The sequence below is a fragment of the Billgrantia campisalis genome (genome assembly GCF_022341425.1).
GTDB lineage: Bacteria > Pseudomonadota > Gammaproteobacteria > Pseudomonadales > Halomonadaceae > Halomonas > Halomonas campisalis.
The window spans coordinates 1-57,151 of sequence record NZ_JABFUC010000018.1; the positions used below are offsets into that span (position 1 = coordinate 1).

At 67.0% G+C, this 57,151-nt stretch carries 48 protein-coding genes (1 of these 48 cut by a window edge); 18 read left to right on the forward strand and 30 right to left on the reverse strand.

Going from position 1 to position 57,151, the window contains the following annotated elements; genetic code table 11:
• Positions 1-86: 86 nt before the first annotated feature.
• The 16 genes from HOP52_RS17600 to folE2 all read right to left on the reverse strand — a co-directional run bounded on the left by HOP52_RS17600 (position 87) and on the right by folE2 (position 21,874).
• The gene (locus HOP52_RS17600; protein ID WP_238978738.1) at positions 87-512 is read right to left on the reverse strand and encodes a hypothetical protein; all 426 of its coding nucleotides are present in this window, start codon (positions 510-512) and stop codon (positions 87-89) included.
• A gap of 137 nt (positions 513-649) precedes the next feature.
• The gene (locus HOP52_RS17605; RefSeq protein WP_238978739.1) at positions 650-1,561 is read right to left on the reverse strand and encodes a bile acid:sodium symporter family protein; all 912 of its coding nucleotides are present in this window, start codon (positions 1,559-1,561) and stop codon (positions 650-652) included.
• Positions 1,555-3,318 (reverse strand): AMP-binding protein, encoded by a 1,764-nt coding sequence (locus HOP52_RS17610; protein WP_238978741.1) that lies wholly within the window; start codon positions 3,316-3,318, stop codon positions 1,555-1,557. Before HOP52_RS17610 ends, HOP52_RS17605 begins: the two co-directional genes overlap by 7 nt.
• Before the next feature lie 61 nt (positions 3,319-3,379).
• Entirely contained in the window at positions 3,380-5,119 is a 1,740-nt protein-coding gene (locus HOP52_RS17615) for an ExeM/NucH family extracellular endonuclease (RefSeq protein ID WP_238978743.1), read from the reverse strand.
• A gap of 60 nt (positions 5,120-5,179) precedes the next feature.
• On the reverse strand, positions 5,180-5,533 hold the full coding sequence (locus tag HOP52_RS17620) for an AzlD domain-containing protein (RefSeq protein ID WP_238978745.1): 354 nt from the start codon (positions 5,531-5,533) through the stop codon (positions 5,180-5,182).
• Positions 5,526-6,257 carry an AzlC family ABC transporter permease gene (locus HOP52_RS17625; protein ID WP_238978746.1) on the reverse strand — a complete coding sequence of 244 codons (732 nt, stop codon included), beginning with the start codon at positions 6,255-6,257 and terminating at the stop codon, positions 5,526-5,528. The genes HOP52_RS17620 and HOP52_RS17625 overlap by 8 nt, the downstream gene beginning before the upstream one ends.
• Positions 6,254-6,784: a helix-turn-helix domain-containing protein gene (locus HOP52_RS17630; RefSeq protein ID WP_238978747.1), complete on the reverse strand. Its 531-nt coding sequence runs from the start codon at positions 6,782-6,784 to the stop codon at positions 6,254-6,256. The genes HOP52_RS17625 and HOP52_RS17630 overlap by 4 nt, the downstream gene beginning before the upstream one ends.
• A gap of 92 nt (positions 6,785-6,876) precedes the next feature.
• Positions 6,877-7,575, reverse strand: coding sequence for an MgtC/SapB family protein (locus HOP52_RS17635; protein WP_238978748.1), 699 nt, complete (start codon positions 7,573-7,575; stop codon positions 6,877-6,879).
• Positions 7,576-7,601: 26 nt separating this feature from the next.
• Entirely contained in the window at positions 7,602-8,957 is a 1,356-nt protein-coding gene (gene mgtE / locus HOP52_RS17640) for a magnesium transporter (RefSeq protein WP_238978750.1), read from the reverse strand.
• A gap of 157 nt (positions 8,958-9,114) precedes the next feature.
• The gene (gene mgtE, locus HOP52_RS17645; protein ID WP_238978751.1) at positions 9,115-10,464 is read right to left on the reverse strand and encodes a magnesium transporter; all 1,350 of its coding nucleotides are present in this window, start codon (positions 10,462-10,464) and stop codon (positions 9,115-9,117) included.
• A gap of 367 nt (positions 10,465-10,831) precedes the next feature.
• The gene (gene lpdA, locus HOP52_RS17650) at positions 10,832-12,943 is read right to left on the reverse strand and encodes a dihydrolipoyl dehydrogenase (protein ID WP_422677726.1); all 2,112 of its coding nucleotides are present in this window, start codon (positions 12,941-12,943) and stop codon (positions 10,832-10,834) included.
• A gap of 12 nt (positions 12,944-12,955) precedes the next feature.
• Positions 12,956-14,239 (reverse strand): dihydrolipoyllysine-residue acetyltransferase, encoded by a 1,284-nt coding sequence (gene aceF / locus HOP52_RS17660; protein ID WP_238978753.1) that lies wholly within the window; start codon positions 14,237-14,239, stop codon positions 12,956-12,958.
• 17 nt (positions 14,240-14,256) lie between these two features.
• The gene (gene aceE / locus HOP52_RS17665; protein WP_238978755.1) at positions 14,257-16,920 is read right to left on the reverse strand and encodes a pyruvate dehydrogenase (acetyl-transferring), homodimeric type; all 2,664 of its coding nucleotides are present in this window, start codon (positions 16,918-16,920) and stop codon (positions 14,257-14,259) included.
• A gap of 37 nt (positions 16,921-16,957) precedes the next feature.
• The gene (locus HOP52_RS19740; protein ID WP_238978757.1) at positions 16,958-19,228 is read right to left on the reverse strand and encodes an NADP-dependent malic enzyme; all 2,271 of its coding nucleotides are present in this window, start codon (positions 19,226-19,228) and stop codon (positions 16,958-16,960) included.
• Between the two features lie 346 nt (positions 19,229-19,574).
• Positions 19,575-20,978, reverse strand: a complete 1,404-nt coding sequence (gene cysS / locus HOP52_RS17675) for a cysteine--tRNA ligase (protein ID WP_238978758.1) — start codon at positions 20,976-20,978, stop codon at positions 19,575-19,577.
• Positions 20,975-21,874, reverse strand: coding sequence for a GTP cyclohydrolase FolE2 (folE2, locus tag HOP52_RS17680; RefSeq protein ID WP_238978760.1), 900 nt, complete (start codon positions 21,872-21,874; stop codon positions 20,975-20,977). Before folE2 ends, cysS begins: the two co-directional genes overlap by 4 nt.
• 109 nt (positions 21,875-21,983) lie before the next feature.
• Between folE2 and HOP52_RS17685 the strand changes: the two genes are divergently transcribed.
• Both HOP52_RS17685 and HOP52_RS17690 read left to right on the forward strand, forming a co-directional pair.
• On the forward strand, positions 21,984-23,108 hold the full coding sequence (locus HOP52_RS17685; protein ID WP_238978762.1) for a nickel/cobalt transporter: 1,125 nt from the start codon (positions 21,984-21,986) through the stop codon (positions 23,106-23,108).
• Between the two features lie 155 nt (positions 23,109-23,263).
• Entirely contained in the window at positions 23,264-24,070 is an 807-nt protein-coding gene (locus tag HOP52_RS17690; protein ID WP_238978764.1) for a class I SAM-dependent methyltransferase, read from the forward strand.
• A 1-nt stretch (position 24,071) separates the two neighbouring features.
• Here the strand turns inward: HOP52_RS17690 and HOP52_RS17695 are convergent, their stop codons facing one another.
• From HOP52_RS17695 to HOP52_RS17750, 12 genes are all read right to left on the reverse strand, one after another.
• Positions 24,072-25,175 (reverse strand): CobW family GTP-binding protein, encoded by a 1,104-nt coding sequence (locus HOP52_RS17695; protein ID WP_238978766.1) that lies wholly within the window; start codon positions 25,173-25,175, stop codon positions 24,072-24,074.
• 3 nt (positions 25,176-25,178) lie between these two features.
• Positions 25,179-26,399 carry a zinc metallochaperone GTPase ZigA gene (gene zigA, locus HOP52_RS17700; RefSeq protein WP_238978768.1) on the reverse strand — a complete coding sequence of 407 codons (1,221 nt, stop codon included), beginning with the start codon at positions 26,397-26,399 and terminating at the stop codon, positions 25,179-25,181.
• A complete protein-coding gene (locus HOP52_RS17705) occupies positions 26,399-26,827 on the reverse strand; it encodes a TraR/DksA family transcriptional regulator (protein WP_238978770.1) in 429 nt (142 codons plus the stop codon). Before HOP52_RS17705 ends, zigA begins: the two co-directional genes overlap by 1 nt.
• 41 nt (positions 26,828-26,868) lie before the next feature.
• Positions 26,869-27,540, reverse strand: a complete 672-nt coding sequence (locus HOP52_RS17710; RefSeq protein WP_309675161.1) for a DUF1826 domain-containing protein — start codon at positions 27,538-27,540, stop codon at positions 26,869-26,871.
• A 153-nt stretch (positions 27,541-27,693) separates the two neighbouring features.
• Positions 27,694-29,028: a TRAP transporter large permease gene (locus tag HOP52_RS17715; protein ID WP_238978771.1), complete on the reverse strand. Its 1,335-nt coding sequence runs from the start codon at positions 29,026-29,028 to the stop codon at positions 27,694-27,696.
• Entirely contained in the window at positions 29,025-29,525 is a 501-nt protein-coding gene (locus tag HOP52_RS17720) for a TRAP transporter small permease subunit (protein WP_238978772.1), read from the reverse strand. Before HOP52_RS17720 ends, HOP52_RS17715 begins: the two co-directional genes overlap by 4 nt.
• A gap of 64 nt (positions 29,526-29,589) precedes the next feature.
• Entirely contained in the window at positions 29,590-30,699 is a 1,110-nt protein-coding gene (gene dctP, locus HOP52_RS17725; protein ID WP_238978774.1) for a TRAP transporter substrate-binding protein DctP, read from the reverse strand.
• Between the two features lie 171 nt (positions 30,700-30,870).
• The gene (locus HOP52_RS17730) at positions 30,871-31,437 is read right to left on the reverse strand and encodes a LuxR C-terminal-related transcriptional regulator (protein WP_238978776.1); all 567 of its coding nucleotides are present in this window, start codon (positions 31,435-31,437) and stop codon (positions 30,871-30,873) included.
• A 16-nt stretch (positions 31,438-31,453) separates the two neighbouring features.
• Positions 31,454-32,248 (reverse strand): 3-hydroxybutyrate dehydrogenase, encoded by a 795-nt coding sequence (locus tag HOP52_RS17735; protein WP_238978778.1) that lies wholly within the window; start codon positions 32,246-32,248, stop codon positions 31,454-31,456.
• A gap of 83 nt (positions 32,249-32,331) precedes the next feature.
• Positions 32,332-33,498 carry an acetyl-CoA acetyltransferase gene (locus HOP52_RS17740; protein ID WP_238978780.1) on the reverse strand — a complete coding sequence of 389 codons (1,167 nt, stop codon included), beginning with the start codon at positions 33,496-33,498 and terminating at the stop codon, positions 32,332-32,334.
• On the reverse strand, positions 33,495-35,027 hold the full coding sequence (locus HOP52_RS17745; RefSeq protein WP_238978782.1) for a class I adenylate-forming enzyme family protein: 1,533 nt from the start codon (positions 35,025-35,027) through the stop codon (positions 33,495-33,497). Before HOP52_RS17745 ends, HOP52_RS17740 begins: the two co-directional genes overlap by 4 nt.
• Positions 35,028-35,306: 279 nt before the next feature.
• Entirely contained in the window at positions 35,307-37,040 is a 1,734-nt protein-coding gene (locus tag HOP52_RS17750; RefSeq protein WP_238978784.1) for an isocitrate/isopropylmalate family dehydrogenase, read from the reverse strand.
• Between the two features lie 281 nt (positions 37,041-37,321).
• Between HOP52_RS17750 and HOP52_RS17755 the strand changes: the two genes are divergently transcribed.
• From HOP52_RS17755 to HOP52_RS17770, 4 genes are all read left to right on the forward strand, one after another.
• Positions 37,322-37,714 (forward strand): fluoride efflux transporter FluC, encoded by a 393-nt coding sequence (locus HOP52_RS17755; RefSeq protein WP_238978785.1) that lies wholly within the window; start codon positions 37,322-37,324, stop codon positions 37,712-37,714.
• Entirely contained in the window at positions 37,711-38,106 is a 396-nt protein-coding gene (locus tag HOP52_RS17760; RefSeq protein WP_238978786.1) for a fluoride efflux transporter FluC, read from the forward strand. The genes HOP52_RS17755 and HOP52_RS17760 overlap by 4 nt, the downstream gene beginning before the upstream one ends.
• Before the next feature lie 124 nt (positions 38,107-38,230).
• Positions 38,231-38,614 carry a DUF6394 family protein gene (locus tag HOP52_RS17765; protein WP_238978788.1) on the forward strand — a complete coding sequence of 128 codons (384 nt, stop codon included), beginning with the start codon at positions 38,231-38,233 and terminating at the stop codon, positions 38,612-38,614.
• A gap of 62 nt (positions 38,615-38,676) precedes the next feature.
• Positions 38,677-40,407, forward strand: a complete 1,731-nt coding sequence (locus tag HOP52_RS17770; RefSeq protein ID WP_238978790.1) for a potassium channel family protein — start codon at positions 38,677-38,679, stop codon at positions 40,405-40,407.
• A gap of 48 nt (positions 40,408-40,455) precedes the next feature.
• On the opposite strand, the gene HOP52_RS17775 is transcribed toward HOP52_RS17770, so the two are convergent.
• Positions 40,456-41,412: a DNA-binding protein gene (locus HOP52_RS17775; RefSeq protein WP_238978792.1), complete on the reverse strand. Its 957-nt coding sequence runs from the start codon at positions 41,410-41,412 to the stop codon at positions 40,456-40,458.
• A gap of 208 nt (positions 41,413-41,620) precedes the next feature.
• Between HOP52_RS17775 and HOP52_RS17780 the strand changes: the two genes are divergently transcribed.
• Entirely contained in the window at positions 41,621-42,190 is a 570-nt protein-coding gene (locus tag HOP52_RS17780) for an NnrU family protein (protein ID WP_238978794.1), read from the forward strand.
• Between the two features lie 117 nt (positions 42,191-42,307).
• Here HOP52_RS17780 and HOP52_RS17785 read toward each other — a convergent pair whose 3' ends face one another.
• Entirely contained in the window at positions 42,308-43,204 is an 897-nt protein-coding gene (locus HOP52_RS17785) for a LysR family transcriptional regulator (RefSeq protein WP_238978796.1), read from the reverse strand.
• A 145-nt stretch (positions 43,205-43,349) separates the two neighbouring features.
• Here HOP52_RS17785 and HOP52_RS17790 point away from each other — a divergent pair, with 145 nt between their 5' ends.
• The 11 genes from HOP52_RS17790 to HOP52_RS17840 all read left to right on the forward strand — a co-directional run.
• Positions 43,350-44,861, forward strand: coding sequence for a CoA-acylating methylmalonate-semialdehyde dehydrogenase (locus tag HOP52_RS17790; protein ID WP_238978797.1), 1,512 nt, complete (start codon positions 43,350-43,352; stop codon positions 44,859-44,861).
• Positions 44,862-45,022: 161 nt separating this feature from the next.
• A complete protein-coding gene (locus HOP52_RS17795; protein ID WP_238978799.1) occupies positions 45,023-46,669 on the forward strand; it encodes a GMC family oxidoreductase in 1,647 nt (548 codons plus the stop codon).
• A gap of 200 nt (positions 46,670-46,869) precedes the next feature.
• Entirely contained in the window at positions 46,870-47,076 is a 207-nt protein-coding gene (locus HOP52_RS17800; RefSeq protein WP_238978801.1) for a cold-shock protein, read from the forward strand.
• Between the two features lie 238 nt (positions 47,077-47,314).
• Positions 47,315-49,084, forward strand: a complete 1,770-nt coding sequence (locus HOP52_RS17805; RefSeq protein WP_238978802.1) for an SLC13 family permease — start codon at positions 47,315-47,317, stop codon at positions 49,082-49,084.
• A gap of 107 nt (positions 49,085-49,191) precedes the next feature.
• The gene (locus tag HOP52_RS17810; protein WP_238978803.1) at positions 49,192-49,860 is read left to right on the forward strand and encodes an alpha/beta hydrolase; all 669 of its coding nucleotides are present in this window, start codon (positions 49,192-49,194) and stop codon (positions 49,858-49,860) included.
• A gap of 160 nt (positions 49,861-50,020) precedes the next feature.
• On the forward strand, positions 50,021-51,223 hold the full coding sequence (trpB, locus tag HOP52_RS17815) for a tryptophan synthase subunit beta (RefSeq protein WP_238978804.1): 1,203 nt from the start codon (positions 50,021-50,023) through the stop codon (positions 51,221-51,223).
• A gap of 132 nt (positions 51,224-51,355) precedes the next feature.
• Complete coding sequence (locus HOP52_RS17820; RefSeq protein ID WP_238978805.1) at positions 51,356-52,879, forward strand: sensor domain-containing diguanylate cyclase; 1,524 nt, start codon at positions 51,356-51,358, stop codon at positions 52,877-52,879.
• A gap of 298 nt (positions 52,880-53,177) precedes the next feature.
• Complete coding sequence (locus tag HOP52_RS17825; protein ID WP_238978806.1) at positions 53,178-53,852, forward strand: NADH-quinone oxidoreductase subunit K; 675 nt, start codon at positions 53,178-53,180, stop codon at positions 53,850-53,852.
• The gene (locus tag HOP52_RS17830; RefSeq protein ID WP_238978808.1) at positions 53,849-55,342 is read left to right on the forward strand and encodes a complex I subunit 5 family protein; all 1,494 of its coding nucleotides are present in this window, start codon (positions 53,849-53,851) and stop codon (positions 55,340-55,342) included. Before HOP52_RS17825 ends, HOP52_RS17830 begins: the two co-directional genes overlap by 4 nt.
• Positions 55,339-56,844, forward strand: coding sequence for a complex I subunit 5 family protein (locus tag HOP52_RS17835; protein WP_238978810.1), 1,506 nt, complete (start codon positions 55,339-55,341; stop codon positions 56,842-56,844). Before HOP52_RS17830 ends, HOP52_RS17835 begins: the two co-directional genes overlap by 4 nt.
• A protein-coding gene (locus HOP52_RS17840; RefSeq protein WP_238978812.1) for a complex I subunit 5 family protein crosses the window boundary here: on the forward strand, positions 56,841-57,151 show its beginning. Its footprint extends 1,486 nt past the window's final position; the window shows 311 of its 1,797 coding nt (coding positions 1-311); it begins with the start codon at positions 56,841-56,843; its stop codon lies off the right edge, out of view. The genes HOP52_RS17835 and HOP52_RS17840 overlap by 4 nt, the downstream gene beginning before the upstream one ends.

The window sequence follows — 57,151 nt, forward strand, 5'->3', positions numbered from 1 at the left end:
GGCCACCACGGCTTGTCGGCGTTCTTCGGAGTAGCGAGGCATGAGCGTCTCCTTTCGCCCCCTGATCGGTTTATAAGAACAGGGTATCAGAGGGCACGACACTCATCCTGACACTGGGGGCGGTCCAGGGTGCGTTCGATGCCATTGGCCGTGTAGTAGTTACCGCTGAGCGCCGACACATAGAAGACGGTGTTGGCCCCGGTGCGCTGCTGCAGACGCTCGAAGTGGCCGATGGCGCGCTCGCCATCTGAGTGCGACTCGCCCCCGGCCAGCCACTCCTGCAGATAGCCGTTATGCGCCAGGCCCTGGGCCGTGGTGATCGGCCCGGTCAGGGTGGCGTCGATATCATTGCGGATGCTTTCGAGCGTGGCCGGCAGTTCGGCGGCGGTGACCCGGTCGGTGATCAGGTCGCTGAACAGGCGATACTGAATGGCCGTGGCCCCGCCGACGATCAGGATCATGCTCAGGCTGATGGCGATCATCAGTTTCTTAGCAATCGTCAGGTGCTTCATTGTTTTCCCCCCTGGCTGGCGCTCCGTCAGGGCGGATGCGCCGATGCATTGACCGATTGGTCAACATGGTATCGGCGGGGTTGGGGAAAACTGTAGGCAATCGGTGACGGATGATCGGCAATGGGGTATGCCGCGCCTCAGCCCTTGGCCGGTGCCGCGGCTTCTACCTTCGCCTGGTCGCGGGCCAGCTCCTCGCGCAGGCTGCGCCGACGGTAGTAGAAGGTCACGAAGGTGGAGTTGATGACGATGAACAGCGAGTACATCACCGGGATCAGCAGCATCTGCTGCTGGGTCTCACCGCTGAACGAGAGGGTGACGATCAGCACCGCCAGCGGCCCGTTCTGGATCCCGGTCTCCAGCGAGACGGTACGCGCCTTCAGCGGGTTGAGCCGGGCCGCCCGGCTGAACCAGTAGCCGATCACGAAGCCACACAGGCCAAGCCCGATGGCCGCCAGATAGACCTCGGCGCCGGTGGTCATCAATAGCTGCCAGTTGCGCGGTACCCAGGTCGCGATCAAAAAGACGATCACCACCACGCCGAGGATGCCGCCCAGCAGCTCGGTGCAGGCGCCCAGGTTGGCGTTGCGCCGGCGCAGCCACATCCCGAGCAGGGTGGGGACCAGCAACACGCCCAGCACCGCGACGATATTGGCCGAGGGGATCTGGAAGGCCGCGTCGATGCCGGTGGTGTAGAGGGCCAGCACCAGCGGCACCATGACCACCGCCACCAGGGTCGAGCAGACCGTCATCAGGATGGAGAGCCCGAGCAGGCTCTTCGAGAAGTAGGCGAAGATATTGGAGGTGGTGCCGCCGGGCACGCAGCCCATCAGGATCAGGCTGACCGCCTGGATGGGGGGCAGCTGCAGGGCGCGACCGATCAGGAAGGCGAGCAGCGGCATGAACAGGTACTGGGAGGCGAAGCCGATGCCGATTGCCTGGGGGTGGCGCAGGGCGATGCGGAAGTCCTTGAAGGTCAGCGACGACCCCATGCCTAGCATGATCACGGCCATCATGAGGGCCAGCAGGGTTTCCTCGAGTGGGCTTAGCATGCGGGGCTCCCGGCGGTGGTGGCGTCTGGATGATCCTTCAGGTACTCGGCGCGCAGGTCCTTGCGCAGCACCTTGCCGATTGGACTCTTGGGCAGGTCATCGACGAAGGCGATCTGCTTGGGCACCTTGTAGCGGGCCAGGTGCTCGCGGCAGTGGGCTTTCACCGTATCGCGGTCGAGCTCGCCGCGGGTGACGATATAGGCACGCACGGCCTCGCCGGTGTCGGGGTCGGGCACGCCGATCACCCCCACCTCGTGGACGGCGTCCAGCAGGGCGATACAGTCTTCCACCTCGTTGGGGTAGACGTTGAAGCCGCTGACCAGGATCAAGTCCTTCTTGCGGTCGACGATGCGTAGGTAGCCGTCCTCGTCCATGGTGGCCACATCCCCGGTATACAGCCAGCCATCGCGCAGGGCCTGGGCGGTCGCTTCCGGCTGCTGCCAATAGCCCTGCATGACCTGTGGCCCTCGGACGGTGAGCTCACCCGGCTCGCCCCGGGCCACCGGCTGGCCGTGGGAGTCGACCAGGCGGACCTCGGTTCCCGGTACCAGGATGCCGATGCTGCCCGGCTTGCGCAGCCCGACCAGCGGGTTGAAGCTCACCACCGGCGAGCTTTCGGTCAGGCCGTAGCCCTCCACCAGCGGGGTGCCGGTGACCTTTTCCCAGCGCTCGGCCACGGCGGCATGCAGGGCCGTGCCGCCAGCCGCCGCCGCGCGCAGCCGGCGCGGCGGGTAGAGGGTGAACCACTCCTCGTTGAGCAGGGCGTTGAAGAGGGTATTCACGCCGCTGATCCAGCTGATGGGGAAGTTCTCGATCGCCCGCTGCAGGTTCTGGATCGGCCGCGGGTTGGGCACCAGGACGTTGTGGGCGCCGTGCTTGAAGAAGGCGAGCAGGTTCACCGAGAAGGCGAAGATATGGTAGAGGGGCAGGGCGGTGAGCACGCACTCCTCGCCGTCGCTGATGTGTGACCCGGCCATGGCCTCGATCTGCGCCACGTTGGCGAGCAGGTTGCCGTGGCTGAGCATGGCCCCCTTGGCGATGCCGGTGGTGCCGCCGGTGTACTGCAGCGCCGCGAGGCTATCCGGCCCCAGCTCGCGCCAGTAGCCGGCGACCTCCACGCCTCTCGCCTGGCGTAGCCGCTTACCCTCGGCCAGCGCCTGGCCGATTGGGGTCGCCTCGATGCGGCAGGGCGGGATCACCCGGTTCCAGTACTTGAGCACCGCCTTCACCACCTGGCGAACCACGGGCGGGAAGAACTGCGCCAGGCTGGTCACCACTACATGGCGGATGGCGGTGCGGGGCAGCACCTCGGGCAGCTTGTCGACGAACAGGTCGACGATCACCAGCGCCTCGGCGCCGCTGTCGCGGAACTGCTGGGTCATCTCCGAGGCGGTGTAGAGCGGGTTGGTGTTCACCAGGACGCAGCCGGCCTTGAGAATCCCGAAAACGGCCACCGGATAGCTCAAGCAGTTGGGCAGCTGCACCGCGACCCGGCTGCCGGGCGCCAGTCCCAGGCCCTCGCGCAGGTAGACGGCGAAGGCGTCGGAGGCCTCATTGACCTGGGCATAGCTCAAGGCGCCGTTCATGCCGTTGGGCATGCAGCTGGTGAACGCCTTCTGCGAAGCGAAGCGAGCGGCGCTGGCGCTGATCAGCGCCGCCAGGCTGGGGTGCTCCGGGGGCGGCAACTCGGCCGTGATTGGGCCGCTTTCGTTGTGGACCCCGGGGCGGTCTTCGGCAGCGTCCTGTGGTGACTCCATGGGGCTCCTCACTGGGACGGGTTTTTTATTTTAGTATCTTCTTGATAGCGCTAAATGGCCGCTATTGCACCCCCATTCGCATCTCCTCTGGTGATAAATCTACCGCGATCGGGTCATGGTCCGAGGAGCGGAAGGGGTCGGGCTGGAAGTAGGGCGCCGCGTTGTCCGGCCCGTCGTAGCCGAGGAAAACGGGCTCGTCGGCGTTGATGGGCCAGGGCCGCACCTCGGCGGCCGCCGCGGCCAGTTCGGGGCTGACCAGGGCATGGTCCAGGTAGCCCGACTCGCCGCGGAACACATAGCTGTAGCGGCGCTCCGGCGGCAGCTCCCGGGCCATCAGGTCGACCAGGCCCGCGCCGGTGAGGGTGCGGATCGGGTCCTCGGCGCCGTAGGCGTTGAGGTCGCCGGTCAGCAGCAGGCGCGCGTGCCCCTCGGCGGCGGTGAGGCGCTCGAGAAAGCCGTTCATGGCCTGGGCCTGCTCCACCCGGCGCTGGTTCCAGCAGCCCTGGCCGCGGTCGATATCGCCGCTGGGCGGGCAGCCGGTCTTGGACTTGAAGTGAGCGGTCACCACGCCGAAGGCCGGCCCGCCGTCCCGGCTGCGGAAGAAGGCCGCCAGGGGCGGGCGGTGGTGGGTGGGGTGATTGTCGGCATAGAGCTCGCTGACGGCCTCTACCCGGTCCGGCCGGTAGATCAGGGCGAGCTTGATGGCATCCGTGCCGCGGTCGGCACTCCCGCCGACGGCGCGATAGCGAATACCGGTCCGCTCGCTGAGCTGCTCGACCAGGTCGGCGAGCGCGCGCGGGTCGTTCTCCACCTCCACCAGGGCCAGGATGTCGGCCTCAAGGCCCGCAACCGACGCGGCCAGCTTGGCCCGTTGGCGCTCCAGCTCTTCGGCGTTCGCCGCACCGCGCTGGCCGAGCGTGATGAAGTAGTTCTCGACGTTGAAGGTGGCCACCCGCAGCCGCTCTCCCGGTGCCGGCAGCGCTCCCGGGCGCGGGTTGGTGTCCTCGAAGAGCGGCTCACGGGTCGGGTGCAGGCGATAGGCGTCGAAGGCGTGGGCAAGCACCCCGGTCAGCCCCTCGACGCGGCTGCCCACCCGGCGAGTGCCGTCTGCATCCAGATAGGGAATGGGGCTCGGAAAGGCGCGGTAGCTGCCGTCGTCCAGCATGAGGACAGAGCGTTCTTGAGTGTCGCCGGGGGTATTGGTGGGCCGGAACAGGCGCTCGGCGGCCAGCCTCAGGGAGCCGTAGCGGGCGAGCTCGTAGTTGCCGGTGACAGTCAGCGCCTGGGGAAACGCCAGCAGCAGACCCTGTAGCCTTTCCAGTTCCGCTTCGTCGAGCGGCCACTCCACCGCCTTCGGCTCCGGCAGCCGGTCGCTGGCGCAGGTCTCAATTCGCTCGACCCGCTGCAGCTGCACCTGGCCGCGGTATTCGCCGGTCCGGGCGTGGAGCTGCAGGTGCTTACCCGGGGCGATGAGCGCGGCGTCGCTTGCGGTTGCCGTGGGCATATAGACGAACAGGCCGACGGGGCCGTGCTCGGTCGCCTGCTGCAGATAGAAGCCGTTGAGGCGTTCGCGGCCGAGAAACTCGCCGGTCACCACGCCGTCGGCGATCACCTGGCGGCCGGCGGGCAGGGCCGGCTGCTCGCCAACGCCCTTGATGGCGGCCAGATCGGCGTTGGACGGTTCGGGGCAGCTGGCTGCCGCCGGTGTGGCCACCAGCAGCAGCGCCAGCAGCGATGCACACATGGCCGCGGCATGGCGTCGCTGCTTGCCGCGGGTAAGGGGCTGGGGGTGGTCGGTCATGATGGTCTCCCTGGCAAATGTCGGTGCTGTCCCGGCGTCATCCTTGGCAACATCATAAGCCTAAGCGCCAGTCGCCAGGCCCGCGAGTATCACCACAGCGCCATAGGCCGCCACCCCGGCGGCGATCGGCCAGCCCAGCGAGCGCAGTTTCCACCAGACGGCCAGGGTCGCCAATACGCCGATGGCGGTGGCGAGCCAGGAGAGGGCGCCGGGGGTGGTGGGTACCAGCGAGACGCCGAGCACGGCGGCGATCATCAGCGGGCCGAGGACGCCGAGCCACTGGGGCATGGCGTCGAGGCGCTCGTCGCCGTCGAGCCGCGCGAGGCGGCGGCGCATCCACAGCAGCGGCAGCAGCCGCATCAGCAGGGTGCCTGCCGCCGAGACCAGCACGGCCAGCCAGAGGGCGCTACTCATGGTGGCCTCCTTTCGCTGTCGCGTTGCACTTCACCAGGTAGAAGCACAGGGCCCCACAAGCGGCGGCGAGGGGGATGGCGGCGTTGGTCAGCCCGCCCACGGCGAGCAGCAGGGCGATGGCGATGCTGCTGCCCAGCGCCAGCGACCAGCGTCGACTGGTGAAGCGCGGTGCCAGCAGCACCAGGAACAGGGCCGGCAGGGCGAAGGGCATGATCTCGCCGAGCAGCGGCCAGCGCCGGGTCAGCTCTTCGCCGGCCACGGCGCCGAGTGCCGTGCCGCCGATCCAGCTCACCCAGGCCAGCAGCGCGGCGCCGGTGAACCAGCCGAGGCGCTGCGCCGCCGGCAGCTGCGGCAGCCGGGCGTGGGCCAGGGCGAAGACCTGGTCGGTGAGGCCGTGCATCAGCCAGGGCCAGGCGCGGCTGGTCGTCAGCCAGGGCGCGATGTTGGGGGCGTAGACCACATGGCGCGCGTTGATCAGCAGCGTCATGATGACCACCAGCCACAGCGGGGAGCCCGCGGCGACCATGCCAACGAACAGGAACTGCGAGGCGCCGGCATAGACCAGGGTGGAGATGATTACCGCCTCCCAGGCGGTGAATCCCGCCTGCACGGCGATCAGCCCGAAGGAGATGGCCACCGGCACATAGCCACCCAGCAGCGGGATGGCCTCGCGCAGGCCGACAAGCCAGGGGCGCGAGAGGACGCGTGTGGCTTGCAGGCTCATGGGGTCGCTCCTTTCTCGGTGTAGATCACGGTGAGCAGCAGGGTGGCCCAGGCGTCATGGGTGCGATAGAGGTGCGCTCGGTCGGCGGCGAAGGTCAGGGTGTCACCGGCCGAGAGCATGGTGGTGGCACCTTCCGGGCCGGCCTCCAGCTGCCCGCTGATCAGGGTGAGCGACTCGCGGGCGCCCGGGGTATGAGCCTCGGCATGGCGTAGGGTGTGGGGCGCGCAGCGCATCCAGTAGGCATCGACCTGGGGCGTGTCCTTGCCCTGGTCGAGAAGGCGCACCTCCACGCCCTCTTCCCCCAGCGGCACGCTGAGCGGCGCCACCAGGGTGCCGAAGGGCACCTTGAGCTGCACCGCCAGTCGCCAGATGGTGTCCAGGGTGGGATTGCCGTTGCCCTGCTCGAGCCGCGACAGGTTCGACTTGGCGATGCCGGCGGCGGCGGCCAGCTGCGAGAGCGACCAGCCCCGCGCCAGGCGCAGGGTCTGCAGGTGCTGGCCGAGGGTGCTGAGCGATCGCCTGTCCATGAGGGGCGTCCGAGTGTTCCTTTTAACGAACGTTCTATTAAAGGAACAGCTGGCTGTCAATCGCTTTTCTTTCGGCGCCCTGGGTTGGGCCGTTACGAGACATCCCAGCCCGCGGCCCATACCGAGGGCTCGAGGCTCAGCCGGCCCACGACCTTTTCCACCAGGGAGTCGTGGCGACCACTGGCCATCAGCCGGGCGCTGACCACCACGGCCTGGCGCTCCTCCAGGTTTTCGCTCTCCAGGCGCTGCAGCTGCATGGCATCGCCCAGCAGCCCCTGCAGCATCAGGGCGCGGATATGGGCCTCCTCGCTCTCGCGGCAGGTGACGGTGATCTCGTAGGTCCAGTCGACCTCGTCCGGGCTCGCCTCCAGCGGCTGGCGGTTGATCATCACCGACAGCGGCCGCAGCAGGATATTCACGCCCAGGATGCACAGCGTCACCATGATGGCGGCGGCGTAGAAGTCGGCGCCGGCCAGCACACCGATGGCGGCGGAGCACCACAGGGTGGCGGCGGTATTGAGGCCGCGGATGTTGGCGCCCTCCTTCATGATCACCCCGGCGCCGAGAAAGCCGATGCCGGAGACCACCTGGGCGGCCATGCGGGTGGGGCTGATCTCGTCGGCCACCATCATCGACATCAGGGTAAAGCTGGCGGCCCCCAGCGAGACCAGCGCATTGGTGCGCAGGCCGGCCATGCGCTGGCGCCACTGGCGCTCGATGCCGACCAGGGCGCCCAGCACGGCGGCCAAGGCAAGCGGCAGCATCAGCTGCAGCTCTTCGATCAGTGTCATGACGAACTCTCCTGTTCAGCCGGCCGTCAGGCCGGTAGCCCCAGCACGGCCGTGGCCAGGGCGAAATAGAGCACCACGCCGACAATGTCGGCGATGGAGGTGACCAGCGGGGCAGAGGCGGTGGCGGGGTCGAGGCCCAGCCGGTCCAGCAGCAGCGGCAGCAGCATGCCGATGACGCTACCCACCAGCACCACCAGCACCATGCTGATGGCGACCACGGTGGCGATTTCGCTGCCGGCGCGCAGGGTGCCGATCGCCCAGATGCAGGCCGCCATGGTCAGGCCAAGCGATGCGGCAACGGCAATTTCCCGGCCCAGCAGCCGCGCCCAGTCGCGGCGGTGTACATCGCCGGTGGCCATCCCGCGCACCATCAGCGTTGCCGCCTGGGCGCCCGCGTTGCCGCTGCTGTCCACCAGCAGCGGCAGGAAGAACACCAGGGCGATATAGGCCTCGATGGTGGCTTCGAAGTGGGCGATGCCGGCGCCGGTGAAGACATTGGCGAACACCAGCAGCACCAGCCAGCCCACGCGCTTGCGATAGAGTTCGAAGGGGTGGGCCGTGCTGACGGAGCCCTCGAGCCTGCCGATGGACATCTGCCTGTGGATGTCCTCGGTGGCCTCCTCCTCCGCAACATCCATGGCGTCGTCATAGGTGACGATGCCGACCAGGCGTCCATCCGGCTCGACCACGGGAATCGCCAGCAGGTCATAGCGGGCGATCATCTCCGCCACGCTTTCCTGGGGCGTGGTGACCTCGACCGTCAGCACCTCCCGGGTCAGGTAGTCGGCGACAGGCGCGCTGGGCCTGGCGAGAATCAGCTTGCGCAGGGAGAGCGTACCGACCAGCCGATCCGCCTCGTCGACCGCATAGATCTGATAGATGGTCTCCGCCTGTGCCGAGTGCCGTCGCAGGACCGCCAGTACCTCCTGGACGCTGTAGTTGGCGGGTACCGTCACTGTCTGAGGCGACATCAGCGCACCGGCGGTGCCTTCCGGGTAGCTGACCAGGCGCTTCAGCTGATCCTGTTCCTCCGGGGGCAGATAGCGCAGCAGGCCGTCGCGACGCCCCGTTTCTACCCGCTTGAAGAGGTCGGCGCGGGCATCCGGTGCCAGGCTCTCCAGCAGGTCGCCCAGCTCCTCCTCGGTCATCAGCTCGCTGAGGCGCCGCTGCCGATCGGCGGGCAGTTCGGTAAAGGTGGCCGCCCGCGCCGCCGCGCTGAGGAAACTCAGCAGCGCCAGGGCGGCGTAGGGCGTTTCATCGCGACACGCCTCGGCCAGGTCGGCCGGGTGCAGGTGGGTCACGCAGGCGCGAATGGCCTCGCTGTCATTGGCCTGCATGGCCTGTTGCAGCTGTTGCTGTGGGGTCATGTCCTGGGCTGTCATGGCAACCTCCCTCGGCAGCATGCACTACCGACGGCGACAGGCATGTGACGCGCGAACGGCAGCGGCCTGGCATGCGTCACCAGGACGGCATGCCAGAGAGAAGGGCAGGTGGGGCGTCGGGATCTGCGTCCAGCCTTGATCCTCACGCCCCCGTGGCTCAGGTCGGCAGGCCCAGCACCGCGGTGGCGATGGCGAAGTAGATCAGCACGCCCACGCCATCGGCGATGGAGGTCACCAGCGGTGCGGAGGCGGTGGCCGGGTCGAAGCGCAGGCGCTGCAGCAGGAAGGGCAGCAGCATGCCGATCAGGCTGCCCATGATCACGATCAGCACCATGCTCATGGCCACCACCATGGCGATCTCGGTGCCGGCGCGGAAGACCCCCACCACCGAGACCGCCAGCGCCATGGTCAGGCCGAGGCCGATGGCCACGAATATTTCACGGCCCAGCAGCTTGGCCCAGTCCCGCGTGCGCACGTCGCCGGTGGCCATGCCGCGTACCATCAGGGTGGCGGCCTGGGAGCCGGCGTTGCCGCCGCTGTCCACCAGCAGGGGCAGGAAGAACACCAGCGCGATGTAGGCCTCGATGGTCTCCTCGAAGTAGGCGATGCCGGCGCCGGAGAAGATGTTGGCGAATACCAGCAGCACCAGCCAGACGATGCGCTTGCGATAGAGGTCGAAGAGGCTGGCGGTGCGCAGGCTGCCTTCGAGCTTGCCCACCGAGACACCCTTGTGCATGTCCTCGGTGGCCTCTTCTTCTGCCACGTCCATGGCGTCGTCGTAGGTGACGATGCCCACCAGGCGCTCGCCGCCGTTGGTCACCGGCAGGGCCATCAGGTCGTAGCGCGAGATCAGCTTGGCCACCTCTTCCTGAGGGGTATCCACCTTGGCCACCACCAGCTCTTCGGTCATCAGGCTGGTCAGGGTGTCCTTGGGATTGGCCAGGATCATCTCACGCAGCGACAGGGTGCCGAGCAGGCGCCCCTCGTCATCCACGCAGTAGATCTGATAGATGGTCTCGGCGTTGGGGCCGGTGCGGCGCACCTTGTCCAGGGCGGTGGCCACGTCCGCCTCGGCGGGGACGGCGACGTACTCGGAGGTCATCAGGGCCCCGGCGGTACCCTCCTCGTAGCTCGCCAGCTTGCGGATGTCTTCGCGCTCGGCATGGGCCAGGCGGCGCAGCAGCCCCTGCTGGCGAGGCTCGTCGAGCAGCTTGAAGAGGTCGGCACGCTCGTCGGCATCCATGAAATGCATCAGCTCGGCGAGGGTGGCGTCCTTCATCTCGGCGGCAAGCGCGCTCTGGGTCTCTTCTTCCAGGTAGCCGAAGGCGCTGGCCCGCTGCTCCATGGGCAGGTAGTCCAGCAGGGAAATGGTGGTGTCTTCCTGCTCGTGCTGGATGAACTCGGCCAGGTCGGCGAGCTGCATCTCGGCGACCAGATGGCGGATGGCGTCGGTGTCCTGACGCTGAAGGGCGCTGCGCAGTGAGGCAGCGAGAACGGCATAGCTCATGGTGTGGCTCCTTGGCGCGCGCCTCTTGGGCGCGCAGGAACCACGGCCTAGCGGATAGGCAGGGGCAGGCTCCGGCGCACCACGGAAGACGACGCGGCGCGGTCGATCGAGTTGTCAGTCGTGAAATGGCGACTCGGAGGTTCCATAGATTCCTCTAAGGGGGTTTCGCTGCCATGCAGCAGCGCGGGGATATTAGCCATTGGGCTAATGAAGGTCAATGCCAAGTGATTGTCAATTGCATGACTGCCGTGCCGAGCGAGTCGCGCCGTTTCCGAGCAGTTTCAGCACTGGCGCTGGGGCTGCCACGGCCGTGAACGGGATCGCTTCCGCTCCCCTCCACCGCCATGGCAGCGCGATGGCGCTTGCGCTATCGCTTCTTCTGCGGCGGTAGATCGGTACAGACGCCTTCGAAGAGCTCGGCGGCCATGCCCACCGACTCGCCCAGGGTCGGATGCGGATGGATGGTCTTGCCGATGTCGACCGGGTCGCAGCCCATTTCGATGGCCAGACACAGCTCGCTGATCAAGTCCCCCGCCTGGGTGCCGACGATGGCCCCGCCGATGATGCGATGGGTCTGCTCGTCGAACAGCAGCTTGGTGAAGCCCTCGTCGCGGCCGTTGGCAATGGCGCGACCGGAAGCGGCCCAGGGAAATACCGCCTTGCCGTACTTGATGCCCTCGGCCTTGCATTCGGTCTCGGTCTTGCCGGCCCAGGCCACTTCCGGGTCGGTGTAGGCCACCGAGGGAATCTGACGGGCATCGAAAAAGCTCTTCAGGCCGGCGGCGGCTTCCGCCGCGACGTGCGCCTCATGCACCGCCTTGTGGGCGAGCATCGGCTGGCCGATGATGTCGCCGATGGCGAAGATGTGCCCGACATTGGTGCGCATCTGCTTGTCGGTGGCGATGAAACCGCGTTCGTCCACCGCCACGCCGGCGTTCTCGGCAGCGATCTTGTTGCCGTTGGGGCTGCGCCCGACCGACTGCAGGATCATGTCGTACAGCTGTGGCTCGGCGGGGGCATTGTCGCCCTCGAAGCTCACCTTGAGGCCGTTTTTCTGGGCCTTCACGGCGGTGGTCCGGGTCTTGAGCATCACCTTGTCGAAGCGCGGCGTGTTGACCTTCTCCCAGACCTTGACCAGGTCGCGGTCGGCGCCGGTCATCAGCCCGTCGAGCATCTCCACCACGTCGATGCGGGTGCCCAGGCTGGAGTAGACGGTGGCCATCTCCAGGCCGATGATGCCGCCGCCGATGACCAGCATGCGCTTGGGGATGGTGGTCAGTTCCAGGGCACCGGTGGAGTCGACCACCCGGGGGTCGTCGGGAATGAAGGGCAGTTTCACCGACTGGGAGCCGGCGGCGATGATGCACTTGTCGAACTTCACCACCTGCTTCTCTCCGGTCGGCTCCCGGCCGTCGCCGCTGGTCAGGGCAACTTCCAGGTGATGCGGGTCGAGGAAGGTTCCGACCCCGCGCAGCGTCTGGACCTTGCGTGCCTTGGCCATGCCGGCCAGCCCCCCGGTGAGCTTGCCGACGACCTTTTCCTTCCAGCCGCGCAGCTTGTCGAGGTCGATCTTCGGCTTGCCGAAGGCGATGCCGTGATCGGCCATGTCCTTGGCCGCATCGGTGACCGCCGCCACATGCAGCAGCGCCTTGGAGGGGATGCAGCCGACGTTCAGGCACACCCCGCCGAGGGTGGCATAGCGTTCCACCAGCACGGTCTTCATCCCCAGGTCGGCGGCCCGGAAGGCGGCCGAGTAGCCGCCCGGGCCGGCGCCGAGCACCAGCATCTCGCATTCGAGGTCGGCCCCGCCGGTATAGCTGGCCGCCGCAGGCGCGGGGGCGGCGGCCGCCTTCTCCCCCGCTCCCTGGGCGGGAGAGGGGGGAGAGACGGGGGACTTGCCTTCGGCTTCCAGCATCAGGATCGCCGAGCCTTCCGAGACCCTGTCGCCGACCGCCACCATCACGTCGGCGACCTTGCCGGCCTTGGGCGCGGGCACGTCCATGGAGGCCTTGTCGGACTCCACGGTGATCAGCGGGTCCTCGGCACGGATCGTATCGCCCGGCCGCACCAGCACTTCGATCACCGGGACGTCCGTGAAATCGCCGATGTCCGGCACCCGAACCTCTTCCAGGCTGCCCCCGCCATAACCGCCGCCGGCATCGCCGGGCGCCGCCGAGCCCACCCCCGTTTCGTGGACCGCCGGTTGCGGATCGTGGTCCGCCACCCGGGCGCCGGTCTCGGCCGGTTCCATCATCAGGATGATCGAGCCTTCGGAGACCTTGTCCCCCTCCTTGACCTTGAGGTCTCCCACCGTGCCCGACATCGGGGACGGCACGTCCATGGAGGCCTTGTCGGTCTCCAGGGTGATCAGCGGGGCGTCGATGTCGATCGCATCGCCCGGTTTGACCAGCACCTCGATGATCTCGACGTCCTTGAAGTCCCCGATGTCGGGCACCTTGACTTCGATTGCATTGGCCATGTCGTGGGCTCCTCACATGATGATGCGCCGCATATCGGCGAGCAGATTGGCGAAATGGACGTTGAAACGGGCTGCGGCGGCGCCGTCGATCACCCGGTGATCCCAGGAGAGCGACAGGGGCAGCACGAACCGCCACTCCGACTGCTTGCCGTCCGGCGAGACCTGCTTCCAGTAGGAGCGGCATACGCCCATGATGGCCACTTCGGGGGCGTTGATGATCGGCGTGAAATAGAGCCCGCCGATCCCGCCCAGCGAGGAGATGGTGAAACAGCCGCCCTGCATCTGATCGGGCTTGAGCTTGCCGTCGCGGGCCAGTTTGGCCAGCGCCCCCATTTCCTGGGCGATCTCGGCGACGCCTTTCTGGTCCGCATCGCGGATCACTGGCACCACCAGGCCGTTGGGCGTGTCGGCGGCAAAGCCGATGTGGTAGTACTGCTTGAGGATCAGATTGTCGCCGTCCAGCGAGGCGTTGAACTCGGGGAACTGCTTCAAGGAGGCGACCGCGGCCTTGATCATGAAGGCCAGCATGCTGACCTTGATGCCGGCCTTCTCGTTGGCCTTGTTGAACTGCACCCGGAAGGCTTCCAGGTCGGTGATATCGGCCTCGTCGTGGTTGGTCACATGGGGAATCTGCACCCAGTTGCGATGCAGGTTGGCACCGGAGATCTTCTTGATCCGCGACAGCGGCTGGGTCTCCACCGGGCCGAACTTGCTGAAGTCGACCTTGGGCCAGGGCAGCAGATCCAGGCCCCCGCCGCCGGCTGGAGCGCCGGTTGAAGCGCTAGCCGCCGCCGGGGCGCCGCCCTTGGCGAAGCTGCGTATGTCCTCCTGGGTGACCCGGCCCTTGAGGCCGGTCGGCGGCACCCGGGTCAGGTCCACCTCCAGCTCGCGGGCCAGGCGGCGAGCCGAGGGGCTGGCGTGAACCCGGCTGAAATCGGCGATCGGGCCGGTCGAGGGCGCGGCCGTCGGTGGGCTCGAGGGAGGAGCCGCCGGTGGCGGCGTCTTCGCTTCTTCCGCGGCGGGAGCGGGGGGAGGGGCCGCTGGGGATGCGGATTCGCCTTCCGCCTCCAGCGTCAGAATCGTCGCCCCCTCGGAGACCGAGTCGCCGAGCTTGACCTTGACCTCCTTGACGGTGCCGGCCTGGGGGGCGGGCACGTCCATCGAGGCCTTGTCGGACTCCACGGTGATCAGCGGGTCCTCGGCCTGGATGCTGTCGCCGGGCTGGACGTGAATTTCGATGATCGGCACATCGGTGAAGTCGCCGATGTCGGGTACCTTGATGTCTTGGGTGGCCACTGTTCTTCTCCTCCGGCTCAGGCGTACAGGGGGTTGGGCTTTTCGGGGTCGATGCCATATTTGGCGATGGCGTCCCGCACCTTGCCGCTCTTGAGCTTGCCCTCGTCGACCAGGGCCTGGAGCGCGGCCAGGGTGACGTAGTGACGATCCACCTCGAAGTGGCGGCGCAGCGCCTCGCGGCTGTCGGAGCGACCGAAGCCGTCGGTGCCCAGTACCTCGTAACGCCTTGGCACGAAGGGTCGAATCTGTTCGGCGAACAGTTGGATGTAGTCGGTGGAGGCGATCACCGGTCCTTCGGTGCCTTCCAGGCACTGTTCGACATAGCTCTTGCGCGGCTTTTTCCCCGGATGCAGCCGGTTCCAGCGCTTGACGGCCTGGCCGTCGCGGGCCAGTTCATTGAAACTTGGGCAACTCCAGACATCGGCCGCCACGCCCCAGTCGTCGCGCAGCAGGTCCACCGCGGCGATGACCTCGTTGAGGATGCTGCCGCAGCCCAGCAGCTGTACCCGCGGCCCCTTGCCCTTGGCCTTGCTGAAGGAGTACATGCCCTTGATGATGCCTTCCTCGGCGCCGTCGGGAAGCGCCGGGTGGTGGTAGTTCTCGTTCAGCGTGGTGATGTAGTAGAAGACGTTCTCCTGATCCTCGTACATGCGCTTGAGGCCGTCGCGCACGATCACCGCCACCTCGTAGTGGAAGGTGGGGTCATAGGCCATGCAGTTGGGGATGAACTGGGCGAACAGCTGGCTGTGCCCGTCCTGATGCTGCAAGCCCTCGCCGTTCAGGGTGGTGCGCCCCGAGGTGCCGCCGATCAAAAAGCCCCGCGCCAGCATGTCGCCGGCCGCCCAGGCCAGATCGCCGATGCGCTGGAAGCCGAACATGGAGTAGTAGACGTAGAACGGGATCATGCTGACCCCGTGGTTGCTGTAGGAGGTGGCCACGGCAATCCATGAGGACATGGCCCCGTCCTCGTTGATGCCTTCCTGCAGGATCTGGCCCTTCTGGTCTTCCCGGTAGGGCATGATCTCCTCGGCGTCCATGGGCACGTACTTCTGCCCTTCGGGGGCGTAGATACCGATCTGCCGGAACATGCCCTCCATGCCGAAGGTGCGCGACTCGTCGGCGACGATCGGGGTCAGCCGTGGTCCCAGGGTCTTGTCCCGGGCCAGGGAGACCATGATGCGCACCAGGGCCATGGTGGTGGACATGGTGCGCTCACCGGTGTCGGCGAGCACCTGCTTGAACATCTCCAGGGGGGGCGCCTCGAGCACATCGCCGTTGCGCTGGCGCTGGGGGAGATAGCCCCCCAGCGCCTTGCGCTGCGTGTGCAGGAACTGCATCTCGGCGCTCTCTTCGGGGGGCTTGAAGAAGGCCGCCTGGGTGACCTGTTCGTCACTGAAGGGCAGTCCGAAGCGCTGGTGAAAGTGCCTGAGGTTATCCTCGCCCAGTTTCTTCTTCTGGTGGGTGATGTTCTGGCCCTCACCGCCCTCGCCCATGCCGTAGCCCTTGACGGTCTTCATCAGCAGCACCGAGGGCTTGTCCTGGGTGTTGACCGCCGCGTGATAGGCCGCGTAGACCTTCTGCGGGTCGTGGCCCCCGCGGACCAGCTTGTAGTAGATGTCGTCGTCCGACATATGGGCGACCAGTTCCTTGAGCTCCGGATACTTGCCGAAGAAGTGCTCGCGGATGTAGCCGCCACCCTTGACCTTGAAGTTCTGGTACTCGCCGTCGACGCACTCTTCCATGCGCTTGCGCAGCAGCCCCTGGGTGTCCTTGGCCAGCAGTTCGTCCCAGCCCGAGCCCCACAGGCACTTGATGACGTTCCACCCGGCGCCCCGGAAGTTGCCCTCCAGCTCCTGAACGATCTTGCTGTTGCCCCGCACCGGGCCGTCCAGGCGCTGCAGGTTGCAGTTGATCACGAAGATCAGGTTGTCCAGCTTCTCCCGGTTGGCCAGGGCGATGGCGCCCTGGGACTGGGGCTCGTCCATCTCGCCGTCGCCCAGAAACGCCCAGACCTTGCGTCCTTCGGTGTCGGCCAGCCCCCGGTTATGGAGGTACTTCATGAAGCGGGCCTGATAGATGGCCATGATCGGCCCCAGGCCCATGGAGACGGTGGAGACCTGCCAGAAGTCCGGCATCAGGTAAGGGTGGGGATAGGAGGAGATCCCCTTGCCATCCACTTCCAGGCGGAAGTGCTCCAGCTGCTCCTCGGTGAGCCGCCCCTCCAGAAAGGCGCGTGCGTAGATGCCCGGTGCGCAGTGCCCCTGGAAGTAGATGATGTCGCCGCCATGACTCTCGGTGGGGGCGTGCCAGAAGTGATTGAAGCCTACCTCATACATCACCGCCGAGGACTGGTAGCTGGCGATATGCCCCCCGGGTTCGGCGGGCTTCTTGTTGGCGCGCACCACCATGGCCATGGCATTCCAGCGCAGGTAGGCGATCAGCCGCTGCAGCAGGGCTTCGTCGCCGGGCAGCTTGGCCTCCTTGTGGGGCGGTATGGTGTTCACATAGGGCGTGCGAGTGGTGTCCGGCGCCTCGGCGCCGGTCCGGTAGGCTTCTTCCACCGCCTTGTGCAGCAGATAGGTGGCCCGTTCGGGGCCCACCCGCTCCACCACCACGTCGACGGCTTCCTGCCACTCCCGGGTCTCCTGGGGATCGAAGTCGTTGTAGTCTTCAAATGCCATGGATCGTCTCCCTTGATTGGGATGGAATTGTTGTTCTTCAGCGATCGGTCTGTGCCTCGACCACGGCAAAGGCGCTCATGTTGGCGATACCCCGTGCGGTGACCGTGCGGTTGAGCACATGAACCGGCTTGGCGGCCCCCAGTAGGATGGGGCCTACGGAGACGCCGTTGCCCAGCACCTTCAGGGCGGTAAAGGCGATGTTCGCCGCGTCCAGGTTGGGCATGATCAGGAGGTTGGCTTCGCCGTCGAGCAGCGAATCGGGCAGGATGCGCCCGCGCACGCCCATGGATAGCGCCGAGTCGGCCTGCATTTCGCCGTCCACCACCAGATCCGGGGCGCGTTCCTGGATCAGCGCCAGTGCCTGGCGCATCTTGCCGGCGCTGGTGAAGTCGGAACTGCCGAAGTTGGAGTGAGAGACCAGAGCGGCCCGGGGCGTGATGCCGAAGCGGCGGACCTGCTCCGCGGCCAGCAGGGTGATCTCGGCGATCTGACTGGCATCGGGGTCGTAATTGACGAAGGGGTCGGCAATGAACAGGGTGGTCCGTTCGAGGATCAGCAGCTGCAGGGCGGCTGGCGTGCTGACGCCCTCGCGCAGGCCGATGACGTCCAGCACCAGATCCAGGTGCTCGTGGTAGGTGCCCACGGGGCCTGCGATCATGGCGTCCACCTCGCCCCGGCGCAACAGCAGCGAGGCGAGGATGGTGGCCCGGCTGCGGACCCGCTTCTCGGCGGCTTCCGGGTGGACACCGCGCCGCCCCATCAGCCGGTGGTAGTCATTGGCCAGTTCGGCGTAGTCGGGGTAGTCGTGCGAGTCGATCAGCTCGAAATCGACGCCGGCCTTGACCGGCAGGCCCAACTCCTCGATGCGCTCCTCGATGACCGCACGGCGGCCGATCAGTACGGGCTTGGCATAGCGCTGCGTGACGCAGACCTCCATGGCGCGGAGGACACGCTCGTCCTCGCCTTCGGCGTACAGCAAGCGCAGTGGGTTGAGTCGCGCCCGCTCGAACACCGGCTCCATCACATTGCCGGAGCGGTAGACCTGGCGTGACAGCGCGCGGGTATAGGCGTCCAGGTCCTCGATGGGTCGAGCGGCCACACCGCTCTCCATGGCGGCCTTGGCCACCGCCGGCGGGATGGTGTCGATCAGGCGCGGGTCGAAGGGCTTGGGCAGGATGTACTCCGGGCCGAAGGTCAGTGCCTGTCCGCCATAGGCCACCGCCACCGTTTCCGGCACCGTGGTGGTCGCCATGTCGGCAATGGCCTTGACGGTGGCCAGTTTCATCTCCTCGTTGATGGTGGTGGCGCCGCAGTCCAGGGCGCCCCGGAAGATGAACGGGAAGCACAGGACGTTGTTGACCTGGTTGGGGTAGTCCGAGCGGCCGGTGGCGATCACCGCATCCGGGCGTACCGCCTTGGCGACCTCCGGCATGATTTCCGGGGTGGGATTGGCCATGGCCAGGATCAAGGGGCGGTCGGCCATGGTCGCCACCATCTCCGGGGTGAGCGCACCTCCGCTCGAGAGCCCGAAGAAGACATCGGCCCCGTTGACGGCATCGGCCAGGGTACGGGCCTCGGTGCGGACTGCGTAGCGCGCCTTGTAGCGGTCCATTCCTTCGGTGCGCTCGGCGTGGATCACGCCATTGCGGTCGCAGACCAGGATGTTTTCCTTGCATACCCCCAGGGAGACCGCCAGGTCCAGGCAGGCCAGGGCCGCGGAGCCTGCGCCGTTGCAGACCAGGCGAATCTCGCCGAGCTCCTTGCCCACCACCCGCAGGCCGTTGAGCAGGGCGGCCGCCGAGACGATGGCGGTGCCGTGCTGGTCGTCGTGGAAGACCGGGATCTTCATCCGCTCGCGCAGGCGGCGCTCGATCTCGAAGCATTCCGGCGCCTTGATGTCTTCCAGGTTGATGCCGCCGAAGGTGGCCTCCAGGCCGGCGACAATCTCGATAAACTTGTCCGGGTCGCGCTCCTCGATCTCGATGTCGAACACGTCCACGTCGGCGAACTTTTTGAACAGTACGGCCTTGCCTTCCATGACCGGCTTGGAGGCCAAGGCCCCGATGGCACCCAGCCCCAGCACCGCCGTGCCGTTGCTGATCACCGCCACCAGGTTGCCGCGGGCGGTGTACTCGGCCGCCATCAGGGGGTCACGTTCGATCTCCTCGCAGGCCGCGGCCACGCCGGGGGAATAGGCCAGGGACAGGTCACGCTGGCTGGCCATGGGTTTGATCGCCTGGATCGCCAGCTTGCCGGGGCGCGGGAAACGATGATATTTCAAGGCGCTGTCGCGCAAATCATCTGCCATAAGCTTCACCTCCTCGCGTTGACTTGCAGCAACAGCGGCGTCGGTGACTGCATTGCCGATCACCTTGTCGACCTGCTGCCAGATCGGCTTCCACTGACCGAGCCACCACCCCCTTCAACCGGACTCGGCTCAATGAGCCTACAAGGCACTATAGTCACAAACGATCAACGGGGGGCTTAGGGTTCCAGGGGCGCGCCACCTGGTGGCCCCCTGTCAGAGGTGCCAGCCGACCCTCATGGCCAGCCAGCCCACCAGGTGTGTCAACCCAACGGGTCGCCACGTTTCGCCTGTTCGAGATCGCGCTCGTGCTGTGTCGGTGGCGTCGTCGGCAGGTCTAGATTCATTGTCACCGGTGGGTGGGAACGGAAGGTATTGGCTGCCAGCGGGGGCCCTCGGGCGTATCGCGAACCTCCGCGCCGAGCTCGGCCAGCGCGTCGCGCAGGGCGTCGGCGCGGGCGAAGTCGCGCTGCTGCCGTGCGCTTTCACGCTCGGCGACCAGCGCCTCGATGCGCGCCACCGGCAGGGTGGAGCGCTCCGGCGAAAGCGCGGCCAGGGCCTCGGCGGGGGGCTGCTGCAGCAGGCCGAGCAGCCTGGCCGAGGCCAGCACGGCGCCCTTGGCGCGGGCGCGCTCGGCGTCGTTTTCGGCGGTTTTCAGTGTCTCGATGAGCTGCTGGAGGCAGCTAAGCGCCTCGGCGATGTTGAGGTCGCGGCGCAGCGCCGCTAGCAGCTCGGTGTCCGGGGGCGTTTCAACGACTGCAAGTGTCTCGACCTGGGCCAGGGCCCGATAGTGGTGTAGCAGGGTGCGGCGCGCCCGGGCCAGGCGCTCGGCGTTCCAGTCCAGCGGGCGGCGATAGTGGGTGGCGAGCAGCGCCAGGCGAATCGCCTCGCCGGGGGCCTGGTCGAGCAGGTCGCGCACCAGCAGCACGTTGCCCAGCGACTTCGACATCTTCTGCCCGTCCACGGTGACGAAGCTGTTGTGCACCCAGGTGTGGCAGTAGCGGGCGTCGTGGGCGCAGGTGCCCTGGGCGATCTCGTTCTCGTGATGGGGGAAGATCAGGTCCTGGCCACCGCCGTGGATATCGAGGGTGTGGCCCAGGTGTTTGCCGATCATGGCGGTGCACTCCACGTGCCAGCCGGGCCGCCCTCGTCCCCAGGGGCTCTCCCAGCCTGGCTGCTCGAGCGTGGAGGGTTTCCATAGCACGAAGTCCAGCGGGTCGCGCTTGTAGGGGGCGACTTCCACCCGAGCCCCGGCCAGCATCTCCTCGGGCCGACGCCCGGAGAGCTGCCCGTAGTCCGCAAAGGAACTCACCTGGAACAGCACGTGCCCCTCGGCCTCGTAGGCGTGGCCGCGCTCGATCAGGGTCTCGATCAGCGAGACGATCTCGGGGATATGCTCGGTGACCCTGGGCTCGAGGTCCGGCGGCAGCACGCCCAGCGCTTGCATGTCCTCGTGATAGGCGGCGATATAGCGCGAGGTGATCACGCCGATGGGCACGCCCGCCTCATGGGCCGCGGCGTTGATCTTGTCGTCCACGTCGGTGAAGTTGCGCGCGTAGACCACCTCTGCATAATCGTGGCGCAGCACCCGTGACAGCAGGTCGAAGACCACCGCCGGGCGGGCATTGCCGATATGGGCGTAGTTGTAGACCGTGGGGCCACAGACATAGAGCGTCACGCGATCCGGTTGCTCGGTGCGCAGCGGTTCGCGGCGGCGGGTCAGGGTGTTATAGAGTTGCATCCCGGCGGTCATCGCGCCTCCTCCCAGTTCCACTGGCTGCGTGCCACGGCGTCGTGGGCGTGCAGGCTCTCGGCGTGCACCACGCGCAGGGCGAAACCGTCGATGCCGGGCTGGTCGCGCAGGGCGTGGTGCAGGCGCCGGGCGGCATCCTCGCAGAACATCAGGTTCTGGCCGTTGGCCAGGGCGAAGGCCTGCTCGTCGACGCGCTTCACCGCGGTCTGCAGCGCGGTGCCCAGGGCGCGTTCCACGCCGTCCACCAGGCGCAGCAGTGGCAGCGCATCCCTGTCGGCAGCCAGGCGCACCGAGAGGTGGGCCTGGCTGCGCTGGCTATGGGGCGTGGCCAGGATGCCCTGGTCGCTACCCAGCCAGGCGTGCACCGCCTCGTGAGTCACGGGCATCTCGGTGAAGTCCTCATCGAAGGCCTGCTGGATCAGCTGGCGCGCCAGCGCCGCCGAGCAGGGGCAGGTGGAGGAGTAGCCGACGGTCAGGTCGAGGGTGGCATGTAGGCCCTGGGCGTCCTGGCGACAGCGCAGGGTGAAGGGGTAGGTCTTCCAGCCCGCCAGCGGGCTGATCAGCGCCGGGCGGCGCAGCAGCGCTTCGCCCTCCAGGTCGAGAAAGGCCTGGCGGGCAAGCCCCTCATGGCTTTCCAGAAAGGTGTCGAGCACCGCGGCCACCCGCGACAGCGAGAGCTCCTGGCCTTCCAGCTCGGCCAGCGCCAGATAGAGGCGCGACATATGGATGCCCCGGGCGGTGGGGTCGTCGAGGCTGACGCCCGCCGAGGCACGGCCGGCAATGGCCTGGCCGGCCACCTGCAGCGGCAGGGCGATGCCTTCCATGCCGACCCAGCTCAGCGTGCCAAGGTGTACGGAGGGCGCGGCGGCGATATCTTCCAGTGGGGGCTTGTTCATTGACCGCTCGTTCGGTGGTTGATGCAGTTAATGTTATAACATAACATTTCGGGTCGACCGATAACCAGCCACAGGCCTGCCATGAGAGGCCTGACACGAGAGGTCCACCATGTCGCGTCATGCCCGTTCGCTTTCCTCGCCTCCGGCTAACGCACACCGCAAGCCTCGCGCGGCCTATCAGCGACGCTGGTGGCTGCTGGGCGTGGCGCTGCTCGCCCTGGTGGCCGTGCTGTTGGTTCAACTTGGCGTGATGCGCGGCCTGAGCCTGCAGATTCTGGCTTGGCAGCGTGATCTCCACCGCGCGCTCACTCTGGCGGTCAGCGGCTGGTCCGAGACGCCCACCTGGGCCACCGCCGGCTGGCTGTTGGCGCTCAGCTTCGGCTACGGGGTCTTCCATGCCGCCGGCCCGGGGCACGGCAAGGCGGTGCTTTCGACCTATCTGGTCTCCCAGGGGGGCGGCTTGAAGCGCGCCCTGGGGCTGTCGTTCGGTGCCGCCCTGCTGCAGGGGATGATGGCCATCGCCGTGGTGCTGGTGCTGGTCCAGGGGCTAGGGTGGCTGACCCGCCAGGCCATGGGCAGCGTGGCCAGTCTGGAGCTGGCGAGCTTTCTGATGGTGGCGCTGCTGGGCGCCTGGCTCTGCCTGCGAGCCTGGCGGCTGCTGCGCCGCACGAGGGCCTCCGGTGGTCACGGTCACCACCACGACCATGACCACCACCACAATCACGCTCATCACGATCACAGCCATCACCATGACCATGCTCATGATCACGACCATCATGCGCACGCCCATGACCATGACGCTCATGGCTTTCAAGACCACCCGGCTCAGGGCTGTGGCTGCGGGGCCCGACACCATATCGCGCCCGAGGAGGTCGGCAGCTGGCGCACGGCGCTGGCCACCGTGGTGGTCATTGGCCTGCGCCCCTGCACCGGCGCGGTGCTGATGATGGGCGCCGCCAGCCTGTTGGGCCATGCGGCGCTGGGGGCCGCGGCGGTTATGGTGATGGCGCTGGGCACGGCGATGACGGTCTCGGCGCTGGCGCTGGCCAGCGTGTTGGCGCGCGACTGGATCACCCGTCACTACGGTCGGCTCGAGGGCGGTCGAATGGCGCGCCTGGGCCGGCTGAGCGGTTGGCTGGCCATGGGCGGCGGCCTGACGATCCTGTGGCTCGGGGTGTCGCTGGCCTGGCAGGCCGGGAGCGCGCCGGCAGCCGGCCTGCCGCTGCTGTCTTGATGCGTCGCGCCCTGTTACGACCCTGATGGGCTGTGCGTTATGCTGTCTCGATCTCGAATCAACCGGTCACACTGATGAAGCCGACTTCTTCGCCAACCTCGCCAACGTCACCCACTTCGACGACAGCCTCGCCGATCTTCCAGGCGATTGAAGCCATGCAGGGCAGCCTGCCCTGGGGCAGTTTTCTCGATGCGGGAACCGGCTACAACTCGCTGCGGTGGGTCTCCTCATTGGACACCGAGCGCTGGGCCGCCGTCACCGCTTCGGCCGGCATGGCGCGAACGGCCAGGAAAGCCGCGGCGGAGCGCCTGCGGTCTCAGGATCGCGTGCTGGTCGCCAACTGGACCTCTCCCGAGCTGCTGTATGGTGAGTGCTTCGATACGGTGCTGCTGGACTATTTCATTGGCGCCATCGAAGGCTTTGCGCCCTATTGGCAGGAGCAGGTGCTCACGCGCCTGAGGCCCCACGTGAAGGGCAGGCTCTACATCGTGGGTACGGAGCCCTATGTGCTGGATGCGCCCGCCACCGAGGAGGGCAGAATCGTCCAGGCCATCGGCAGGCTGCGCGATGCCTGCCTGCTGCTGGGCAATGGGCGACCCTATCGGGAGTACCCGGCCTCCTGGGTGCTCCGCCAGCTCGGCACGGCGGGGTTTCGCGTCAGGGAGGTCAGGCGCTTTCCCATTCGCTACCGGGAGCGCTTCGTCAATTCGCAGCTGGAGATGTGCCTGAAACAGCTGGATCAGCTCAATGACCCTGCGCTGGCACAGGCACTGCGTGATCGCATCGAAGCGCAGCGCGCCGAGGCGCTGCCCTATGCGCGTAGCGAGCAGGGGCTGGCCTGCGGTGCCGACTATGTGATCGCAGCGGAGCCGCTGGACCCCGGCCATCATGCGCTGCCCCTGCCGCAGCATGTTCCCGTCGACCACCCGCCTGCGCCGCAGGAGGCGGCGCCGTCTGGCTAGTTTATTGCGCCTGGGGGGGCTTGGTCGGATGCGGTGCCTGGAAGTAGTCAAACAGCTGGGCGACCGCCTCGGGCGCCACGCCGCTGGTAATGAACACAAAGCGCGAGACGCCATCCGCGCACGCCTCGGCCGGCAGGGGCACCGGCGGGTGGAAGATATGTTGCACGCCATGTAAGGCCAGCGGCTGCGGCTGCCCGGCCACGTTAACGATTGCCTTGACCCGCAGCATCTTGTCGCCGAGCAGGCTCATCAGCAGGTCCAGCCAATCCTCCAGCACTTCGGGAGCGATGGGTGCTTCCACGCTGAAGCAGAAGGAGCGGATCTGCTCGCCGTGGCGGCTCAGCGGGGAGGTGGTCGCGGGCGCCAGCAGCGGCGCGGAAGCCTCGCTGGGGGTGGGTGCCAGCCCCGCCGCGGGCGATACCTGAACGTAGGCGGCGGCCCCGAGCCAGCCCTCGGCCTGCCGGTCGGGGTTGCCCGAGGCGGGCAGGCGCCTGGCGGTCAGCCTTGCGGCGTCGACCTCGCCGTGTTTCACCTGCAGCTGTTCGGCCGCCGGGTTCACCTCGGCGAGCCGTTCGCTGAGCCGGGCCAGGCGGGGTTCGTCCACCAGGTCGGCCTTGGTGATCAGCAGACAGTCGGCGATGGCCGCCTGGCGCTGGGACTCGCGATGGGCGTTCAGGGTCGAGACGCCGTTGGCCGCATCCACCAGGCAGATCACGCCGTCCAGCCGGAAGCGCTGTGCCAGCCAGTGGTCGGTCATCAGGGTGTGCAGGATGGGTGCCGGGTCGGCCAGGCCGGTGGTCTCGATGATCATCCGCGAGATCGGCCGGCCACCCTCGCGCTCGAGCGCCTCGCAGGCCTGCTGGACGCTCTTGCTCAGGTCGCCGCGGATGGTGCAGCACAGACAGCCGCTGCTCATCTCCACCACGCTATGCTCATCGCCCTCGGCGACCAGCCGGTGGTCGAGCCCGATATCGCCGAACTCATTGATCACCACCAGCGCATCGCGCATCGCGGGCTGGCGCACCAGCCGGTTGAGCAGGGTGGTCTTGCCGCTGCCCAGAAAGCCGGTCAGCACCGTGACCGGCATGAGGTCTGCGCTGCGCATGGCTTACTCCCAGACGGGGAAGGGGTCGGGCAGCGCCTGCCAGGCCTCCTTGCCGGCCAGCAGCTCCTCCTCGCTGAGCAGGCAGGCGTCCAGCGCCTGGCGGATGCGCGCCTCGTCGAGGTTCTGGCCGATGAAGACCAGCTCCTGGCGCATGTCGCCGAAAGGCTCCTGCCATTTGTCCAGGATGGCGGCGCGGTAGTCGGGATCATCCGGCCAGCGCGACTCGGGCACCGCCTTCCAGAACATGCCGGCGAAGCCGTAGTGGGCGATGCCGCCGGCCTGGCTCCACTGGCCGGCGAACTGCGGTCGCGTGGCGAGCCAGAAGAAGCCTTTGGAGCGTAGCAGCTTGCCGCCAAACCAGTCGCCGTGGAGTAGCTCGAAAAATGCCTGCGGCCGGAAGGGGCGTCGCGCGTGGTAGGCGAAGCTGCCGATGTCGTACTCCTCGGTCTCCGGGATATGCTCGCCGCGCAGCTCCTTGAGCCAGCCCGGCGCCTGCTGGGCGCGCTCGAAGCTGAAGCGGCCGGTCTCGAGCACCTTGTCCAGCGGTACCTGGCCGTGGCGGATGGGGATCAGTTCGGCCTCGGGGTTGAGCGAGCGCAGTACCGCGGTGAGCTCGTCGAGCTGGGCGCCCGTGAGCAGGTCGGTCTTGCTGATCAGCAGCACATCGCAGAACTCGATCTGGTCGACCAGCAGGTCGGCGACGTTGCGCTCGTCCTCCTCGCCCAGGCTCTCGCCCGCTTCGGCCAGCGACTGCGCCTCGCGGTACTGGGTGAGGAAGTTGGCGCCGTCGACCACCGTGACCAGGGTGTCGAGCCGGGCGACATCCGAGAGGCTCTGGCCCTGCTCATCGGCAAAGGTGAAGGTCTCGGCCACCGGTAGCGGCTCGGAGATCCCGGTGGATTCGATCACCAGGGTATCGAAGCGCCCCGCCTCGGCGAGTCGGCGCACCTCGACCAGCAGGTCCTCGCGCAGGGTGCAGCAGATGCAGCCGTTGCTCATCTCCACCAGCCGCTCCTCGGCGCGGTTGAGCGCCACCTCGCCCGTATCACCGGGGGCGCCGCGCACCAGCGAGGCATCGATGTTGACTTCGCTCATGTCGTTGACGATCACCGCCACCCGACGGCCCTCGCGGTTGGCGAGGATATGGTTGAGCAGGGTGGTCTTGCCGGCCCCCAGGAAGCCGGAGAGCACGGTCACCGGCAGGGGCTGTGGAAAGGATGTCATCAGCCTTCACCTCTTGCCTTGCGATAGTGGTGCTCGCGCTGCTCCTGGCGCTCCTTGGCCTCCAGGCACAGGCGGGCGGTGGGGCGCAGCAGCAGCCGCGGTAGGCCGATCGGCTCGCCGGTCTCCTCGCAGTAGCCGAAGTCGCCCGCGTCGATGCGGCGCAGGGCCGCCTCGATATTGGCCAGCAGGCGGGTTTCGCGGTCGGCCTGGCGTAGCTGCAGGCGCAGCTCCTCCTCGAAGGCCGCCTGGTCGAGCTGGTCGCTGTCGCGCTCATGGTCGGCCATGGCGTTGCGCACCTCGCGCAGGTGACGTTCCACCCGCGCCTTCTCCTCGAGCAGCCGGTCGCGAAAAAAGCCCAGCTGCTCGTCGTTCATGTAGGCGTCGTTGGGCATCGCCAGCAGGCGAGCCTCCTCAGGGGAGTACGGCATGGCTCTCTCTTGTCGAAAAACGGCGAGTCCGGCGTGGGCTGTTACGCCGGGTCGATGGTCAGCAGCAGCCGCTTCTGGCCTTCTGCCACTGCGGGGCTGCGATGCACCAGGGCACGGTGTTCGTTGCCCTCCCAGCCGGCGCCCTTGAGCAGGGCCAGGTCGCCGATCGCGAGCCGCTGAATGGCGTCGTGGTCGCGGACGATCTCCGGCTTGCTCGCCGAGGGCGCACCCAGCCCGGCGCGCTCGACGGCGGCCTCGGGGAGCCACTCGCTGCCAGGGCCGTGGTAGGTGCTCACCAGGCGCACCGGGAGGTTGTCGACATGGAAGCGCGGGCACATGGCGGCGTCCAGCAGGCGCAGGCGGATGCCGACCGTCTCGGTGTCGAACAGGCAGGCCATGGCCTCGGCCAGCAGCTGGACGTCTTCGATCAGCGCCTCGGCCGCCTCGGGGGCCGGAAGCCGCTTGAGCAGGTCGGCGCGCAGCTCGTCACCGGGCTGGCCCAGCCAGGCCAGCTGCCAGGCGCGGTCCGTAAGGCACTGTGCCTGAGCGCTTTGCTGTAGCGCGGCCGACGGGCGCCGCCGCATCACGGCGATGTTGATGGCGTCCTCGAAGATGCGCGGCAGGACATCGATCTCGTCACCCACGGCCAGGTGGGAGGAGGGTTCCAGGTTGGCATCGCTGTTGAGTGAGGGTGAGAGCGCTGGCATCGACATGCGGAGTCTCCATGGCGCGAAGTTTAGATATGTTATAACGTATCTTTTGGTCGAGTTGAAGCCGTATGCGGTATGGCTTAGTAGAAGGTACAAAAGCGCCCGCCATGCAAGGCATGGCGGGCGCTCTGTCGGTCGCTGGAGTGAAGGTCCGGTTCAGTAGCCCAGCAGCGCTGACGGCAGTCCGGTGATCAGCCAGGGGAAGGCCGCCATCAGCAGGCAGGCCAGGGCGATCAGCGCCACGAAGGGCAGCACCGCCTTGTAGAGATCGACGATCTCTATCCCCTTGGGCGCCACGCCCTTCAGGTAGAAGAGCGCATAGCCGAAGGGCGGCGTCAGGAAAGAGGTCTGCAGCACCACCGCCACCATCACCACGAACCACAGCACGTCGATGCCCATCTGCTGCACGATGGGCAGCATGATCGGGAAGCTGAGCAGCACGATGCCGGTCCAGTCGAGGAACATCCCCAGCAGGAAGACCAGGAACAGCATCAGGATCAGCGCCCCGGTGGTGCCGCCGGGCATGGCCAGCACCAGGTCGCTGATCACCGTCATGCCGCCGCCGCGGGAGAACACCCCGGTGAAGGCGGTGGCGCCGACCAGCACCAGCATCACCATGGTGGTGGTCTTACCGGCTTCGAGCAGGGTGCGAAAGCAGGTGCTCGGTTTGCGGTCACCGAAGATCAGAAACAGCAGGAAGGCGATGAATACCCCGATGGCCGAGGCCTCGGTGGCGGTGGCCACCCCGGTGAACAGCGCACCGAGCACACCGAGGATCAGCCCCATGGGTGGCACCACGTACTTGGCCAGCATGATCAGCAGCTGCCCGGTCGAGGTCTCGGCACGCTCCGCGGCGGGCACCGGGGGGCCGTAGCTCGGCTTGACGAAGCAGATCACCAGCACATAGAGCGCGTACATGGCGCCGAGCATCAGCCCCGGCACCAGGGCACCGGCGAACAGCGCGCCCACCGACACCGGCGAGTAGCTGGCCATCAGGATCAGCATGATGCTCGGCGGGATCAGGATGCCCAGGCAGCCGCTGGCCATGATCACCCCGGAGCTGAGCTCCTTGTTGTAGCCGTACTTGAGCATCGGGGCCAGGGCGATCATGCCCATCACCGCGATGGATGCGCCGACGATGCCGGTGGTGGCGGCCAGCAACACCGAGACGATGACCACGGTCAGCGCCAGGCCGCCGCGCAGGTTGGCGAGCAGCAGGCGCATGGCATCGAACATGCGCTCGGTGACCCCCGAATCGTTGAGAAAGCGCGCCATCAGCACGAACAGCGGGATGGCCACCAGCACATAGTTGTCCATGGCGTTGCCATAGATGTTGTTGATGATGCTGCCCAGCACCCGAGGCCCGGGGCCCAGGTAGGCGCCGATAACGGCCACGCCGCCGAGCACGAAGGCCAGCGGATGGCCCATGAACAGGCCGATCAGCAGCCCGCCGAACATGACCAGGGTGAGCAGTTCCGGACTCAGGCTCATGCGGTCTCCTCCCGCAGCTGCTGGATGGCACGTATGACGATGGCGATGGCCTGCAGCAGGATCAGCACCGCTGCCACCACGATCACCCCCTTCACCGGATAGACCGGGATCGAGACCATGCCGTAGGTGGTTTCGCTGCGGCTGTAGGAGCGCATGAAGAAGCTCCAGCCGTGGGTGAGCAGCATCCAGATGAAGGGCGTGAAGAAGATCAGATAGCCGAGAAGTTCGATCATGGCCTGCTTCCTGCGCGAGAGCAGGCGCTTGAGCACGTCGACCTCGACATGGGCGTGATGGCGCAGCCCGTAGGCGGCCATCAGCATGAAGTGGGCGCCGAACAGCATCTTGGTGATGTCGAAGGCCCAGTCGCTGGGGCGCCCAGTGAACAGGCGCAGCGCGATATCGTAGAGCACCACCAGGGTGATGACGGCGATCAACGGCGCCAGGACACGCCCCAGTGCCTCGTTGAGGGTGTCGATCGCCTTGGCAATCGCGTTCATGGAATGTCTCCGAGGTCAGCACGAAAGCCGCCCCGGTGCGGACACCGGGGCGGCAGGGGGTGCCTTACAGGCAGGCTTCGATCTCTTCCAGGGACGGCAGGTTGTCCATGGTGCGGCTCATGTTGAAGGGGGCGGAGATATCGCGCCAGTTGCCGTAGTGATCCATATAGCTCAGCATGGAATGGAGCACCTTGGCATACATGGGATCCTCGCAGGCGCCGCGGAGGTAGACCTCATTGGTGATTTCCTGAATTCGGGCCAACTCATCCTCGCTCAGCTGAGAAATTTCCACACCGGCGTCCTGGAAATTCAGAGTGCCTTCTGTGGCGCTCTGTTCGAAGTGGGAGATCGACCAGGCCAGGTTGGCCTGGGCCGCCAGCTTGAGTTTTTCTTGGGTTTCCTCGGAGAGGGCGTCCCAGGCATCCTTGTTGATCATTACGCCCAATACGGTGGCTGACTGATGCCAGCCGGGAGTCGACCAGTAGTCGGCCACCTCGGAAAAACCCGCTTGGAAATCGACACCAGGAGAAGAAAACTCGGCGCCATCGACCACGCCTCGCTCGATGGCCTGGTAGATCTCACCTCCGGCCAGGGTAACTTGAGAGCCACCGAGCTGCTCGAGGATACGGCCCTGGTCGCGGCCGCCCAAACGTAGGCGTTTGCCTTCAAAGTCGGCCAGAGTCTCGATCTTAGTTCGTCCGAGGAATCCCGTCTCATTATTGAGAATAGCGTAGGGAAGATACTGGATATTGAACTGGTTGTAGACCTCCTGGTAGAGCTCGAAACCGCCCCAGTGCTGGATCCAGTTCAGGTAGTCGACGGCATTGAAAAGGCTCGCCGTAGTGCCCAGCAGAGCGAATGCAGGTGAGCGACCTGCCCAGTAAACGCCGGTTTCACCGGCGGCATCGATGCTGCCGGTCTCAGTGGCGTCGAACACCTCGCCTCCCGGCATCAGGGTGCCGCCGGCACGGAATTCGATCTCGATCTCATCGCCGGCGATGCGATGAACGGTGTCGACCCAGCGGCGGTCTGCTTCGATCAGCGCCAGGCTGTCTGGCCAGGTGGTGGTCATGGTCCAGCGCGCCTTGTCGGCAACGGCTTGGGTCGAAAGTGTACTGATTGCCACGGCAGTAGCGAGTGAACAGGTGGTCAGCAGGTGACGAGAGTATTTCATGACGTGATCCTTGTAATTGTTGGGTCGGTTATTGGCGATACTCTCCAGCCGTTATCGGTCGGAATATTCTCGCCTGACAGTCATCCTAGGTGGCCGTGCTCCGTGTCGATATACGTAGTACTACGTAGTGAGTTACGTAGATGGTCATGCCCTCTTTCTTTGGGGTAGGCATCATGAGAGCTGGATGATGCGCGATACCATCTCCGCGGTATTGCGACAGTCGAGCTTTTTCATAATACGCGCGCGGTGGGTTTCCACGGTGCGATGGGAAATTCCCAGCTCCCGAGCAATCTCCTTGCAGGTCAAGCCATTGGCGATGAAGCCGGAGATTTCCCGCTCACGCATGGATAGCTGGTTTTTCCGCTGGGGGCGTATGTCGATCTTAATGAAGGTCCACACTGCCAGGTCGAAGGGTGCTTCCGGTGTTAGAGTGCGTCCCTTGGTCTTGGCCCAGAAGACCTCGCCAGTGCGGGTCTGCATGAAGCGCTCGTCGGCATAGTTTGGCGCCTTGAGCATCTCCTTATAGCCACGGTCGCCGATCGTCTTGAAATCCGCGAAGCTGGGGTAGAGTTTCAGCATCAGCTGTCCGAGCAGCTCGCTGCGTGAATACTCGAAGAGCTCACAGAAGGCGTGGTTGCACTCCAGGATGCGGCGCTTCTGGGTGACCACGATGGCGCTGGCCGAATGCTCGAAGGCCAGCGCCATCAGCTCACGCCCCATAGGCTGAGAGGTCGTCATCGGGTGTCGCCCCTCCCTAGACGCAGGTCCAGCCGCCGTCGATGGGCATGGCGGTGCCAGTGATATGGCGGGCCGACTCCCCGCCTAGGTACAGCGCGAGCTCGGCCACGTGGGCCGGTGGAATCAGGCCGCCGTCCGGCTGCTTCTCCGAGACCAGGTGACGAATGGCGTCCTCTCGGCTGCCACCGATCTGCTGCTGGCGCGCCTCGATCTGGGGCGCGATGATCGGGGTATCGGTCCAGCCCGGGCAGATGGCGTTCACCGCGATTCCTTGGCCGGCAGTCTCCAGCGCCACCTCGCGGGTGAAGCCGACCACGCCATGCTTGGCGGCCACATAGGCCGATTTATCCACCGAGGCCACCAGGCCGTGCACCGAGGCAATGTTGATGATGCGTCCCCAGCCCTTGCGGCGCATGTCGACCAGCGCCTGCTTGGTGCAGTGGTACACGGCCACTAGGTTGATGGCGACGATCGATTCCCAGAGATCGTCGGGGAAGTCGGCAATGGGGGAGGTCTTCTGGATGGCGGCGTTGTTGACCAGGATGTCGACGTCGCGCCCCTCCTCGCGGAGGCGGGAAAACATGGCATGGATCTCCTGACGGCTGCCTAGGTCGGCCTGCTGGTAGCTAACCTCGCGGGCCCCGACTGAGAGCAGTCGGTCTCTTAGGCTGGCAATCGCCTCATCGGTAGGCTCCACTCGATCATGGGCGATAACAGCGGCACCCTGCTGGGCGTAGGCCAGGCAGATGGCGGATCCGATGCCGCCCAGGGCACCGGTGACTAGCACGCTCTTGCCGTTTAAGTGTGACATTGGTGCATCTCCTAGATTGTTATTGGAATGGCTGTTGTAAGTGCTCTTGCTACACGCCGGGAAAGCGGGAGTCGGCGGTGATGTCAGTCGATGACACGCTCCAGGATGCTGGCGTAGTTGGCCACGCCCATGCCGCCCATGTTGAAGACGGCGGCCAGACGAGCGTCCGGGATCTGCACGCCGGTCGCCTCGCCGAGCAGCTGCCGGGCCGCCAGCACGTGCATGGAGACCCCGGTGGCGCCGACCGGGTGGCCCTTGGACTTGAGCCCGCCGGAGGGATTGATTGGCAGCCTGCCATCGGGCATGACCCATCCTTCGTTAATCGCCCTGGCCCCCTGGCCGGACGGGGTAAGCCCCATGGCCTCGTAGATCATCAGCTCGGCGATGGTGAAGCAGTCGTGCACCTCGGCCAGCGACAGGTCGTCGAGGGAGAGGTCGGCACTGGCGAGCACCTGCTGCCAAGCCCGGCCGGCGCCCTCCAGGCGGGTAAGGTCGCGTCGAGCCAGTGGCATGAAGTCGGTGACCTGGGCCTTGGCGCGGAAGCGAACCTGGCGGGGGCCGGCAGGTGCCGCGTCGGGATGGGTCAGCACCATGGCGGCCGCGCCGTCGGAGACCGGCGAGCAGTCGGTGCGCTTCAGCGGCGCGGCCACGACCGGATTCTTGTCCGAGACCTCGCGGCAGAAGTCGACTCCGAGATCCTTGCGTAGCTGAGCCAGCGGGTTGTGGGTACCGTTGGCATGGTTCTTGGCCGCGATACGCGCCAGGGCCTCGGCGTGATCCCCGTAGCGCTCGAAGTAAGCGCGGGCGACCTCGGCAAAGATTCCGGCGAAGCCGGCCTCCACACCCTGTGACTCGGGCCGGTAGCTGGCGCCCAGCAGGCCCTCGGCGATGGCGGCGGGGCTGGCCTCGGTCATCTTCTCCGCACCGATGACCAGGACCCGCTTCGCCAGGCCGCCCTCGATCAGGTTGATCCCCTGGTAGAGCGCCGCAGAGCCGCTGGCACAGGCGTTCTCGCAGCGCGTGGCGGGCTTGAAACGCAGGTCGGGGTCGGCCTGAAGCGCCAGGGAGGCGGGAAACTCCTGGGCGCACATGCCGCTGTTGAACTGGCCGACATAGATGGCGTCGATGTCGCGGGCCTCAACGCCAGCGTCGGCCAGGGCCGCACTGGCCGCGTCGGCAATCAGCGTCTCGAGGCTCGCCTCGAGCTTGCCGAACTGGCTGTGGGATACACCGATGATGCGGGTTTTCATGGAGCACTCTCCTCCTGTTGGCGGGCGAGACGCTGCCTCAGCGCCGTCTTGACGATCTTGCCGTAGGCATTCTTGGGCAGGGCTTCGAGGACCTCGTAGCGCCTGGGCCGCTTGAAGCGAGCCATCCGTTCCAGGCAGTGCTGGTCCAGTTCGGCCGGATCGAGCGGGCGATGGAGCGAGACGAAGGCGACCACCTCCTCGCCCCACTCGGGATGCGGGGCTCCTATCACCGAGACCTCGTGGACGGCCGGATGCTGCAGTAGCACCTCCTCGACCTCGCGCGGGTAGATATTGGTGCCGCCGCTGATGATCACATCCTTGACACGATCGGTCAGGAAAAGAGTGCCGTCGGCCGCCATGCGTCCGATGTCGCCGGTACGTAGCCAGCCGCCGCGCAGGGCCTCGCTTGTGGCCTCGTGATTGTTCCAGTAACCCAGCATCACGCTATCCCCGCGTACGCAGATCTCACCTTCCTGGCCGTCTGGCAGCGGGTTTCCCTCGCTATCCTGGATCGCTACTTCTACTTGGGGGTGGGGGCGTCCTACCGGTACCAAGGCCTGGCGATCAGCGGATACCTCGCCGGGCTCGGCATAGGGCGCGTGCGCTTCCCGACTCATCACCGAGATGGTCATGGGGCTCTCGCCCTGGCCATAGATCTGCACCAGTCGCGAACCGAAGGTCGTCAGGGCGTCACGCAGGTCGCGTTCGTACATAGGGCCACCGCCATAGACGATGGCCTGAAGGTGGTCGATGTTCAGCTCGGCTTGGCTGGCATCGAGATGGTCGACGAGCCGCCGGATCATGGTCGGCGCCAGGAACATGGCAAGCCCGCGGTGCTGGTTGACCAGCTCAATGAACTCGGCCTCGTCGAAGCCGGCGCTGGCCGGCACCAGGCTGGCACAGCCCCGCATCAGGTAGGGAATCAGGTAGATGCCGGAGCCGTGGGACAAAGGCGCGAAGTGCGCCAGCACCTGATCATTCTCGACATGGTCGACGTTGGTCAGGTAGCAGTTGGCCATGCAGGCGAGGTTGCCATGGGACAGCGTGGCGCCCTTTGGTTGGCCCGTGGTGCCGCTGGTATAGAAGATCCAGGCCGCATCGTACGAAGCCCTGGTCAGCGGTGCGCTGAGGGGCTGTCCCTCGGGTGCGAAATCGGGGGATTCGAGCAGCAGGAGGCGTGCAGGACTGGCAAGCGTGGTATCCGGTGTGCGGTCGCTGATCAGTAGCCGGCTGCCGCTGTCCTCTAGGATATAGTCGACTTCACGCCAGTGCAGCTTGGCATTGATTGGCACCACGACCAGCCCGGCGTACCAGGTCGCGATCAGTGCATCCAGGTAGGCGGGGCGATTCTTCATGTAGATAGCCACGCGCTCGCCCGGCGCGAGCCCCTGCCGGGTGAAGTGGCCCGCGAGGGCCTTCACGCGCTGTTGTAGCTCGGCATAGGTGGAGTGCAGCGCCGGGCCGTGATAGAGCGCGGGGCGCTCCGGCCCTATCCGCGTGCTGTGGTCGAGATAGTGGGCGATATTCAAGGGATATCTCCGCCTGTCTTGTCGTTGTGATGAAGGCCGTTGCCGCTTATCGCCAAGACTAGTGGGCTCCCCTACGGATCGATATACGTAGTACTACGGATGCGGATCGGTATTAGGTCTTGTCTGTTAGGCGGCGATCAATGTGGTCAGGTGTCGCCAGTTACCATCCAACCCGGTCGCACCGGACCGGGTTGCTGAGGGGGAAGAAGGCCAGGGGGCGGGGGGGGGCGTCGTGATGACCTCGCCCGAAGGAGCGAGGTCGTTTCGCTCGGCTCTGGCCTACAGTCGGCTGGCCACGGCGTCGAGGAAGCCATTCATGTCGACCAGGGTCTCGCTCGCCGGGTTGTTGGTCTTGCCCTTGAGGTCGCCGGTAATGATGCCGGCGCCCACGGTGTCGATCAGCGCGGCCTTGAGGCGATGGGCGTAGTCGATCAGGGCGTCGTTGTCCTCGCGCTCGCCCAGGGTCTCCAGGGCGTTGGCCACGGCGAACAGCAGGGCGGAGGAGTTGAAGTGCGCCTGCTTGCCGTTGGTTTCCTGATAGGTCAGATAGAGATCGTGAGCGGTGCCATGGGGCGCCTCGAAGAGCATGGTGCCCTCCTTGCTCTCGATGATCGAGCTGGCGGTGGCGAGGCTTCCGCCGAGCGCGGCGGAGATGTCCGAGAAGATGTCGCCGTCGAGGTTCTGCGCCGGGTAGAGGGCGTTGCGGGGCGGGTCGGTGATCATCTTGATCAGCTGGCTGGAGGGCCGCATGATCATGAACGACGGTGGGGGGGTGCCGGTCTCGGCCAGCTCCCGGCGCACGTCGGTGATCGCCGTGCTGAACACCTCGTCGTACTCCATGTACTCGCGCTTGAGGCCGAAGTAGACCTCCTTGTCCTTGCGCGAGGCGTCGCGAAATACCTGTAGCACCCAGTCCTTGATCGCCGCCTGGTCGTTGGACATCAGCAGGATGGCGTCGCCTTTCTTGACCCTTCGCGCGTGCTTTTCCTCGCCGTCGACGATCACCTTGAGGATGCCGTCTTCACTGGCGGGCGCGTTGAAGCTGCCGTATTGGTCGCCGCCGCCGGCGCTCATGCGCGAGATGGAGACCTGGGCCTTGCGGTCGGGAATGCCGTAGAGCTTGAGCTGTTCCACCAGCTTGTAGAGCTTGCGGCCGGTGGTGTTGTCGGGCACCCCCCAGAGGGCGCGTTCGGGCGGGTTGGCGACCAGACGCGCGGCCTGGGCGTCGATCAGCTCATAGAAGTACTTGAGCCCCAGCGCCTCCACCTGCTCGCGGTAGTGGGTGTCGTAGACGCCCTCGATGGCGGCCCGCATCACGCCGTCATAGCCGGCGATCACGGTGTCCTTGAGGCCCAGGTAGATATCGCGCTTCTCGCCGATGGCACGCTGGAAGAAGCGGTGGGCCCAGGCTTTCACGTCCTCCACGTCGTTGGTGGCCAGCAGCCAGGGGTCGCCCTTGTTGACCTCGCGGCGGTGCAGTTCCACCGGGTCGCCGCTTTCGCCCACGAACATCAGCTTGACCACGCCGGTGGCGCGGGAGAGCTCGTTGAAGCTGTCCTTGATGCCGCCGGTGTCCATGGTGTCCACCTCGATATCGCGGCCGATCCACTCGGGACGCGAGACCTTGAGGTTGCGAAACTCGATATCCTCGCGGGTGATATTGCCGCCGATGCCCTTGCGGATGGCACCGTTGGGGGACTTGGTGGCCAGCGGGTGCAGGCGGGTGCTGTCGATCTCGGGGTGCTTGGCCAGCAGCTCGCCGAGCTGGGTGCGGTTGACTGTCATGCCGGCATTCTTGATGCCCACGCCATGCTGCTTGAGCGCTTCGATGGCGTCGATCACCACCTGACCGTTGGTCACCAGGCGGTTCTCGGCCGACAGGTCGATCTCGACCAGCGCCACGTCGAGCCGTGAGGTCACGAAGGTCTCGAGGATTCTATCGAAGGCTACCTGAGCCATTTCGTCGCCATGCAGGACGACAAGGGGGGCATCGACTTTGATCTTGTTGCTCATCACTTTTTCCTTGTTGAGCCGATGAAAGGGAGCGAAGTGGGAGTGCTCACAGGGTACGCCTGCCGTTTATCCTTCGCCAGGCGGCCAAAGGCGTACCTCTTGCGTGGACTTCTTGCATGGACTTGGCGCCGGCAAGGGGAGGCGGGTGCCCGCACGGCGTGGGGGATAAGCCCAGGCTCATGTATGCTTGGCGCTGCCCTCCCGCACGGCTTCGATCGGCAGGCGCCGCGGGATGTCGAGCCGGAGCGCTATTCCGTCGAGCCTAAGAAGGAGAGCATCGAATGAGCGTTGGGTTTTCCAGCCTGCTGCTGGTGGCGGTGGGCGGTGCGCTGGGTGGCATGGGGCGCCTGGCGGTGACCAATCTCGTCACCCGGCGACTCGGCGCCACCTTCCCCTGGGGGACCCTGGTGGTCAACCTGAGCGGGGCGCTGGTGGCGGGCTGGGTCGCGGGGCGGCTGGGGGTGCCGACGAGCCTCGAGCTCTCCGCGGCCTGGCTGGGGTTGGCAGTGGGCGTGCTCGGCGGCTACACCACCGTCTCCTCCTTCAGCCTGCAGACCCTCTCCCTCTGGCAGAGCGGCTATCCGCGGCGGGCCGTGGGCAACGTGCTGGCCACCTGCCTGATCGGTCTATTGCTGGCCGCCCTGGGCTGGTGGCTGGCAGGGGGCGCCCAATGAATCGCTGGTATCCCTACGCCGCCGTCGGGCTGGGCAGCGCCCTCGGCAGCACCCTGCGCTACCTGGTCTCGGCGGGGTCGCTTGCTGCTCTCGGCCCCCTCTTTCCCTGGGGGACCCTGCTGGTCAATGTCGTCGGCTCCTGGCTGATCGCCTGGCTGGCCACGCGGGGGGCGCGCTACACCCGTGGTCGCGTGGCGCGCTGGCAGCCCTTCCTGGTCGCGGGCTTCTGCGGTGGTTTCACCACCTTCTCGCTGTTCGGCCTGGAAACGCTGCACCTGGTCACGGTGGGCCGCCCGGGCCTGGCGCTGCTCTATGTGGTGGTCAGCCTTCCGCTGTGGCTGGGCGCCGCGCTGCTCGGGCAGCGTATGGCCAGGATGGGTGCCGCTGCCTGATCACGGCGAGCCCGAGGCCGGATGCCCTAATCCGGCCACTGCCTGAGCCCATCACGGCGCTGGCGTTCGCGGTCAACGGGGCGCCTGCCTATACTGACGGCGCGTCCCGGCCAGGAGTAGGCCCATGAATCTCGAACGCGTCGTCTTCGGCTTTTTCATCATTCTCACCCTGAGCCTCAATTACGCGTTCGTGGCGGGTGGCGTCGAGGCGGGCGCACACCACAATGTCTGGATTCTCACGCTGACCATCATCGTCAACCTGGTCGCGATCGGCCTGAAACTGGGGGATCGCTCCCAGACCGGGGCGTTGCTGCTGGCCTCCGGGCTGGTGGCCGGCCTGCTGCTGATCACGGCGCGGGTCGTCTGGATCGTCGTGGAATCCGGTGGTGGGAGCGAACCGGGGCCTGGAGAAATGGCCGATATCGTCTCGCTCGCCACGGGAGCGCTGGTCGCGAATATCGTTGCGACGGTAATTCTGGTGGGCGATACGCTGCTCTCGCGACGCTAGGAGTGCGGGTCGGTTTAGCATGGCAGCCGCCATCCGGGACACACAGAGGGAGGGTTGAACAGGTGACGCCGACCTCCGATCTCGACCGTGTGACTATGATCGTCCTGCGCTATATGCGCCGGCCGCTGTTCGCGCTGCTGTTCGTTTATTCGGTGGGTATCATGGGCATGGCCCTGATGCCTGGCCAGGTCGTCGAGGGTGAGACGACCTACATGAATCTCTTCCATGCCTTCTATTTCTTCACCTATACGGCGACCACGACCGGTTTCGGCGAACTGCCGCACGGCTTCAGCGACGAGCAGCGCCTATGGGCGATTTTCTGTCTCTATACCGGCGCCATCGCGTGGTTCTATGCGATCGGATCCCTGATTCGCCTGGTGCAGAACCCCCATTTCATCCAGGCCATGGATGGGTTTCGGTTCGCCCGCAAGGTGGGAGGCAACGTGGAGCCTTTCGTCATCCTTTGCGGCTTCGGCGATACCGGCAGTCTGCTTGCCCGGGGCCTGAGCGACCACCGTATGCGCGCGGTGATACTCGATTCCGACCCGGAACGCATCAAGGCACTGGGCGTGCGCGATTACACCGTCGCGATGCCGGGGCTCTGCGCCGACGCCAGTGCGCCGAAGCACCTCCTAGCCGCGGGTGTGGAACACCCCGCATGCCGGGCGCTGGTCGTGCTGACAAACGATGACGACGTCAATCTCAAGATTGCGGTAATGGCACGGCACCTGAACCCACAGCTTCGGGTCATCTGCCGTTCGACATCGCTCCGCCACGAGGCCAATCTGCGCTCGCTGGACAATGTCACCGTCGTCGACCCGTTCGAGATCTTCGCCCAGCTCGTCTACTGGGCGATCGCACGCCCCGAATTGCACAACCTCAATGCGTGGTTCGTGGGCACACGTGGCGCCGAACTCGGGGTGCCGGTACGGGTTCCGCGGGGCAACTGGATTCTGTGCGGGTATGGACGGATGGGGCGCTGGATCCATCGCTACCTGCAGGCCTCAGGCGTCAGTGTCCGTATCATCGATCCGGAAGTGGACGCCAAGGAGGCCGGAGTGGATACGGTCATGGTGCAGGCGTACGCTGATCATTCGGCCCTGGTGACCGCGGGGATTGACGACGCGGCGGGGATCGTCGCCGCGACGAATCGCGATTCTGACAATCTCAGTGCGCTGTTGTCGGTGACGGAGCTCAATCCGGATGCGTTTCGCATCGTGCGCCAGAACAGCCATGAGAATCAGGTTGCCTTCGACGCCGCGCGGGCCGACCTGGTCCTCCAGCACAGCCTGACCACGGCGCGGCGGATCCTGAAGCTGCTGATCTCGCCCCTCGTCCAGGAACTGATCGACTGGCTCGCGGCACGCGAACCGGCTCGCACGGAAGCGCTGGTGGCCCGTCTGCAGGCGGCCGTGGGCGCGGAGCCCCCGCACCTGTGGTCGGTCAGGCTGGTCCCGGGCGAAGCGCCGGCGGTGACCGACTATCTGGATGCCGGGCGGGCGGTGGCCTTGGGGGTGCTGTGCCGCGACGCGCGCGCGTTTCCGGAACGGCTCCCGTGCGAGGCGCTCGCCGTACGCCGGGCAGGGCAATCGATCATGTTGCCGGATGAGGCATTTACGCTTGAGACCGGTGACGAGGTCCTCTTCTGCGGTGTCCATTCAGCGGAGCCGATGCTGCAGGCGACGCTGCATAATCCCTATACGCTTCGCTATGTCGTCACCGGGGTCGATGAGCCCCGCGGGTACGTGTTCGCTTGGCTTGAAGGCAGGCTGACGTCGTCGAAGCGATCATGAGCAAAAAGCGTCGGCCGGCCAGGAAATCCGCCGGCCGCGGCGAGGCGCTCAGCTACCCTGGCGGGGCGCGCCGGCCTTCTTGCTGCCGACGCTCTGCTGGCGCTGCTGGACCTGCAGCGCGTCCAGGCGTGACTTGAGCGCGGCCAGGGTCGCTTCCAGGGCCTCGGCGCGAATTTCCGCCTTGGAGGCGCGCTGGGTCGCCTTCTGCGCCTGCTCCATGGCCTCCTTGCGGGCGCGTTCGACGTCTTCCAGGCGTGCCTTCTGGCCGGCGCGCAGGTCGTCGATCTCCTTGCGTTGCCGGGTCTGCTCGGCCTGCAGCGCCTGGCGGTGCTGTTCCACCTGCCGGGCCCGGTCGCGGGCCTGTTCGAGGGCCGCATCGCGTTGCACTTCTGCCACGGCCTGGCTGCGCTCCGCCTTGGTCAGCGCCGTCTGGGCGGTCTGGGTGGCCCGCTCGGCCACCAGCCGGGCCTGGCGGGCCTCCTCCAACTGGGCGGTGAGCATCTCCACCTGCTGCTGGGCCTTGATTCCCTGCTCACGGACCTTCTGGTGGGTCTGGCGCTCGTGCTCGAGCTCGTGCTCGAGCTCGTCGCGCTCGGTCCGCAGGCCGTCGCGCTCGGCCTTCGCGCGCTCCAGGGCCTCTTCGGCGACGCTGAGGCGCCGGGCCAGCTGCTCGGCGCGAGCCTCCAGGCCTTCGCCAAGCTCCGCCAGGGCGGTGGCGTCGCTGCGAGCTTCCTGGATCGCCTGGTCGGCTTCGCTGTGGGCGGCCTGTGTCTGGCGCTGGAGCTCATCGGTCAGGGCCGCCAGCAGGGTGTCGGGTAGCTTGGGGGCGGGGCGCTTGGCCGGCGGCTGCTTGGCACGCCATTCGGCGAGATGGCGCTGGATGGCATGCGGTGAGCCGCCGCCCAGGTGTTCGCCGATGCGCTGCAGGGTGAGGGGGATGCCCTTGGCCGTCAGGTTCTCGGCGGCGGCGGCCACCTGCTCATAGGTGATCTCAAGACGCTGCATGGTGTCCGTGTTCCCTGCGGCTGGAAGGGGGAAGATCATCACGGGCTCGGCGCGAGCCGGCGGGACTCGCCCGCCGTGGTGACGGCCCCATTGTCGAGTCTGGGCGGGCGAGTGGCAACCGCGAATGGGGCGACAGGCCTTGGTGTGGGGCCCCGGGGTGGTTAAGCTGCAGCCTGTCCTGGAAACCACCCGCAAAGGAAGCCCTACCATGACCGTGATGATCCTTGGCCTGCTGATCTTTCTTGGTGTGCACTCGGTGCGCATTGTTGCCGATGACTGGCGTGCCGCGCAGGTTCGGCGCATGGGCGAGCTGCCGTGGAAGGCGGCCTATTCGGTCGCCTCGATCCTCGGCCTGGCCATCGCCATCTGGGGCTATGGCCAGATGCGCCTCGACCCCACCTGGGTCTGGTTCCCGCCGGTGGGGCTGCGCCATGCCGTGGCCCTGCTGATGATCCCCGCCTTTATCCTGCTGGCGGCGGCCTATGTGCCCGGCAATCATATCAAGGCCAAGCTGGGCCACCCGATGATCATCGCCGTGAAGCTCTGGGCCTTCTCCCACCTGCTCGCCAACGGCCGGCTGGGCGATATCGTCTTCTTCGGGGCCTTCCTGGCGTGGGCGGTGTTTGATTTCCGCTCCGCTCGTCGCCGCCCGCAGCAGCCGAGCGCCGGCACTCCGCGCCTGGCCGGCACCGCCATCACCGTGGTCGCCGGTCTGGTGCTCTACTACCTGTTCGCCTTCCATCTGCATGTCATCATCACCGGCGTGCCGGTCATGTGAGGTAGGGCGCTTCCCCAGTCGTCGCCATACTCCGACCGCGCCGGCTCCTGCCGGCGCCATCTGCCCGAGCTTCACCTCGCAGCGATTCGCTCGTGTAGGCATTTGGGCAGTGTTTTCCTAGCCGTCGCCCCAGACGCTGGCCAACACCCCCAGCGCCTCGGCGATCACCGGTGCCTCCCCGCGGTCGTGGCGCCAGATGAAGCTGAGCGCGCAGGGCAGGCGTACGCCCTCGGCCAGGGCCAGACCGCGCTCCTGGCGCTCGGCCATGGCCAGGGCGTCCCGGGCCAGGCTCAGCCCCACGCCGGCGCGCACCAGGTCGAGCATACAGGCCTCCTGGTCCACCTGGGCGACGCCGTTCACGGCCACGCCCAGCGGGTCGAGCACCCCGTGGAGCAGCCGGTGGTGGACCGACGCCGCGGGGGTGACGATCCAGGGCAGGGCGGCCAGCTGCGCCCAGCCGGCGCCGGCCAGCCGGCCACCCCAGCCGGCCGGGGCAATCACGTGGTAGTGGAAGTGGGTCAGCTCCCGGTGGGCGATCTCCGGGAGGCCTGGGCCCTCCCCGGGCGGGGCGAGGAAGAAGCCGACGTCGAGCTCACCGCGGCGCACCCGCTCCAGCACCGTGCCGCTCATGCCGTGGGAGAGCTCGGTCTCGAGCTGCGGCGCGCGCGCCACCAGGCGGTGCAGGAAGGCGCCCAGGCGGATGAACTCCGGGTCGACGATGGTGCCGATCTTCAGTCGGCCGCGCAGGGTGCTGTGCAGCGCCTGGGCGCTCTGGTCGAAGGCGGCCACGGCGGCGAGCGCCTTTTCGGCGGCGGCGAGCAGTGTCCGGCCGTCATCGGTCAGCGCCAACCCCTTGGGGTGTCGGCGAAACAGCCTGAGGCCGAGGCGCTCCTGGAGCTGCTTGAGCTTGAGGCTGACCGCCGGCTGGGTCAGGTGCAGCCGCTCGGCGGCCCGGGAAACGCTGCCCTCCCGGGCCACGGTGACGAAGGCGCGCAGCGTCTGGAGGTCCTGCATGGGGGCAACTCATCGGCAAGTGATATCAGCTGAGCTTATATCCTAGTTTTGAATTACTCAATTGATCCTGGCGGTGGCCGGGCTAGGCTAGATAGCCATTGGCGGCCTTCTCGCCGCTCTAACGGCCACGACAGCGAGGTTCACAATGAGCACAGCCACCATCCCGCATTATATCAATGGGCAAATGTTCGAAGGGCGCTCCGCCCAGACCCAGGAGGTCTTCAACCCGGCCACCGGCCAGGTGACCGGCCGCGTAGCGCTGGCCTCCCATGCCGATGTGGACAGCGCCGTGGCCGCCGCTTCCGCCGCCTTCCCGGCCTGGGCCGACACCCCGCCGATCCGCCGCGCTCGAGTGATGTTCCGCTTCCTGGAACTCCTCAACAAGCACAAGGATACGCTCGCGGAGGCGATCACCAAGGAGCACGGCAAGGTGTTCACCGACGCCCAGGGGGAAGTGGCCCGCGGCATCGATATCGTCGAGTTCGCCTGTGGTATCCCGCAGCTGCTTAAGGGCGACTACACCGAGCAGGTCGGCACCGGCATCGACAACTGGACGATGCGCCAGCCGCTGGGCGTCGTCGCCGGCATCACCCCGTTCAACTTCCCGGTCATGGTGCCGATGTGGATGTTTCCGCTCGCCATCGCCGCCGGCAACACCTTTATCCTCAAGCCGAGCCCCACCGACCCCAGCGCCTCGTTGCTGATCGCCGACCTGCTCGCCCGTGCCGGGCTGCCCGATGGCGTCTTCAACGTGGTGCAGGGTGATAAGGAGAGCGTCGAGGCGCTGATCGACCACCCGGAGGTACGGGCGCTGTCGTTCGTCGGCTCCACGCCGATCGCCAACCTGATCTACGAGCGTGGCGCCCGCAACGGCAAGCGTGTCCAGGCGCTGGGTGGCGCCAAGAACCACATGGTGGTGATGCCCGATGCGGACCTGGACAAGGCGGTGGATGCGCTGATCGGCGCCGCCTACGGCAGTGCCGGCGAGCGCTGCATGGCGATCAGCGTGGCGGTGCTGGTGGGCGACGTGGCCGACCAGGTGGTGCCACGCCTGGCCGAGCGGGCCCGCGCGCTCAAGGTCAAGAACGGCATGGAGCTCGACGCCGAGATGGGCCCCATCGTCACCGCCCAGGCACACCAGCGCATCACCGGCTATATCGACAAGGGCGTGGCCGAGGGTGCCGAGCTGGTGGTCGATGGCCGCGACTTCGATGCCAGCACCACCGGGGAGGGCTGCGCCGAGGGCTTCTGGATGGGCGGCACCCTGTTCGACCGCGTCACCCCGGAGATGACCCTCTATAAAGAAGAGATCTTCGGCCCGGTGCTGGCCTGCGTGCGGGTGCCCGACATCGCCACGGCGATCCAGCTGATCAACGACCACGAGTTCGGCAACGGCGTGAGCTGCTTCACCGAGAGCGGCAGCGTGGCCCGGGAGTTCGGTCGCCGCATCCAGGTGGGCATGGTCGGCATCAACGTGCCGATCCCGGTGCCCATGGCCTGGCACGGCTTCGGCGGCTGGAAGCGCTCGATGTTCGGCGACACCCACGCCTACGGCGAGGAGGGTGTACGCTTCTACACCAAGCAGAAGTCGATCATGCAGCGCTGGTCCGACTCGATCAACGCTGGCGCCGAGTTCGCCATGCCGACCCATAAGTAAGCTCGGCCACCCTTCGCCCAAGCGAGAGGCGCCGGGGACAGGGAGGAGAGGGGGTCCTATGCCAGGGATGGCATCGGTAGCGCCCAGGGATGGGTTTACAGCGCCCCCTCGTAGCCCTGTCTCCGGAATAGCCTCGAGCGTAGCCGCACCGAGAGCACGCCATGGCAGATCAGGAATTCGACTATATCGTGGTAGGCGCCGGCACCGCCGGCTGCCTGCTGGCCAACCGCCTCAGCGCCGACCCGGCCAACCGGGTGCTGCTGATCGAGGCGGGGGGGCGCGACAACTACCACTGGATCCATATTCCGGTGGGCTACCTCTACTGCATCGACAACCCCCGCACCGACTGGCGCTTTCGCACCGAGCCCGACCCCGGCCTCAACGGCCGCTCGCTGATCTACCCCCGCGGCAAGACGCTCGGCGGCTGCTCGAGCATCAACGGCATGCTCTATATCCGCGGCCAGGCCCGCGACTATGACGGCTGGGCCGAGCTCACCGGCGATGACGCCTGGCGCTGGGAGAACTGCCTGCCGGACTTCATGAAGCATGAGGACCATCATCGCCTGGATGCACCTGGCCAGGCCGATGCCGCCCATCGTGACTTCCACGGCCACGGCGGCGAGTGGCGCGTCGAGAAGCAGCGCCTCAGCTGGGAGGTGCTGGATGACTTCGCCACCGCCGCCGTGGAGGCCGGCATCCCGCGAACCCAGGACTTCAACCGCGGCGACAACGAAGGCGTCGACTACTTCGAGGTCAATCAGCGAGCCGGCTGGCGCTGGAACACCGCCAAGGCCTTCCTGCGTGGCGTCGAGAAACGCGACAATCTCACGCTCTGGCACTCCAGCCAGGTGCTGGGGCTCGATTTTGACAGGCAGGGCGGCGAGCCGCGCTGCACCGGGGTCCGCGTCGAGCGTGGGGGAACGGAGGTGGTGGCCCGGGCCGAGTGCGAGGTGATCCTCTCCGCCGGGGCGATCGGCTCGCCGCAGCTGCTGCAGCTCTCCGGCATTGGCCCGGCGGACCTGCTCGGCGAGCATGACATCCCGGTGGTGGTCGATCTGCCCGGGGTGGGCGAGAACCTCCAGGACCACCTGCAGATCCGCTCGGTCTACAAGGTCGCCGGCGCCAAGACCCTCAATACCATGGTGAGCTCCCTGGTGGGCAAGGCCAAGATCGGCCTCGAGTATGCCCTAAAACGCTCGGGACCGATGAGCATGGCGCCGTCCCAGCTGTGCGCCTTCACCCGCAGCAGCGACGAGTACGTCCATCCCAACATCGAATACCACGTTCAGCCGCTGAGCCTCGAGGCCTTCGGGCAGCCGCTGCACGACTTCCCGGCCATCACCGCCAGCGTGTGCAACCTCAATCCGACCAGCCGCGGCACGGTGCGCATCAAGAGCGCCGACCCTCGCCAGGCCCCGGCCATTGCGCCCAACTACCTGAGTACGCCCGAGGATCGCAAGGTGGCGGCGGATTCGCTGCGGGTCACCCGGCGCATCGCCGAGCAGCCGGCCTTCGCGAAGTACTCGCCCGAGGAGGTCAAGCCGGGGGTGGCGTACCAGAGCGACGACGACCTGGCACGGCTCGCCGGTGATATCGGCACCACCATCTTCCACCCGGTAGGCACCACCAAGATGGGGCGCGACGACGACCCTCTGGCGGTGGTGGACCCGCGCCTGCGCGTGCGTGGCGTCAAGGGGCTTCGCGTGGTGGATGCCGGCGTCATGCCCACCATCACCAGCGGCAACACCAACTCGCCGACCCTGATGATCGCCGAGAAGGCGGCGGGGTGGATCCTGGCCGGCGAGTAACTTTCTCGTCACCGGGTGCAAATAGTATTTGACGTGTGGCCGGGAAGAGCGCAAGCTGTGCGCAGTTGGTTAGCAAGTGGAACATCGCAAGTGGTCATCGAAAGCTCATAGCGTCGATTTCCCGGTGAAAGTTTCTTGTTTTACCCACTGCAACTCGGGTATTTCCCGGAAAAATCAAACGCTATTCGAGGAATTCGATAATGGCTACCGGTACCGTCAAGTGGTTCAACGACACTAAAGGCTTTGGCTTCATCTCTCCGGACGACAGCGGCGACGACCTGTTCGCGCACTTCTCCGAGATTCAGGCTGACGGCTTCAAGTCCCTCCAGGACGGTCAGAAGGTCTCCTTCGACGTCACTCAGGGCAAGAAAGGCCTCCAGGCTTCCAACATCAAGGTCATCGGCTGATTCGTCACTGACGTGATCGACCGATCTTGATGTGCGCCACCCTCGGGTGGCGCCCCGCAGGGCCCGCGAAAGCGGGCCCTGCGCGTTTGTGTGGGCGGCCATCAGCGACTCCCTTCCACGGGCTTCCTGCAGGGCTGGTTTATGTGTAAATCGAATACATAAATTTCCACAAATAACTTTAAGGAATAAAGGGCGGCCGGCACAATGGGCGAGATACTTCGCCTGGTGATGGACCCCTATGCCCCTCGACGCCTGGATCTCGCTTGCTGTCGTCAGCGCCGTCTTCCCGCTGATGGCCTTCACGCGCATCGGGCCCGACATGGTGCTGCTCGGCGCGCTGATTCTGCTGCTGACCCTGGGCGTGATCGATAGCGGCCAGGCGCTGGGCGGCTTCTCCAACAGCGGCCTGTTCACCGTGGCCTTTCTCTACGTGATGGTGGCCAGCATCCGCGAGACCGGCGGCATCGACCTGATCATCCGCCACGTGCTGGGCCGTCCCCGCGGCGAGGGCCGGGCCCTGGCGCGCCTGCTGCTGCCGGTCGCCGCGCTCAGCGGCTTTCTCAACAACACCCCGGTGGTGGCCACCTATATCCCGGCCGTGCTCAGCTGGAGCCGTCGCCTGACGATCCCCGCTCATCGGCTGCTGATGCCGTTGAGCTTCGCCTCGATTCTCGGCGGCACCATCACCCTGTTTGGCACCAGCACCAATCTGGTGGTCCACGGCCTGCTGATCGAGCGCTATCCGGATCTCGCCATGGGGCTGTTCGATATCGCCTGGGTCGGCGTGCCGGTGGCCGTGGTCGGCCTGGTTTACCTGCTGCTGGTGGGGCGCTGGCTGCTGCCCGAGCGGCGCGGTGCCCAGGCGGCCTTCGAGAATCCCCGCGAGTTCACCATCGAAATGGAGGTCGACCCCGAGGGGCCGCTGGTCGACAAGAGCGTCGAGGAGGCGGGGCTGCGCCATCTGCAGGAGTTGTTCCTGGTGGAGATCGAGCGCGACGGCAACGTGGTCAGCGTGGTGGGGCCGGGGGAGCGGCTCAAGGGCGGGGATCGGCTGGTGTTCGCCGGCACCTCGGCGGCGGCGGTGGAGCTGCAGCAGATCCGCGGCCTGATTCCGTCGCGACATGGCGAATCGAGCCTGGAGAAGGACTTCAAGGAGCGGCGCCTGGTGGAGGCGGTGGTCTCCGACCAGTGCCAGTTCGTCGGCCGGCGCATTCGTGACGGCCATTTCCGCACCCTCTACGGCGCCGCCGTGCTAGCGGTATGCCGCGGCGGCGAGCGGGTGCTCGGCAACCTGGGCCAGGTGCGCCTGCAGCCGGCCGACGTACTGCTGCTCGAGGCCCGCCCGCCGTTCATCGAGCGCCATCGTCAGTCCCGCGACTTCCTGCTGATCAGCCAGGTCAACGGCGCCGCCCGCCCGGTGCACGAGAAGGCCTGGCTGGCCTGGAGCATCCTGCTCGGCGTGGTGACCCTGGCCACCCTGGGCGTGATGAGCCTGCTGAATGCCGCCATGCTGGGGGCGGCGCTGGTGCTGGTAACCGGCTGCTGCAGCGTGGGGGCCGCCAAGCGCGGCCTGGATACCCAGGTGCTGCTGACCATCGCCGCCTCCTTCGGCCTGGGGGCGGCGCTGGAGAGCTCCGGCGCCGCCGGGACCCTGGCCGGCCTGGCGCTGGGGCTGGCCGACGGCAACCCCTGGCTGCTGCTGATCGGTACCTACGCGCTGGTGGCCCTGCTCACCGAGCTGGTGACCAACAACGCCGCCGCGGTAATCATCTTCCCCATCGTCATGGCCAGCGCCGAGAGCCTGGGGGTCAGCCCCATGCCCTTCGTGGTGGCGGTGATGTTCGCCGCCTCGGCCAGCTTCCTGACGCCGATCGGCTACCAGACCAACCTGATGGTCTACGGCCCCGGCGGCTACCGCTTCGGCGACTACCTGCGCGTGGGCGGGTTGCTCAACCTGCTGGTCGCCGCGGTGGCGCTGACACTGATCCCCCACTTCTGGCCCTTCTGACCCGGCTAGCCGTTCTGCGTCCGGGGAGGGCGAGTGTCTCGCCGCCGCCTGGCGTTTGCGGTAGGGTGTCGGATTTCCACCGACTGCACGACGAGGGGAGCAACGCCATGAGCCATCCCGGTGAACTGATCATCGAGCCACGCAGCGGCCGGCCGGCCGATGCCTGCGTGTTCATTCTCCACGGCCTGGGCGCCGATGGCAGCGACTTCGAGCCGCTGGTGCCGGCGCTCCCGCTGCCGACCGATGACAGCGTGCGCTTCATCCTGCCCCACGCCCCGAGACTGCCGGTGACCATCAACGGCGGCATGGTGATGCCGGCCTGGTACGACATCCTGGAGATGAGCCTCGACCGGCGCGTCGACGAGCCGCAGCTCATGGCCTCGGCCGAGCGCATCCAGGCCCTGGTGGCCGAGCAGATCGAGCATGGCATCGACAGCCGTCGGATCATCCTCGCCGGCTTCTCCCAGGGCGGCGCCGTGGCCTACCAGGCCGCGCTCTCCTTCGACCGTCCCCTGGGCGGCCTGCTGGCCCTGTCCACCTACTTCGCCACCGCCGACAGCATCACGCTGGCCGAAGCCAACCGCGGCCTGCCCATCGAGGTGCATCACGGCAGCTTCGACCCGGTGGTGCCCGAGGCGCTGGGCAAGGCCGGCTTCGAGAAGGTGCTGTCGCTGGGCTATCCCGCCCACTACCGCTCCTACCCCATGGCCCACGCCGTCTGCCCCCAGCAGATCGGCGATATCGGCAAGTGGCTCACCGAGCGCCTGGCGCGCTGAGGCGACCCTCGAGGTGGCGGCGCTGCCGGCCGGCTTGACCCGGCTCAACGTTGGGCGCTTTGTGGCGGCCTGAGGCGCCCTCCGGCCAAGGTCTGTCTCGACAGCGTCGGGCCGGCTGGGCAAGATGATCCGACGTTATCCACTGCGTCAGGAATGCCCCATGAGCACATCCCGCTATACCGACCTGCCCGATGCCCAGGGCTTCTTCGGCCGCTTCGGCGGTCAGTACATTCCGCCCGACCTCAAGCGGGTGATGGACGAGATCGACGCCGCCTACGAGGAGATCCGCGTTCGCGAGGATTTCCAGCAGGAGCTCGCCGAGCTGTTCGCCGACTACGTGGGCCGCCCCAGCCCGATCTTCCACGCCCGCCGCCTCTCCGAGCGGCTGGGCGGGGCGCAGATCCACCTCAAGCGCGAGGATCTGAACCACACCGGCGCCCACAAGATCAACCACTGCCTGGGCGAGGCGCTGCTGGCCAAGTTCATGGGCAAGACCAAGGTGATCGCCGAGACCGGCGCCGGCCAGCACGGGGTGGCGCTGGCCACCGCCTGCGCCCTGGTGGGCATTCCCTGCGAGATCCACATGGGCCAGGTGGATATCGAGAAGGAGCACCCCAACGTCACCAAGATGAAGATCCTCGGCTGCCAGCTGGTGCCGGTCACCCGCGGTACGGCGACGCTGAAGGACGCCGTGGACAGCGCCTTCGAGGAGTACCTCAAGGACCCGCAGAACTTCATCTATGCCATCGGTTCGGTGGTCGGCCCGCACCCCTTCCCCAAGATGGTGCGCGACTTCCAGTCGATCATCGGCAACGAGGCCCGCGAACAGTTCCTGGCCCGCCATGGCCGCCTGCCCGACCACGTCACCGCCTGCGTGGGCGGCGGGTCGAACGCCATCGGCCTGTTCACCGCCTTCCTCGACGACGATAGCGTGCATCTGGTGGGCGTGGAGCCCGCCGGCGAGGGCCTCGACACCCCCCGCCACTCGGCGACCCTGACCCTGGGCAAGCCCGGCGAGATCCACGGCATGGCCTGCTACGTGCTGGAAGACGAGGCCGGCAACCCCATGCCGGTGCACTCCATCGCCTCGGGGCTCGACTATCCCGGCGTCGGCCCCCAGCACAGCTATCTCAAGGAGCTGGGGCGGGTCGACTACGAGACCGCCAGCGACGCCGAGTGCCTGGACGCCTTCCTGACCCTCTCCCGGGTCGAGGGGATCATTCCGGCGCTGGAGAGCGCCCACGCCGTGGCCTGGGCCATGCGAGTGGCGCCGACGCTGCCCGCCGACCAGCATATCCTGGTCAATCTCTCCGGCCGCGGCGACAAGGATGCCGACTACGTCGCCGAGAAACTGGGGCTGTAACCTGATCCAGGACGCCTCGAGGGCCGATATCCCTGTGCGAATGGCAAGATTGAATTAGGGTTAGTGGTAGGGGTAGGGAATGGGCCCTGCTGCGTGACCACGGGCGGTTAGCCGCCAAGGTGTCGAGGCGTGATGAATGCCAATGCCGAACAGGTGCCGAAGGATCGGCGCCGAGGGCTCGCACGTCGCTGGATCGGGATCGCCATCGCCGGCAGCCTGCCGGTGGGGGTCGCGGTCGTGCTGCTGGAACTGGCCATGGGGCTTGGCCCCGCCCTGGGGTTGTCCGGGCTGACCCTGCTCGGACTGGTGGCCGGTGGCTTCAGGCTCGAGCGGCGTGACCTCGGTCGGCAGGAGCGCGACCAGGCGTTCGCTCGCGAGCTGCTGCACCATTATCCCGGTGCGGTGATGCTGGTCGACGGCGAGGGCGTGGTCCGGCAGGTCTGCCCGCAGCTCGAGCAGCGGACCGGGCTTTCGCCCGAGTCGCTGCTGGGCCGTCGCCTGGCCGGCCTCGACGTCGATCCGCTCGACGGCACCCTCAAGCACGCGCTGGATGACTGTCTGGCAAGCGGTGAGCCCTGGCAGGGGGTGGTGCGCTGCAACACTGGGGGCGATGCCGCCAGCACCTATCAGGAAGCCGTGCTGCAGCCGCTGACTTACCCCGATGGCAGCCTCCGGGTGCTGGTGCTGATGCGCGACATCACCCAGGCGTGGCGTTCGCGGCTGGCCGACCAGAGCGAGCTGGCGCACCTGCGACACCTGCTGGGCCAGGTGCCGGCGGTGGTCTACCAGTCCTGCCGCGATCCCCGTGGCCGGCTCACCTTCTTTCATATCAGCGAGGGCATTCGTACCCTGTGCGGACTGACCCCTCAAGCGGTGCTGGACGACCCCGAGCGCCTGCTCGAGCGGGTGCATCCCGATGACCAGGTGGCTGTGGAGGCTTCCGTCGCCCGGTCAGCTGTGGGGCTCAAGCTCTGGCATCTGGAGTTCCGCCTGATAAGCCTGGACGGCAGTGAGCGCTGGGTCGAGGGGCTGGCGATGCCTGAGCGTCTGGCGGGCGGCTATACCCTGTGGCACGGCGTGCTGTTCGATGCCACCCAGCGCAAGGCGAGCGAGGAGCAGCTCGGCCGCCTGGCCTATACCGACTCCCTCACCGGAGTGCTCAATCGCCGCGCCTTCTTCGAGCGCGGCGCCGACGTGCATGCCCAGGCGCGGCGTCAGCGGCGCACGCTGCCGGTGGCGATGCTCGACCTGGACCATTTCAAGCAGCTCAATGACCGCTTCGGCCACGCCGCCGGGGATCTGGCTCTGCAGTTCTTCGCCGAGGTCTGCCGCGAGAGCCTGCGCCCCTACGACCTGCTGGGGCGCCTGGGGGGCGAGGAGTTCGCGCTGCTGCTGGTGGATACCGAGGTGGATGATGCCTGGGTGATTCTGGACCGTCTGCGCGAGGCGGTAGGGGCCATCGAGCTCGACCTGGGCGGCCATGGCGTTCGCTTTTCGGTGAGCATCGGGCTTGCCTGCCTGCCGCCGGAGGGCAGCCTGGAAGCGACCCTGTCGGCGGCCGACCAGGCGCTCTACCAGGCCAAGCAGGCCGGCCGCAACCGTATCGTCAGCGTGCGGGAGCGACCAGTCGATGCGTCGACCACGCTGCCACATTGAGCGTTCGGGGTGGCTGGCCGGGGTTGAGTCGGGCAGGATAGAGCTCCAAGGTTTCAACATGATACCTTCGCTATCTGGCTCAAGGAGACTGTGACGATGCCCGACCTTTCCGAGAGTGTCCGTCTGTCGGCAGCCTGTGCCGACGTCGGCAGCCACCTGGCCAGCGTCGGGCGGGCTCGTCACCTGCCCCTCTGCCTCCCGCTTCCCACCCTGCTGGCGCGGGGGGCTGGCGTCGGGCGTGAGGTGCGGATCGAGAGGATCGTCAACCGAGTGGTCTGCTGAGACGAGGCGCCGTCACATGCTGCTACTCGACGAGCTGTTGCTGACCCTTGCCCTGGTTACGACTGCGGCACTGGCGCTGTTCGACCGCCAACTGATCCGCGCCTGTGCGCTGTTCGTGCTCTTTGCCCTGACGGTCGCGCTGGCCTGGTGGCGGTTGGGTTTCCCCTGGCTGGCGCTGTTGGAGGTACTGCTGGGGGCGGCGCTGACCGGCGCCTTTCTGTTCCATGCGCTGGGTGTCATGCCCTGGGCGCGTGCCCCCCGGGGGAGGCTGTCACGCTGGCGGGATCCGGTACCGCTGAACTGGCGGCGTGGCTTTTTCCGTCTGCTGCCGGCACTGGCCGCCGTAGGCATGCTCGGCATTGCGCTGGCCTCTCTGCCTGCCATCAATGAAGCACCGGGGCCGCTACGGCTGTCCGGCACGGTGCTGTTCGGTCTGGGGCTCTGGGCCTTCGCCCTGCAGCGCCATCTGCTGCGCCGCCTGCTGGCCTTCAACATCATCGGCACCGGCATTTTCCTGCTGCTGATGTCTCTGGCGCGCGAGGTGTCACCGGCGGCGGGTCAGGGACTGGTGATCACCGGGCTGGTCGTGGCGCTGCTGGGCACCATGCTGGGGGCCCTGCTGATCCGTCGTCTCAATGGTCTGGACGGGCGGCGTGTGATGGCGTCGATGAAGAACGGGGGTGGGCCATGATCGAGCGACTGGGACTGATGGCCACCCAGCCGGCCCAGCCGGGCATCAGTGCGGTCGTGCTGCTGCTGTTGGGCCTGCCGCTGTTGCTCGGCGTGCTGGGTGCTTGGTTCCGGCCCTTACGGGGGGGCGTGGTCGCCAGCGTGTCACTGCTCCCGCTGCTGGCGACTGCCTGGCTGCTGCTGAAGGTCAGCACCCACGGGGTTCAGGCCTGGACCCTGGACGTGGGGCCGCTCGCCCTGCACTTGCGGATCAACGGCCTGACGCTGCTGCTGCTGCTGCTGACCCAGGCCCTGACCCTGGCCAGTGCGGCCTATGCGCCCGGCTATCTGAGGGTCGCGGTGAAAGAGCGCAGCGCCGGAGGGGCCTGGCTGTGGCCGCTGCTGGGGACGATGGTCGCCAGCCTGTCGCTGATCTGGCTGGCAGCGGATCTGCTGACCCTCTACGTGGGCCTGGAGCTGATGGGGCTGGCGGCGGTGGGGCTGATGCTGCTGCCGGGGCACGTGGAGGCCCTGGCGGCGGGGATGCGCTATCTGCTGCTGGCGCTGGTCGGCTCGCTGGCCTTCCTGCTGGGTGTGGCCCTGCTGCTGGGCGGCTGGGGGCGGCTGGACCTGGCTGGTCTGGCAACTGCGGTCGAGCCCGGCCCGCTGCTGTGGGTGGCCATGGCGCTGCTCAGCGCCGGGCTGCTGCTCAAGGCGGCGGCCTTTCCGCTGCACACCTGGCTGGCGCCGGTGCACGCCTCGGCCTGGACGCCGGTCAGCGCCCTGCATGCGGCCCTGGTGATCAAGGCCTCCTTCTTCATTGCCCTGCAGCTGTGGCTGGTGCTGGTGCCCGACGCCGCCGTGGCCGCCTGGCTGGTGGGGGGCATGGGGACGGCAGCGGTGGTCTGGGGTGGGCTGATGGCCTGGCGGGCAGCCAAAATCAAGGACGTGGTGGCCTGGTCCACCGTCTCGCAGCTCGGCTATCTGCTGCTGGCATTTCCGCTGCTGATCGGCACGACGCCAGCGGTGGCGGCCATCGCCTGGGAGGGCACCTGGCTGCAGTTGGTGGCCCACGCGCTGGCCAAGGCCGCCATGTTTCTGGCCGCCGGTAACCTGATTCTGTTCACCGGCGAGTGGCGAGTGGAGGGCCTGGCCGGGGCCAGCCGCCGCTTTCCCCTCGCCTTGCTCAGCTTCGGCATCGCCGCGATCAGCCTGGTGGGGCTGCCGCCGAGCGCCGGCTTCACCGCCAAGTGGCTGCTGCTGCATGCCGCCCTGGCCGCCGGTCACTGGCCCTGGCTGCTGGTCCTGGCGGTGGGCACCCTGCTCAGTGCCGCCTACGTCTTCCGGCTGTTTCGCTTCTCCTTTATCGAGGATGCTCCCCACTTCGGCTTGCGAAGGGTGCCCGGGGGGATGGATCTGATTGCCCTGCTGCTGGCGCTCGCCGCTCTGCTGCTGGGGTTGGTGGCCCAGTGGCCGTTGGGGCTGCTGAGCATGACGGGAGGCGCGCCATGAGTCAGGCCTGGCTGCCGTTGGCCACCCTGGCCACCTCGTTGCTGGTGGCGCCGGTGATCTTCGCCCTGCCGGAGCGCGCCTGGTGGGCCAGAGCGGTGCTCAACCTCGCCGCCGCCCTGGCCAAGCTGGCGCTGGTGGTGGTGATGGTGGTGGGACTCTACCAGGGGCGCGACTTCGTGTTCGGCTTCACGGTGGTGGAGGGCGTGAGTTTCCTGCTCAAGGTCGATGCCCTGGGCATGATGTTTGCCGGGCTGTCGTCGCTGCTGTGGCTGGCCACCACCGTCTACGCCATCGGCTACCTGGAGGAATCGTCCAACCGCAAGCGCTTCTTCGGCTTCTTCAGCCTCTGCGTGGCCAGTACCATCGGTATCTCGCTCGCCGGCAACCTCTTCACCTTCCTGCTCTTCTACGAGATGCTCACGCTCTCCACCTATCCGCTGGTGGTGCATCGCGGTAACCCCAAGGCGCTGGCCGCCGGTACCCTCTACCTGCGCTATACCCTGACCGCAGGGCTGGTGTTGCTGCTGGGGGTGGTGGCGCTGCATGTCCTGGTGGGCGAGGTGGTGTTCGGCGAGCGTGAGGTGTTGACGGCGCTGGCCGCGGAGCAGAGCCCGCTGCTGATCGGGCTCTTCCTGGTGCTGCTGCTGGGGCTGAGTGTCAAGGCGGCGCTGGTGCCGCTGCACGGCTGGCTGCCCCGGGCCATGGTGGCGCCGGCGCCGGTCAGCGCGCTGCTGCATGCGGTGGCGGTGGTCAAGGCCGGGGCCTTCGGCATCGTGCGCCTGGTCTATGACGTCTACGGCATCCAGCTGACCTTCGAGCTGGGGCTGCTCGGGGTGCTCACGGGGCTGGCCTGCGTGACCATCCTCTACGGCTCGCTGCGTGCCCTGGCCCAGCAGGAGCTCAAGCCGCGGCTGGCCTTCTCCACAGTCAGCCAGGTCTCCTATATCGTGCTGGGCATCAGCCTGTTCGGCCCCTTCGGCACCATCGCCGGGATGGTGCACCTGATGCACCAGGGGTTGATGAAGGTCACGCTCTTCTACTGTGCCGGCAATTATGCCGAGGAACTGGGGATTCGTCGCATCGATGAGCTCGACGGGGCGGGGCGGCGCATGCCGCTCACCAGCCTGGCCTTCACCCTCGGGGCGCTGGGCATGATCGGGCTACCGCCGGTGGCCGGCTTCATCAGCAAGTGGTACCTGGGCCTGGGGGCGGTGCAGGCCGGCATGCCCTGGGTGATCGCCGTGCTGGTGGCCAGCAGTCTGCTCAACGCCGCCTACTTCCTGCCCATCCTGCATCGCCTGTGGTTCCGGCCCGGACCGGCACATGGGCTTGGCCAGTGGCCCGCCGAGCGGCGCCTGGGTCGCTTCGAGACCAGTGACTGGCTGCTGTGGCCGACAGTGGCCACGGCGCTGTTCAGCCTGTTGGCCGGCCTGCTGGCCGGGCTCCCCTTCAGTCCGCTGGATCTGGCGACCCTCGTGGCCACCGAGGAGTACCTGCCATGATGCCCGGACTGCTGATCGCGCTGACCGTGGCTTGGCCGCTGCTGGTGATGCTGCGTAATCCGCTGCGGCTGATGATGGAGCATGACGCCCTGTGGCGACCGGGACACCGGCCGCTACTGCTGGATGCGCTGTGGGCTTCGGCGCCGCTGCCGGCGCTGGTCCTGGCGCTGTGGCCCGGCGAATACACGCTGGTGATGGAGGGTTGGCTGCTGGGGGGGCTGTGGCAGCTCGACGAGGCACGTCGCCCCTGGCTGATGTTCAGCGCCCTGCTCTGGACAGTGGCGGGCCTCTATGCCCGCGGTTACCT

What these genes read in the sequence shown, in the direction of transcription:
- HOP52_RS17600 (WP_238978738.1), bottom strand. Translation starts at nt 512, where the DNA reads ATGAAGCACCTGACGATTGCTAAGAAACTGATGATCGCCATCAGCCTG.
- HOP52_RS17605 (WP_238978739.1), bottom strand. Translation starts at nt 1,561, where the DNA reads ATGCTAAGCCCACTCGAGGAAACCCTGCTGGCCCTCATGATGGCCGTG.
- HOP52_RS17610 (WP_238978741.1), bottom strand. Translation starts at nt 3,318, where the DNA reads ATGGAGTCACCACAGGACGCTGCCGAAGACCGCCCCGGGGTCCACAAC.
- HOP52_RS17615 (WP_238978743.1), bottom strand. Translation starts at nt 5,119, where the DNA reads ATGACCGACCACCCCCAGCCCCTTACCCGCGGCAAGCAGCGACGCCAT.
- HOP52_RS17620 (WP_238978745.1), bottom strand. Translation starts at nt 5,533, where the DNA reads ATGAGTAGCGCCCTCTGGCTGGCCGTGCTGGTCTCGGCGGCAGGCACC.
- HOP52_RS17625 (WP_238978746.1), bottom strand. Translation starts at nt 6,257, where the DNA reads ATGAGCCTGCAAGCCACACGCGTCCTCTCGCGCCCCTGGCTTGTCGGC.
- HOP52_RS17630 (WP_238978747.1), bottom strand. Translation starts at nt 6,784, where the DNA reads ATGGACAGGCGATCGCTCAGCACCCTCGGCCAGCACCTGCAGACCCTG.
- HOP52_RS17635 (WP_238978748.1), bottom strand. Translation starts at nt 7,575, where the DNA reads ATGACACTGATCGAAGAGCTGCAGCTGATGCTGCCGCTTGCCTTGGCC.
- mgtE (WP_238978750.1), bottom strand. Translation starts at nt 8,957, where the DNA reads ATGACAGCCCAGGACATGACCCCACAGCAACAGCTGCAACAGGCCATG.
- mgtE (WP_238978751.1), bottom strand. Translation starts at nt 10,464, where the DNA reads ATGAGCTATGCCGTTCTCGCTGCCTCACTGCGCAGCGCCCTTCAGCGT.
- lpdA (WP_422677726.1), bottom strand. Translation starts at nt 12,943, where the DNA reads ATGGCCAATGCAATCGAAGTCAAGGTGCCCGACATCGGGGACTTCAAG.
- aceE (WP_238978755.1), bottom strand. Translation starts at nt 16,920, where the DNA reads ATGGCATTTGAAGACTACAACGACTTCGATCCCCAGGAGACCCGGGAG.
- HOP52_RS19740 (WP_238978757.1), bottom strand. Translation starts at nt 19,228, where the DNA reads ATGGCAGATGATTTGCGCGACAGCGCCTTGAAATATCATCGTTTCCCG.
- cysS (WP_238978758.1), bottom strand. Translation starts at nt 20,978, where the DNA reads ATGACCGCCGGGATGCAACTCTATAACACCCTGACCCGCCGCCGCGAA.
- folE2 (WP_238978760.1), bottom strand. Translation starts at nt 21,874, where the DNA reads ATGAACAAGCCCCCACTGGAAGATATCGCCGCCGCGCCCTCCGTACAC.
- HOP52_RS17685 (WP_238978762.1), top strand. Translation starts at nt 21,984, where the DNA reads ATGTCGCGTCATGCCCGTTCGCTTTCCTCGCCTCCGGCTAACGCACAC.
- HOP52_RS17690 (WP_238978764.1), top strand. Translation starts at nt 23,264, where the DNA reads ATGCAGGGCAGCCTGCCCTGGGGCAGTTTTCTCGATGCGGGAACCGGC.
- HOP52_RS17695 (WP_238978766.1), bottom strand. Translation starts at nt 25,175, where the DNA reads ATGCGCAGCGCAGACCTCATGCCGGTCACGGTGCTGACCGGCTTTCTG.
- zigA (WP_238978768.1), bottom strand. Translation starts at nt 26,399, where the DNA reads ATGACATCCTTTCCACAGCCCCTGCCGGTGACCGTGCTCTCCGGCTTC.
- HOP52_RS17705 (WP_238978770.1), bottom strand. Translation starts at nt 26,827, where the DNA reads ATGCCGTACTCCCCTGAGGAGGCTCGCCTGCTGGCGATGCCCAACGAC.
- HOP52_RS17710 (WP_309675161.1), bottom strand. Translation starts at nt 27,540, where the DNA reads ATGTCGATGCCAGCGCTCTCACCCTCACTCAACAGCGATGCCAACCTG.
- HOP52_RS17715 (WP_238978771.1), bottom strand. Translation starts at nt 29,028, where the DNA reads ATGAGCCTGAGTCCGGAACTGCTCACCCTGGTCATGTTCGGCGGGCTG.
- HOP52_RS17720 (WP_238978772.1), bottom strand. Translation starts at nt 29,525, where the DNA reads ATGAACGCGATTGCCAAGGCGATCGACACCCTCAACGAGGCACTGGGG.
- dctP (WP_238978774.1), bottom strand. Translation starts at nt 30,699, where the DNA reads ATGAAATACTCTCGTCACCTGCTGACCACCTGTTCACTCGCTACTGCC.
- HOP52_RS17730 (WP_238978776.1), bottom strand. Translation starts at nt 31,437, where the DNA reads ATGACGACCTCTCAGCCTATGGGGCGTGAGCTGATGGCGCTGGCCTTC.
- HOP52_RS17735 (WP_238978778.1), bottom strand. Translation starts at nt 32,248, where the DNA reads ATGTCACACTTAAACGGCAAGAGCGTGCTAGTCACCGGTGCCCTGGGC.
- HOP52_RS17740 (WP_238978780.1), bottom strand. Translation starts at nt 33,498, where the DNA reads ATGAAAACCCGCATCATCGGTGTATCCCACAGCCAGTTCGGCAAGCTC.
- HOP52_RS17750 (WP_238978784.1), bottom strand. Translation starts at nt 37,040, where the DNA reads ATGAGCAACAAGATCAAAGTCGATGCCCCCCTTGTCGTCCTGCATGGC.
- HOP52_RS17755 (WP_238978785.1), top strand. Translation starts at nt 37,322, where the DNA reads ATGAGCGTTGGGTTTTCCAGCCTGCTGCTGGTGGCGGTGGGCGGTGCG.
- HOP52_RS17760 (WP_238978786.1), top strand. Translation starts at nt 37,711, where the DNA reads ATGAATCGCTGGTATCCCTACGCCGCCGTCGGGCTGGGCAGCGCCCTC.
- HOP52_RS17765 (WP_238978788.1), top strand. Translation starts at nt 38,231, where the DNA reads ATGAATCTCGAACGCGTCGTCTTCGGCTTTTTCATCATTCTCACCCTG.
- HOP52_RS17775 (WP_238978792.1), bottom strand. Translation starts at nt 41,412, where the DNA reads ATGCAGCGTCTTGAGATCACCTATGAGCAGGTGGCCGCCGCCGCCGAG.
- HOP52_RS17780 (WP_238978794.1), top strand. Translation starts at nt 41,621, where the DNA reads ATGACCGTGATGATCCTTGGCCTGCTGATCTTTCTTGGTGTGCACTCG.
- HOP52_RS17785 (WP_238978796.1), bottom strand. Translation starts at nt 43,204, where the DNA reads ATGCAGGACCTCCAGACGCTGCGCGCCTTCGTCACCGTGGCCCGGGAG.
- HOP52_RS17790 (WP_238978797.1), top strand. Translation starts at nt 43,350, where the DNA reads ATGAGCACAGCCACCATCCCGCATTATATCAATGGGCAAATGTTCGAA.
- HOP52_RS17795 (WP_238978799.1), top strand. Translation starts at nt 45,023, where the DNA reads ATGGCAGATCAGGAATTCGACTATATCGTGGTAGGCGCCGGCACCGCC.
- HOP52_RS17800 (WP_238978801.1), top strand. Translation starts at nt 46,870, where the DNA reads ATGGCTACCGGTACCGTCAAGTGGTTCAACGACACTAAAGGCTTTGGC.
- HOP52_RS17805 (WP_238978802.1), top strand. Translation starts at nt 47,315, where the DNA reads ATGCCCCTCGACGCCTGGATCTCGCTTGCTGTCGTCAGCGCCGTCTTC.
- HOP52_RS17810 (WP_238978803.1), top strand. Translation starts at nt 49,192, where the DNA reads ATGAGCCATCCCGGTGAACTGATCATCGAGCCACGCAGCGGCCGGCCG.
- trpB (WP_238978804.1), top strand. Translation starts at nt 50,021, where the DNA reads ATGAGCACATCCCGCTATACCGACCTGCCCGATGCCCAGGGCTTCTTC.
- HOP52_RS17820 (WP_238978805.1), top strand. Translation starts at nt 51,356, where the DNA reads ATGAATGCCAATGCCGAACAGGTGCCGAAGGATCGGCGCCGAGGGCTC.
- HOP52_RS17825 (WP_238978806.1), top strand. Translation starts at nt 53,178, where the DNA reads ATGCTGCTACTCGACGAGCTGTTGCTGACCCTTGCCCTGGTTACGACT.
- HOP52_RS17830 (WP_238978808.1), top strand. Translation starts at nt 53,849, where the DNA reads ATGATCGAGCGACTGGGACTGATGGCCACCCAGCCGGCCCAGCCGGGC.
- HOP52_RS17835 (WP_238978810.1), top strand. Translation starts at nt 55,339, where the DNA reads ATGAGTCAGGCCTGGCTGCCGTTGGCCACCCTGGCCACCTCGTTGCTG.